Here is a 52,344-nt window from a genome sequence, read left to right on the forward strand (position 1 = left end):
TGGCGGGTGTTGGTCAAGGGCGAATCCGGCCCTCCGCATGCCCCACGATGCTCAATGGGATGATCTGTGTGGAGTTTTCATAGAACTTTTGACGCTACCGTATACTAGATGGCAGAATCAACATAATGTATGAAACGCGTTTCAAAGCAAGTCTTTTTTAGGGGAGTGGGGAACATGGCGAATATCCGCGATTTGGCGAAAGAGGCGGGAGTGTCGGTGGCCACTGTATCGAGGGTGTTGAACGGATATCCATATGTGAGCGAGGAAAAACGAAAAGCGGTTTGGGAAGCGGTGGAGAAGTTAAATTACTCGAAAAATATTCAAGCCGTTCACTTGGCGAAAGGAAGGACAACGATTGTCGGGGTCATGCTTCCGTACATTCACCACCCTTATTTTTCGGCTGTAATCGAAGGGATTTCCAAGGAGGCGCTTCGTTATGGTTACCAACTGCTTTTGTTTCAGACGAATTATGATGTGGAGAGGGAGCTCGAGGCATTGGAACGGCTGCGGATGAAGCAAATGGATGGGATGATCGTATGTTCCCATGAAGTGGACTGGGAAGCGTTTGCCGCTTATCAGGAAGACGGTCCCATCGTTTTATGCGAGCAGGTGGAAGGGTATGATTTTTTCACCGTCTATATCGATCACTACCAGACGTTTGTCCAAGCGCTGCGCTACTTGATCAAAAAAGGGCACCGACACATCGGCTATTGCATCGGAAGAATGACGGGGCCGAACAGCCAAGCGAGGGCGGCGGCGTACCAGGATGTGTTGCGTGAAGTCGGCGTCATTCCTCGACGGCATTGGGTTTTTGATGGGTGTCTATTTCTTGAGGATGGAAAGCGGGTCATGGAGCAATGGATCGCGATGGAGGAGCGTCCGAGCGCGTTGCTTGTGACGAGTGACCAAGTGGCGGCCGGAATCGTGCTCGAGGCGCGACGCATCGGAGTGCGCATTCCAGAGGAGCTTGCCATCATTGGGTTTGATAATGATCCGCTGGCCGAAATGATGGGCATTACAACCGTGGCGCTCCCCCATTTTACGCTCGGGGAAAGAGCGTTCCGCCTTCTTCACCATTGGCTGGAGACAGGCCGTGTGACGCGAAAACAGGAAGAGCTGCCTGCTCGGTTGTTGGTGCGGGATACGGCATAATAGGGCCTGGCTTTCCATTTTTGACAATTCGTTTGAAGCCGCTTGAAACACCATCGTGTTATATAGTTTTCAGATGGTATCGGTTCACGGGGCGTCCGACGCCGCCGTATTGAACATCGAGCACGACTTTTCCCGTTTTCTCAAGGTATTCCAAGTAGCGGCGGGCCGTCACACGGGCGATGCCGACGCCCTCGGCCACTTCCTCGGCGGAAACAGGGAAGCGGTGCTGGCGCAAGTAGGCGACGACTTTTTCCAACGTCACTTCGTTTAATCCTTTCGGAAGTTCAGGGAGCGGGGCGGCAGGTTGTTCAGCCGTTTGCCGCAGTGCATCGAGTTCTGCCTGGGTGAGCGATTCCTTTTCTGCAAGCGACTGGCGGAACGCCCGATAATTTCCCAGCGCCTGTTTGAGCCGTTCAAATTTAAACGGTTTCACAATGTAATCGAAGGCGCCGTTTTGCAGGACGCGGCGCACTGTTTCAATGTCGCTTGCTGCTGTGATGGCGATGATGTCAACTTCATGGCCGCGGGCGCGGATTTGCTTTACTGTTTCAAGGCCGTCTAGCTGCGGCATGTAAATATCAATCATCGCTAAATCGGGACGCAGCTCGTCGATGAGGCGGAGTCCTTCTTCACCGTTTCCGGCAAGGCCGACGACGGTGAAGCCGTCCACTTGTTCGATCATTTGCCGGTTCACTTCCTGGACCATCGGATCGTCTTCAATGAGCAGTACACGGTACATGCTTTTCCTCCTTTGCACGGATGGAGCCTGTTTACATGATGGAGAAAGACACCAGCGCTGTTTCGCTAGGCTTCCTTGCTATGTTACATGTCAAATGTGATCGTAAAGATGGTGCCTTTTCCTTCTTCCGATTGAACCTCGATTTGTCCGTTTCCTTTGTCCACGATTTGTTTGACTAAATATAAGCCGATGCCGCGGCCATCGCTCCCTTTTGTGGAGAAGCCTTCTTCAAAGATGCGGCCGAGATGTTCGCGGGCGATGCCTTGGCCGTTGTCTTCGACAGAGAGGGAGCAGACATCCTCATTTTGTTCGATGCTGACGTATACTTCCTTCTCGCGGCCGGCGACGTTGCGGAACGAATCAAATGCATTTTCGATTAAATTGCCGAGGATCACGACGAAATCATGGTGATCAAGGCGCGGTGGAAACCGGTGCAGCCGGCTGTGCCGGTCGATCGTCACGCGAATGCCGAGCTCTTTGCCGCGGCGGATTTTGCTTAACAATAGCCCGGAGATGCTTTCGTCTTTGATGTTGCGGCTTAAAAACTGCGTCAGTTCTGCCTGTTCCTCTGTAACTTGGAAGACGTACTCGAGCGCTTTTTCGATATGGCCGAGCTGGATGAGGCCGGCGATCGTGTGGAGCTTGTTCATGTATTCATGGTTTTGCACGCGCAGGGCATGGACAAACGCTTTCACTCCTGTCAGTTCTTCGGCCAGCCGCTTGACTTCCGTGCGGTCTTGGAAAATGGCAATGGCGCCGACTGTTTTCCCGTTGACCTTGATCGGGATGCGGTTGCTCCAGATCGTCAAGTTGCCAATTTGCAGCTCACGATTATAAATCGGTTTGTTTACCTCAAGAATTTCCGGAAGATGTGTATCCGGGATGACAGAGCGGATCGGCTGCCCGATGACATCCCCTTCGACGCCAAGCATTTGTTTCGCCCGATCGTTGAAAATCGTGATGCGTTCATCGCTGTCAATGGCGATGACGCCTTCGTGCATGGCGTTAAACGCCTCTGTCCGCTCCACAAGCAGTTTGGCGATTTCATGCGGCTCGAGTTGGAACATTTGCCGCTTAATGTGGGAGGCAAGCAGCCAAGCTCCGCTTCCGCCGGCGAGCAGCGACAAAACGATCGCTATCGCAATTTCCTCTTTTACTGTGCTCATCGCTTCCCAAAATGTCGGCAGCCGGTAGGCGGCGATGACGACGCCGATTTGTTCGTGATCGCTGTTCATAATGGGGACGAAGGCGCGGATCACGGTTCCGATTTCCCCACGCGCTTTCGAGGTGTACGTATGCTCGGCAAATGCCGGCCCTTCATCGGCGCCGTGGGAAATGGTGCCGATCATTGCTGGGAGCGGGTGGGAGAGGCGAACTTTGTTCATATCGAGTACGACAATATAGTCAGCGCTGTGGATGACGCGCACCCGTTCGACGATCATGTTGACGAGCGCCCGGCTTTGCTTGTCGCCGACAATGTGGTGTTTGACTTCCGGCAGTTCAGACACTGTGCGCGCTGTCAACAAGGCGCGCTGGCTCAGTTCTTCTTCTTTTGTATGAAAAAAATCGCTGATGATAAACAAGCCGCTCAGCAGCATCGAAAAACTGACGATGACAAAAATTAAAATCGTGATTTTCCAACGGATCGGCAGCCGATTCATGGCGAGACTCCTCTTTTTTCGAAACAGTCATTATCATTTATTTTAGCATGATTCCTCTGATATGATAAAAGAGATGAAAAAATCAAGGACGAAAATGGTGTGGATGATGAGAAACAGTTGGAAATGGTGGCTGCTCCTTCTGTTCGCCGGCATCGGGTTGGCTGGATGGGCGGTGAGCCAGCAAGTCGGCCGGGAGCCGCTTGTTTATGATGATGAACAAAAGGGGCTGCAAAACCAAATTATTATTTACTTTAGCCATGTTGTTGCGGAAAACACGCCAAAAGGGTTGGCGGCGCAAAAGTTTGCCGAGCTTGTCGAACAAAAGACCGATGGCCGCGTCAAAGTTGAGGTGTTTCCGAACGGTTCGCTCTATTCGGACGGCGAGGAGCTTGATGCGCTGTTGCGCGGCGATGTGCAAATGATCGCGCCATCATTTTCAAAGGTGACAGAGCTTGTCCCCGAATGGCAAGTGCTCGATTTGCCGTTTTTGTTCCGCAACGATGACGATGTGCGCCGCGTCTTTACTGGAGAAATCGGGGCTGAGCTACTCGGAATGCTTGAGGCGAAGAAAATCAAAGGGTTGGCGCTTTGGAGCAACGGATTTAAGCAAATGATGAGCACCACCCGCCCGCTTATCGCACCTGATGACTTCCGCGGCTTGCGCTTTCGCATTATGCCGAGCGAAGTGATCGAAAAACAGTTTCGCCTGCTTGGCGGAGAACCGGTTGCTGTCTCATTTGACCATGTGTATCGGGCGCTTGAGCAGCATGAGTTTGACGGCCAGGAAAATACGATTTCCAACATTTACTCAAAAAGTTTCTACAAGTTTCAGCCTTACATCACCATCAGCAACCACGGGTACCTTGGTTATGCCGTGATGATGAACCAAGCATTTTGGGACCATTTGCCAAAAGACATCCAGCAAAAAATCACTGAAGCGATGGCTGAAGCAACACAATGGAATTTGCAGGAGTCAAAGGCGCAAAACGAACGGGAATTGAACGAATTGCGCCAGCGCGAGGACGTCCATCTTTATTTGCTGTCGGAAACAGAAAAACGGAGATGGGAACGGAAATTGGCCCCGCTGTATCAGGAATTTACGAGGCAGTTCGGTTCTAGACTTTTGAATGAAATCAAGAAATCCGATGAATAAGCTTCCGGTGACGGAAGCTTCTTTTATGGCGATAGATGCAGTTTTTGTAAACGTTTGAGACCAAAAAGACCAAAACGACCATTATCACCATAATATTTTGATTTTATGCTTTTTCCTTTATGATGATGTTGAAAGCGTTGTCAAGACAAAGAAAGGAGTGGGAGAAATGCGGAGCAAATTTAAAAATTTAACTGTGCAAGTCATTATCGGTATTATTTTAGGGATTATCGTCGGATTTTTATTCCCGGAATTCGGCACGAAGCTGAAAGTATTGGCCGATGGGTTTATTAAGCTGATTAAAATGGTGATTGCGCCGATCATTTTCTTCACGGTCGTCATCGGGATCGGCAATATGGGCGACTTGAAAAAAGTCGGCCGCATCGGCGGCAAGGCGCTCATTTATTTTGAAATTGTCACCACGTTTGCGTTGGCTATCGGGATTGTCGTCGTCAACCTAGTCAAACCAGGGGTCGGGTTTAACACCGATGCCGTAAAAGGCGGCGACATTTCGCAATATACGAAGCAGGCGGAAGAGACGAGCCACGGGTTTGTCGATTTCGTGCTCAGTATTATCCCGGATAACGTCGTCGCAGCGATGGCCAGCGGAGAATTGCTTCCGGTACTCTTCTTCGCCGTCCTGTTTGGCTTGGCGGCAGCAGGGTTAGGGGAGAAAGCCAAACCGGTGCTTTCGTTGTTTGAGCGAATCGCTGAAATTTTCTTTGGCGTCGTCAATATGGTCATGAAAGTTTCGCCGATTGCTGCATTTGGCGCGATGGCGTATACGATCGGCACGTTCGGCCTTGGTTCGCTCGTGTCGCTCGGTAAACTGATGGGTTCTGTTTACATTACGATGGCGCTTTTCATTTTCGTCGTGCTTGGCGGGATTGCCAAGTTTTATGGGTTTAACATCTTTAAGTTTCTCGCTTATATCAAAGAGGAACTGTTGCTTGTTTTGGGCACATCTTCGTCTGAATCAGCGCTGCCGCGGCTGATGGAACGTTTGGAAAAATACGGGTGCTCGAAATCGGTTGTTGGTCTTGTCGTTCCGACAGGGTATTCGTTTAACCTAGACGGCACATCGATTTACTTGTCGATGGCGGCGATTTTTATCGCTCAAGCGTACGGCATTGATTTAACCATTTGGCAAGAGCTGACGTTGCTTGGCGTATTAATGCTCACCTCGAAAGGGGCAGCAGGGGTTACCGGTTCCGGCTTTATTACACTGGCTGCAACGTTGGCAGCATTTCCGATGATTCCGGTCGAAGGCATCGCCTTGTTGCTTGGGGTTGACCGCTTCATGTCGGAAGCGCGGGCGATTACGAACATCATCGGCAACGCTGTGGCGACGGTTGTCGTTTCAAAAATGGAAAATGAGTTTCATCCTTCTGCTGGACAAAATCTAGCGGAAGGGAAGATGACAATCGCGAAGTGAGGAACGGGAATCTGCCCCTAAGGGCTGTATGAACAGCCTTTGGGGGCGGTTTTTTATTTTGGCAAAAAATATAGAAAAACGAGCCCCGAAACGCACTGCACATTGCAAATCGGCGGATGAAAAAAGGATGGAGCGAGACGGAGAGGGGATATTTTCCTCGTTTTTTGTGCATATATTTTGCTTTTTCCTGGACGTTTTTCCATAATAAAGCTATACCGATGTTGGAGGAGGAAGCAGATTGAACAGTTTGCAAGACTGCGCTGTATTACATAACGGTGTGCAAATGCCGTGGGTTGGCCTTGGCGTCTACAAAGTAAAGGAGGGCGAGGAAGTAAAAAGCGCGGTGCGCACCGCGTTGGAAATTGGCTATCGCCATATTGACACGGCCGCTTTTTACGAAAACGAAGAAGGGGTCGGGCAAGCGATCCGTGAATCCGGCATTCCGCGCGAGCAAGTATTTGTGACGACGAAAGTATGGAACACCGACCAAGGGTATGAGACGACGCTGAAGGCGTTTGATGCAAGCTTGAAAAAGCTTGGGTTTGATTATGTTGACCTGTACTTAGTCCACTGGCCGGTGAAAGGGAAGTATAAAGAGACGTACAAAGCGCTGGAAAAGCTGTATAAAGACGGCTATGTGCGCGCGATTGGCGTCAGCAACTTCCAAATTCACCATTTGCAAGATGTGCTGGCTGACTGCGAAATTAAGCCGATGGTCAACCAAGTCGAGTACCATCCGCGCTTAACGCAAAAAGAGCTGCAGGCGTTTTGCCGGGAAAACGGCATCCAGCTTGAGGCATGGTCGCCGCTTATGCGCGGGGAAATTTTAACCGAACCGACAATCGTTGAAATTGGCAAAAAATACGGGAAAACGCCAGCGCAAGTCGTGTTGCGTTGGGATTTGCAGCACGGCGTCGTGACGATCCCGAAATCGGTGACGCCGGCGCGTATTAAAGAAAATGCCAACCTTTTCGATTTTTCGTTGACAGCCGAGGAAATGAAGCAAATTGATGCGTTAAACTTGAATAAACGGATTGGCGCCGATCCAGACAACTTCAACTTTTGATAAACAGGATCGGCCAAACAGCGCCCGTCGTCGGCGCTGTTTTTTCTATAAGAGAAATGAAACCAAGGTGGCATATTTGACGTATGAAATGATGAACAAGTACAATAAATAATAGTATACACAATTGGAAAAACGGAGGGTGCTGAGATGCTATTCCATCCGATGGATATTTTCATTTTTATCGCCTTCCTGATATCGCTTTGGGCGCAATGGAAGGTATCAAGCAATTTCAATGCCTGGTCTGAAGTTCCAGCCTCATCGGGGTTGACGGGGGCGGAAGTGGCGCGCATGATTTTAGACCGCCACGGCTTGCATCACGTGCCGGTTGAGGTCGTTCCGGGACGATTGTCCGACCATTACGATCCAATTTCCCGCACTGTTCGTTTGTCGGAACCTGTCTTTTACGGGCGTTCGATCGCTTCCATTTCCGTTGCCGCCCATGAGGTCGGTCATGCGGTTCAGCATCAGCAAGGGTATGCGGCGCTCGTTCTTCGCCACCGGATGTTCCCTGTTGTGAATTTGGCTTCCGGCGTGGCTCCGTTTTTACTGCTGGTTGGGTTTTTGCTCCATCAATTTTCATTGATCGGTCTCGGCATTTTGTTCTTCTCACTGGCGGTGGCGTTTCAAGTCATCACGCTGCCGGTCGAGTTTAATGCGAGCGCCCGGGCGAAACGGTTTATCTTGGCGGAAGGAATTATCGCTCCGGATGAAGTTCGCGGCGTGAACAAAGTGCTCGGCGCAGCGGCGTTGACGTATGTGGCCGCGACATTGATCGCCGTATTTGAGCTGTTGAAGTATGTGCTCATCTTTACCCAAGGGAACAATAACGAAGAGTCGTAATGCGTTGTGCCGCCTTAGGCTGTCCGCCGTTGGCGGCATGGCGAAACTTTTGCACGCAGGAGGTGTACCTGGGCGCTTCATCCGCGCTCGGAGATGAATTGGACATAGCCAGTTTGCTGTTAGTGGCGTTACTTATTGCCTGCACCGCCTTTTTTGTCGCTTCGGAATTTGCGATCGTCAAGGTGCGCAGCACGCGCATCGACCAACTTATCAATGAAGGCAATAAACGGGCGATCGCGGCGAAAAAAGTGATTTCGAACTTGGATGGCTATTTATCGGCGAACCAGCTCGGCATTACGCTCACCTCGCTTGGGCTTGGCTGGCTTGGGGAGCCGACGGTGGCGCGGATGTTGCTGCCGCTGTTTGAACGCCTCCATTTATCGGAATCCGTTTCCCACTTTTTAGCCTTTATTATTTCGTTTTCATTGATCACGTTTTTGCATGTTGTTGTCGGCGAATTGGCGCCGAAAACATTTGCTATTCATAAAGCAGAAGCGATTACGCTGTGGACAGCCAAGCCGCTCATTTGGTTTTACAAAATCATGTATCCGTTCATTTGGACGCTCAACAACTCTGCGCGGCTCGTGACGCGCCTGTTTGGCCTCAGGCCAGTGGCGGAGCATGAAATCGCCCACTCTGAGGAGGAGTTGCGCCTCATTTTATCAGAAAGCTACAAAAGCGGGGAGATCAATCAATCCGAGTATCGCTATGTCAACAACATTTTCCGCTTTGACGATCGCATAGCGAAGGAAATTATGGTGCCGCGCAAAGAAATTGTCGCGCTCGATATTAACAAAAGCTTCAAGGAAAACTTGGACATCATTCGCGAAGAAAAGTATACGCGCTATCCGGTCATTGATGGCGATAAGGACCATGTGCTCGGGCTCATTAACGTGAAGGAAGTGTTTACGGATTTCATCGCCAACCCGTCCCATGATAAACAGATCAAAGACTATATCCGCCCGATTATTCAAGTGATTGAATCGATCGCCATTCACGATTTGTTGGTCAAAATGCAAAAAGAACGCATCCATATGGCGATTTTAGTCGACGAGTACGGCGGCACATCCGGATTGGTAACAGTTGAGGATATTTTGGAAGAAATTGTCGGCGAAATCCAGGATGAGTTCGATATCGATGAAACGCCGCTTATCCAAAACATTGGCGATCGGTTCATTTTGGATGGCAAGGTGCTCATTAGCGAAGTGAACGATTTGTTAGGGCTTGAAATCGATGATGACGATGTCGATACAATCGGCGGTTGGGTGTTGACGAAGCATTATGACATCAAAACAGGCGATACTGTGGAAATCGACAACTATCTCTTTACGGTCAAAGAGATGGATGGCCATCACGTCAAGACGCTCGAGGTGGTGAAAAAAGAACCGGATCGAGAGGAAGAAAGCGAAACGGCGGACGTTGAAGAAGAGCAGCTGCGTTTGTAAGGCAGACGGGGAAACGTCTGCCTTTTTTGCGTCTGCCTTGGGGGCGCCTGCTTTGGCGTGCCGCGAAACGTTAGCAGTGTTCTTGGTTGTAAACGGATGGAAGGGGAACGGGAAAGTCGTCCGTCGGTGCGAGGCAGACGACTTCCTCATTTGTAAACGGGTGGCGGAACGTTAGTTTAGCGGCATGCAGCGCATGACGATGAAATATCGGCTGGCCGCCGTAAAGCGTGTCGCCGACGAGCGGATGGCCGAGATGGGCCAAATGGACGCGAATTTGGTGCGTCCGTCCGGTGTCAAGGGTAAGCTCGACAAGCGACGCAGCGGGGAACGTTTGGAGCACGCGATAGTGCGTCACTGCTCTCGCCCCGGTTCGCGAGACGCGGCGGCGCGTCGGATGATGGCGGTCGCGGCCGATCGGCGCAGAAATCGTTCCGGATTTGGTGGACAGGCGGCCGTGAACGAGGGCGATATACGTCCGCTTAATGGCGCGCTGGGCGAGCATCCGGTCGAGCGTTGCGCCGGCGAGCGGATGTTTTGCAAATAGAATGGCCCCCGATGTGTCGCGGTCGAGCCGATGAATGTGGCGCACTTTTGTCAAAATAGCCTGTGACTGCAAATAAAAGGAAACGGCATTCGCAAGCGTGCCGGTTTGTCCCGCTTCAGACGGATGGACATCGATGCCGGCTTCTTTGTTTACGACGAGCAAATGGTCGTCCTCCCATAAAAGCGAAAGCTCCCGGTATTCCGGAACGATCAAGGAAGGCTCCGGCGCATACGCATGAAGCTGAAGCCGATCCCGCTCGCGCAACACTGTCTGCCATGAGACCGCTTCGCCGTTTCGTTTGACGCCGTGTTCCATTCGCCATCGGTGGGCCAGTTTTTTGGATGCAGCCCATACATTTTTCAGGAGCTGTTCGATGGTCAAGCCGCTCCAAAAGTCGGGAATCGAACATTCAAGCCAATCGCCTTTTCTCGTCCACAAATGTTGTCACCCTCCCAGTTCCCTGTAGTCGTGGAAACACTTTCTACCCCTACATAGGCGGCAAATATGGTACACTCATAGTATCGTCTTAGCGATGGAAAACGCAAGCATTGCGGCGAGAAAAGGTGGTATGAACATTGAAGATAATGTATGCGGCAACCCCGGAGCAAGAAAACTATATTCACTATTTGCTCAATTATTTTTACACCGATGTTTTCCCTTATTACTTCGATGATGAACAAATTCGCCAGTTTGAGGAATGGGGCATTCTTTCGCTGAACGATGGCCATGTTGCATATAATGGGACGATGAAAGAGGCATTCCAAATTATTTCTGCGCTGCAGTCGCTGATCACCGTCATTGAATATATCGGGGAACATGGAGAGTGCGATCAATACGAGTGGTTGTTTGTCCGCAATCAAAACATTTTGGCTCGTCATGGCATCACCTTTCCATTTCGGGCCAAGCAGTTTCTCCATAAGCGGGCGATGCCGTGCAGCATGTATGTTCCCGCTGTGAACCAGTGGGTGATGTAGGGCAAGGGGCTGCGTCTTGTAAAAGGCGCAGCTCCTTATTTTTTTGGCATTGGCAGTGAGGCAAACCATCGGCGAAACGTTTTTTCATCATGGTATCCTTCGATGCGTTTTGCCTCTTTGCCGTTTTCATAATGGACAATGGTCGGGGTTGCTTCAATATGGTATCTGTCCCAACCGTCTTCAAATTCGAGCAAGTTGAACAGTTTTAAGTCGATGCCCAGCTGTTTCGCCAAAGGAACGACGATCGGCGTTGTCCGCTGGCAGTGCGGGCATGTCGGGCTGTAAAAGTAAACGGTCAGCGTCTTGCCGTCAGCCAGTTGCTGTTTCAACTCCGCGGGCAAAATAATGTTGCGGTAGTTCGGGTCGTCAAGTTGGGCGACAGTGGCTGGGTTCAGCTCGCTTTTATGGTAAGGGTTGTTGCTTGCGGCTTCTTTTTGTTCGTACATCGTAATAAACGCGATCGCAGCGAACAGGACGACAATGATGCCGCCAAATGCGAGCAGTTTTTTCAACGTTCGCTCTCCTTTCTTTGCTGGCGCATGACGGTCCAACTTAACAAAATAATGATCATAAAGGCAGTGAACGCCAAAAATGGAATGGTGATAAATCCAAGCCAGTTTATATATTGCCCTGTGCACGGAATGCGGCCGCAACTGATGGCGTATTCTTGAAGCAGCGGAATTTTTTGCAATCCATAATGATACAGAGAAATACCCCCGCCAATCAATGACAGTGTGAAGCTATAGCGAGCCGCCGCAGCGTCTTTGCGCACGATGGCGATTCCTAAAATGATGACTTGCGGATACATAAAAATGCGTTGAAACCAGCACAGGTCGCACGGAATGTACCCAAGCACCTCCGAAAAATAAAGGCTTCCGAGGGTGGCGATGAGCGCGGTCGCCCATGCGGCCAAAAGCAAGTGTTCTGCGCGTTTTTCTTGTTCCATCCTTCTCCCCTTCTTCCGTTGCAGACACCGTTGCCCGATCTTACACTGTTCAGCTCCATTATATAGGGATGGAAAACGGAACGTCCATTCATAACCGGCAAAGGGCAGGAAAGAAAACAACATTTTCTATCTATATCGCTCGACAAACGAGCCATACTAATCGGTGAAAGGGGAGGATCACATTGACGAACAACAGCGGAACGAAAGTGCAAGACATTATGACGAAAAACGTGGCGACCATTTCGCCGAACCAAACAGTGCAAGAAGCCGCGCAAATTATGAGTCAAAAAAATATTGGCGCGCTGCCGGTTGTGGAAAACGGGCAAGTGAAAGGAATGATCACAGACCGCGACATTACATTGCGTGTCTCGTCCCAAGGGAAAGACCCGTCGACGGTCAAAGTAGCGGATGTGATGACAAACCAAGTCGTCACCGGTACGCCAAACATGAGCGTTCAAGATGCCGCCAATGTGATGGCGCAGCACCAAGTCCGCCGCTTGCCGATCGTCGAAAACAACCAGCTTCAAGGCATTGTCGCTTTAGGCGATATTGCGACGAACAGCGCATCGAACGAAGCGGCCGAACAGGCGCTGACGAACATTTCCGAACCTTCGCAGCCGCAAGGGTAATGGAAGAAAAAGGATGTCCCGGAAAACAGGGACATCCTTTTTCTTTCGGCAGGTATATTGTATGATAGCAGCGAATACATAAAAAGGGGAAATCAAGATAGGGAGGGCAACCGATGGACTGGAGACAAAAATACGAACAATGGCTTCATGCTCCGCAGCTCGATCCGGAGTTGAAGCAGCTGCTGAACCAACACAGCGATGATGAACGGTGGCTCGAAGATTGCTTTTACAAAAATCTCGAGTTTGGCACCGGTGGGATGCGCGGCGAGATTGGACCGGGAACGAACCGGATGAACATTTACACGGTTCGAAAAGCGTCGGAGGGGTTGGCGCGATACATACAGTCGTTTGGCGATGAGGCGAAGCGGCGCGGCGTTGTCATTGCCTATGACTCGCGGCATAAATCGCCGGAATTCGCCATGGAAGCCGCGAAAACGTTGGCGACAAACGGCATCCAAACGTACGTCTTTGAGGAACTGCGGCCGACGCCGGAACTGTCGTTTGCTGTCCGCCATTTGCGGGCGTTTGCCGGCATTGTGATCACCGCGAGCCATAATCCACCGGAATACAACGGCTACAAAGTCTATGGCGAAGACGGCGGGCAGCTGCCGCCGGATACTGCTGACGAAGTGATCCGCTACGTCAATGGAGTTGAGAACGAGCTTGCCATTCAGGTTGATGATGAAACGACGTTAAAAGAAAAAGGATTGATCCGCATCATCGGCCCAGAAATCGACGAGGCGTATGTAAATGCGGTGAAAACAATTTCCCTTCATCCGGAGCTGGCCCGTGAAACAGCGATCAACATTGTCTTTACCCCGCTTCACGGCACGTCAAACAAACCGGTGCGCCGCGCCTTGGCCGAGTTAGGTTACCAAAACGTCTTTGTCGTCAAAGAGCAGGAACAGCCGGATCCGAATTTCTCGACCGTTGCTTCGCCCAATCCGGAAGAGCATGCAGCTTTTGCCTTGGCGATGGAGCTTGGCAAACAAGTGAACGCCGATTTGTTGATTGCGACTGACCCGGACGCGGACCGGCTCGGCATCGCGGTCAAAAACGAGCAAGGGGAGTATGTCGTGTTGACCGGCAACCAAACAGGGGGACTGCTCCTCCATTACTTGCTGTCGCAGCGACAAGAAAAAGGTCTTTTGCCGAGCAACGGCGTCGTTTTAAAAACGATCGTGACATCCGAATTTGGCCGGGAAATCGCTGCATCATTTGGCCTTGAGACTGTCGATACACTCACTGGATTCAAATTTATCGGCGAAAAAATTAAGGAATATGAACAAACAGGGCAATATACGTTCCAATTCGGTTATGAGGAAAGCTACGGGTATTTGATCGGCGATTTTGCCCGCGATAAAGACGCCGTCCAGGCGGCTGTCCTCGCTGCGGAAGTATGCGCGTTTTACAAGAAGCAAGGGCTGTCGCTCTATGAAGCATTGCTGCAGCTGTTTGCCAAATACGGCTATTATCGTGAAGGGCAGCGGTCGCTGACATTAAAAGGCAAGGAAGGGGCGGAGACGATCGCCGCGATTTTAGCGTCATTCCGCCAGCATCCGCCGGTGGAAGCTGCAGGGAAAAAGGTGACCGTGATCGAGGATTATACAACGAAAGAGCGGACGAATACGCTGACTGGAGAAAAAACGGCAATCACGTTGCCGACTTCAAATGTGTTGAAATATATGCTCGAGGACGGCTCATGGTTTTGTCTGCGGCCGTCGGGAACGGAGCCGAAAATGAAGGCATACTTCGGCGTGAAGGGGATTTCGCTGCAAGACAGCGAGGAAAAATTGGCGCGTCTTTCCGACGCGGTCATGCAACGGGTGCACGATGTGCTGCGAGCCGTTTCGCCTTCGTACATTCAATGAGAGAACAGCGGGGAGTGGGTTGAACCCATTCCCCGTTGTTTTTACGAATAGAAATACGCGTACTGCTCGACTCCCGTTTTTTGTTCGCTTACCTCAAGCGCATGGTCGATGTAGCGAAGCAAAGCCGTGAGCCGCTCTTGAATGACGGAGTAGTCATGTTCGAAATTATAGGCGTGGAGAAACTTCTCAATTTTTTTTGACAATATGTCATCAGGCGTGCGCACCATCAAAATCAGCAAATTGTCCCATTCGGAGCGATGCGTATAGTAAAGCGCCTTATCATAGTCGACGGTGTTCAAGCGGCATGCCTCCTTTGTCAAGAAGGAGTCATTGTTAGTGTATGACGGGAAGGCGTTTTGTTGCCCTGTAAATGTTGCGACAGAAGGCAAAATATAAATTATAACCGAAATGAAAACGAAAAAGGAAAAATAAATGTTGCAATTTTGTGACAAGGATAGTATCCTCAAAGTAAGGGGATGATGAGAATGAACAAACGGCACGAAGGGCACGAAATTACAAACATGTGCAAATGGATGGCCTCGGTCGGGCTGGTCGTCGGAACAGCGCTCTTTTTGCTCAGTTTTATTGCGAGCGCTTACAACAAAGACTTTTTCTTGACGATTGTCAGCCTTGGAATTATAGGGGCCTCGATGGTGATGTTTGGATTCGGTTTGTTTATGGGGCTGTTGACAGAAACGTATCACCGCGGCCCGCGCGAGAACGTATAGCGTGCATCGAGAAATGGAAAACACCGGGATTACCCCGGTGTTTTCCGCTTTTGTTGCATGTACCAATAAAGGATGGCGAAGCCAAGAGCGGCCAAAAAGATGGGAAATAAGAACGGACGGTAGGCGTGGATGTACTGCTTGACGGCCATCCAGCGGCTTTCGAAATAGGCGCCGATCGTTAAAAAGACGGCGACCCACACCATCGCCCCGCTGTAGGCAAACAAGGCAAACTTTCTCAAACTGTAGGCGTTTGTGCCGGCCCAAAAGGCGGCGAGATGTCGAACACCGGGGATGAAATAACAAATGAACAATACCGCTGGGCCAAGTTTTGAAAAAAGCGCTTTTGTTTGCTCGAGCCGTTTCTCGGTTAGATGGAATTTGGCACCGAATTTATGCAAAAACGGCAGCCCTAATGTGATGCCAAGGATATAACTGAGTGAAATGCCTGCGATCGCCCCGAACCAACAGGCGAGAAAGGCGAGCGGATACGAAAAGGCGCCGGTTGAGACGCGATAGCCGGCATACATCAACAGCAATTCATCTGGAATCGGCAATCCGACGATGCCGAGCATGAGCGAAACCATAATGCCGACGTAGCCAAAATGTTCGATGAGATGATGCCAATATTGATGCAAACGATCACCACGCTTTATGGAAATATGTCGTGTACAACACAAATTATAACGGACGGCAGGCAGAAATGGAAAGCACGGGCAATGATTCAATGTATCAAAACTTCTTTTCCCTCATACATTGTGGTAAGGGGAAAAGGGGGGATTTGGATGCGGCAGGACGAGCTGAAAGAGCTGGAACGAGCGATTGCGGAGATTACAGAAATCGCAGAAGGATTTGGGTTGGACTTTTACCCGATGCGCTATGAGATTTGCCCGGCTGACATTATTTATACATTTGGCGCTTATGGGATGCCGACGCGGTTTTCCCACTGGAGTTTCGGGAAACAGTTTTACAAAATGAAGCTCCATTATGACTTAGGATTAAGCAAAATTTACGAACTTGTCATTAACTCGGATCCTTGTTATGCATTTTTGCTCGATACGAATACACTGATCCAAAATAAGCTAATTGTCGCCCATGTGTTGGCCCACAGCGACTTTTTCAAAAACAACGTCCGTTTCAGCAACACGAAGCGGGATATGGTGGAAAGCATGGCGGCGACAGCAGAGCGGATCAAACATTATGAGCACCAATACGGAAAATGGGAAGTGGAAAAGTTTCTGGATGCCGTCTTAGCCATTCAGGAGCATATCGATCCGTCGCTGTTGCGGCCAAAGTTGTCATGGACGTGGGAGGATACAGAGGTGTATGAAGAAGAAGCCCCGCCTAAGACATCCACGCCATATGACGATTTATGGACGCTCGATGAGCGAAACAAACCGAAAGAGCCGCCGCGGAAAAAGCGCCGCAAGTTTCCGCCGCAGCCGGAAAAAGACGTTTTGCTGTTTATCGAAGAATACAGCCGTGAACTGGAGGACTGGCAGCGCGACATTTTGACGATGATGCGCGAGGAAATGCTCTATTTTTGGCCGCAGCTAGAGACAAAAATCATGAACGAAGGCTGGGCGACGTATTGGCATCAGCGCATTTTGCGGGAAATGGACTTAACGAGCGATGAAGCCATTGAATTCGCGAAGTTAAATGCCAACGTTGTGCAGCCGTCGCGCACCGGCATCAATCCGTACTATTTAGGGCTGAAAATTTTTGAGGACATCGAAGAGCGCTGGAACAACCCGACGGAAGAGATGAAAAAATACGGTGTCAAGCCAGGCTCAGGACGGGCGAAAATTTTTGAAGTGCGCGAGCTGGAATCCGATATTTCGTTTTTGCGCAACTATTTGACGAAAGAGCTGATCATGCGGGAAGATATGTACTTATTCCAAAAACAAGGGAAAGATTACAAAATTGTCGACAAGCATTGGGAACATATCCGCGACCAACTCGTCAGCATGCGGGTGAACGGCGGATTCCCGTATATCACGGTCAATGACGGCGATTATATGCGCAACGGAGAGCTGTATTTAAAACATTGGTATGAAGGGATCGAACTCGATCTGAAGTATTTGGAAAAAGTGCTGCCATACATTTATCAGTTGTGGGGCCGTCCGGTCCATATGGAGACGGTCGTCGAGGAAAAGCCGATGTTGTTTACGTATGATGGGAAGACAGTGCATCGAAAATATTTGTGATGACGAACGGCAGGGATATCCTGCTTTTTTTGTTTGTCACGGCAGATATGTGAAAAACGTCACAAATTATTCGAATTTGCGATGGATAAGAGCAGAAAGTTTATGGGATAATAAACACAGCTGGATTGTGATGCTTATCACAATTATATTGTGTGAGGCATGTACGGGGAGGAATGAACGTGTGGAAACGGCAAGAAACGTGGCTCATCTGGATTAGTTTTTTGGCGGCAGCCGCCGTGTTTGTTTCGTTGCTGGGACGGCTGTTTTCACAGGGGGGATGAACCGTGCGCGAGTATGATCCAGTGTGGCTCAGCCGTGTGCTGACAGAGTTGACGTTGACGTTTCATATCATTTACGCCACGATCGGCGTCGGGATTCCGCTCATGATCGCCATTGCCCAGTGGGTCGGAATTCGGAAAAACGATATGCATTACATTTTGCTCGCCCGCCGCTGGACGCGCGGCTTTGTCATCACCGTCGCCGTCGGCGTTGTGACCGGAACGGCGATCGGCTTGCAGCTGTCGCTTTTATGGCCGAACTTTATGCAGCTGGCTGGCCAAGTGATCAGTTTGCCGCTGTTTATGGAGACGTTCGCCTTCTTTTTTGAAGCCATTTTTCTCGGGATTTATTTGTATACATGGGACCGATTTGAAAACCAGAAAAAACATTTGCTGTTGCTCATTCCGGTGGCGGTCGGCTCTTCGGCTTCGGCCATGTTTATTACGATGGTGAACGCCTTTATGAACACGCCGCAAGGGTTTGAGATGAAAAACGGCGAGCTCGTCAACATCGACCCGATCGCCGCGATGTTCAATCCGGCCATGCCGACAAAAGTCGCCCACGTGTTGGCGACGGCGTATATGACGTCGGCGTTTGTGCTCGCTTCGATCGCGGCGTGGCATTTATGGAAGGGCAACCGCCACGTGTATCACCGCAAGGCGCTTCATCTGACGATGAAAACGGCGTTCATTTTTTCCGCAGCGAGCGCTCTTGTCGGCGACTTGTCAGGCAAGTTTTTGGCCGAATACCAGCCGGAAAAGCTGGCGGCTGCCGAGTGGCATTTTGAAACGAGCTCCCACGCGCCGCTCGTGTTGTTTGGCATGCTGACAGAGGATGGCGAGGTGAAGTATGCCATTGAAATCCCATATGCGTTAAGCATTTTGGCGCACAACCACCCGGGGGCGGTTGTGACCGGGCTGAACGACATTCCGAAAGATGAGCGCCCGCCGCTTTATATCCACTATTTGTTCGATGCCATGGTGACGATTGGTGTGTTTTTGATGATTTTATCGGCTGCTTATTGGCTTGGATCGATTTTTCGTTGGAAATGGACAGAGAAAACTTGGTTTTTTGGATTGTTGACTGCAGGGGGGCCGTTGTCGATGATCGCGATTGAAGCCGGATGGTATTTGGCGGAGGTCGGTCGGCAGCCATGGATTTTGCGCGGTTATATGAAAACGGCCGAAGCTGCAACATCGTCTGCCCATGTCGATGTGATGCTTGTGTTGTTTTGCATATTATACCTCGTATTAGGAATCGCCAGCGTGATCGTCCTTGTCCGTTTGTTTCGCCACAATCCGGTTGAGCGGGAACTGGCGGAGCGTGGGGAGGTGGCGCCGTGACGCTTGAAGTCATCGGTATTTCAGTGCTGTGGTTGTTTTTGTTCGGCTATATTATTGTCGCTTCCATTGATTTTGGTGCTGGATTTTTCAGCGCTTACAGCTATTGGGCGAACAAACAGCATATTTTGCACCGCATCATTCAGCGCTATCTGTCGCCGGTATGGGAAGTGACAAACGTCTTTCTCGTCTTTTTCTTTGTCGGGATCGTCGGATTCTTTCCGAAGACGGCGTATTATTATGGCTCAGTGCTGCTTGTTCCGGCCAGCATTTCGATTGTTTTGCTCGCCATTCGCGGCTCGTACTATGCGTTTCACACCTACGGGGGAACGGAGCGGAACTGGTATTTGCTCGTTTACGGGCTGACAGGCTTGTTGATTCCCGCCTCGCTGTCGATCGTCTTGACGATTTCGGAAGGCGGATTTGTCGAGAGGCGCGGAGAGGCCGTTGCGCTGGATTACGGGAAACTGTTTGCAAGCCCTTTGTCATGGAGCATCGTGTTGTTAAGCGTCACAAGCGTCTTATACATTTCCGCCGTGTTTTTGACGTATTATGCGAACGCGGCCGGGGATGAGCGGGCGCGGGAGCTGTTGCGCCGCTATGCCCTTCTTTGGAGCGGACCGACGATGTTGTCGGCGCTGCTCATTATTTACCAGCTGCGCTACCATAATCCAGAGCATTATGCCAACTTGTGGAAGGTGGCATGGATGTTGGCTGTTTCATTTTTGTTTTTTGCCGCCACCGTGTATTGGCTTTGGAAAAAGCAGCGGTTCGGCTCGGCGTTTATCGCGCTTTTGTTTCAATACGCGTTCGCGTTTTATGCGTACGGCATTTCGCATTACCCGTATTTGCTTTACCCGCATTTAACGATTTATGACGGGTTCACCAATGAAACGATGGCGATGGCGTTAATTGTTGCGTTTATCGCCGGGTTCTTGCTTCTCATCCCGTCTTTGTATTTATTGATGCGCCTCTTTTTGTTTAACAAGGCGTATGTCAAAGGAAAATGGGAAGGAGGAAAAGGATGATGCAAACGTTTTTGATTATGTATGCGCCGCTGCTGATTGTTGCACTTTCCGTCGTTGCCGCCTTTTGGGCCGGATTGAAAGATGCGCGGGTCAATGACTGAACGAGGTGGAGACAAGGATGCATAGTTTGCGGCGAATCGCCCACACTAGCGGATGACAACGAATAAAGAAAGGATGGGCGATGATGAAAGAAATATTGCAGCGTGTGAAAGAACAGTTGGAACAGGCGTTTGACGAACCACGCTCGACGAGCCTTGACGGGGCGCTCCATGAGCTTGAACAATTGAAGGCGAGTTCCGGAGAGAAGAGGCAAATGATTGAAGACGTCATTCGCGCTGTCACCCATGCGCGCAATGCACGGGTCGAACTTGCCGCCGCCGGTGACGAATCGGCGACAAACGCTTTCGCTGAGGCCTATCGGGCGCTCGATCAAGCGATTGAATCGTACAGCGATGTTGATAACGATCCGGTATAAGGCAGGTGGGGATGCCCCATCTGCTTTCTTCTATGACGGTAATGCGGCAGGTCAAATCAGTAGCCGATCGGCAACAAACATGGTACAATAACAGCGGATAAAGGAAGAAAAAGGTTTTCTAGGGTTCCGCAGCTGCCTGGCGGCTGGACTGCGACCGAGAGAAAACGCGCGTCATTCTCGCGTACACGGAGGGATAAAAGCCCGGGAGGAGTATCATTTTTGATATTTCTCACGGCTTTTTTATTTTTCGAAAGGAGGAATGAAACATGGCGTGGGTATACTTAGTTGTCGCCGGGATATTCGAAATCGTCTGGGCCATTTCCCTGAAATATACGGCTGGGTTCACCCGTCTGTGGCCGTCTGTCGTCACTGTTGCGGGGATGGCGGCCAGTTTTTACTTTTTATCGATGGCAACGAAAACATTGCCGATCGGCACCGCCTATGCGGTTTGGACGGGAATCGGGGCGCTCGGGGCGGTCATCATCGGCATGCTGTTTTTAAATGAGCCGATAAACGCGCCGCGGATTGTCTTTTTATTGTTCATTCTTGTCGGGATCATCGGTTTAAAGTTCACAGCCGGGCAATGAAAAGGCGGAGGGAATTGTTGCGCTGTTTGGAAAGGGAGTGGAGGCGGTTTTTTGCAACAGATGAAAAAATGGTATTGACAGGATGCACAAACATTGAATATCATGAAATTGCAAAGTGAATATGCATTTGTTAAAGGGGAGTAGCTTTAACAGCAAAGTCGTCAGTTCAGGGCGTGCGCCCTCGGCTTTGTTGGCAACGGCAACGTTGTTAGCGAGACCTTTACCTGCGGCGGTAAAGGTCTTTGTTTGTGAAAAGACCTTTACCAAGAATGGTAAAGGTCTTTTTTCATTGCTCGAAACGAAAGGGGGAAGATAATCGTAAAAGAAAATGGACGAGGCTTTGGAAGAAAATCGTCAGAAGGATGGAGGGGAATGGTATGCGCAAGTGGTGGAGGCGACTTCGCCTGGTCGTTCACGTCCGACGTTTTCTTCCGTTTTTGGTTGAATTTTTTGCTTCGCGCGAGGTGCCGATGCGAAAAAAAGCGTTCTCTGTCGGGCTGTTTCTGCTATATATGGTGCTGCCGTTTGATCTCATTCCGGATTGGCTCGCGTTGTTTGGTTTTATCGATGATTTCGCCGTTCTTATGTTTATTTTGCAACAAGTCATCAAGATGGCGCCGATTTCGCTAAAGGAAAAATATAACTTGTGAAGGGGGATTGTTCCATGGATGTATTGTCAGCAGAGTTTTGGACGGCGTTGCTGTCGATCATCATTATCGATCTTTTGCTGGCAGGGGATAACGCCATCGTAATCGGGTTGGCGGCCCGCAACTTGCCGAAACATCAGCAAAAAAAGGCCGTTGTCTGGGGAACGGTCGGCGCTGTCGTCATCCGGGCGCTGGCAACGATTTTTGTCGTCTGGCTGCTGAAAATCCCAGGGCTTTTGCTTGTCGGCGGTGTGCTGCTTGTCTGGATCGCTTACAAGCTGCTTGTTGAGGGGAAAGATCATGATGATGTTGAAGCCGGGGGAAGTTTATGGGAGGCGATTCGCACCATTATTATTGCCGACGCGTTGATGGGGCTTGACAACGTGTTGGCGGTGGCTGGTGCGGCGCATGGAAGTTTTCTTCTCGTGATCCTTGGGCTGCTCATTTCCGTTCCAATCATGGTGTGGGGCAGCACGCTTATTTTAAAATGGATTGAACGCTTTCCGATTATCATTACGATTGGAGCCGGTGTTCTTGCTTGGACAGCGGCAAAAATGATCGTTGGCGAGCCGTTTTTGAAAGAGTATTTTGCCAATCCTGTGGTGAAATACGGGTTTGAGCTGCTTGTTGTTGCTGCCGTCATTATGGTTGGGACAATGAAAAAAAGAAAGTCCGCCAAAGAGCCGCAACCGAAAGCCGCCAATGAATAATTGGCGGCTTTTGTGGCTGGGCAATCACCAAGCGGATGGCTATTTCCATTTCAGCAGCAGAAATTGCAGCAGCCATCCAATGGAGAGCCCGGGGATGACAGATAAGATCGGCAGCCAAATCGGTCCAAAAAACACGCCGCCGATCGTCACGTGCGACGAGTACATCAAGCCGATCGTCACAAAGTAGGCGGAGACGACAAACGGCAAAAACGAGTACGGCGTTTGCCCGCCGCCAGCGTCTTTAAACGCATCCCACATGGCAAAAAAGTATAAACATGGATAAAACATCAGCCATCCGATGTCGATGATGCGGGCCGCCTCATCTGTACGTCCTAAAAAGCTGAGGCGGATGGCTTCGTTGAAGTGAGATTGGGTATTAATCACAAATTCCAACGCAATAAACAAAATTCCTTTTATATACTTTTTGTTCAACAGTTGCCCGAAGCCAGGCAAAGCAATGCTCCATAACAATGCTTCGATCGCCTTCACTTTCTCGAACCCTTTACTGAAATAGTAGTTGATCGTTGTTTTGTCCATTGCGCCGTCAGATGGAGCTGGGGACAATCGATGGGTGCTTCATGGTCAGTTGCTGGTTAAGCCGATGGGTGCAATTACATTTTTTGCGCCAAAGACTTGTTTTATACTTTTTTGCAATAGGAATGCAGGAAAACTTTCCCATAGAACCAAACGATATGTTAGCTGAAGATAAAAAATACTTTAAATTTTTTAGAATAATGAATATAATAGTTACGTAAAGGATTTTGACAAATAAATAAAGGGGGAAGCCGTGTGAAGGGACTAAAATCGATCTTGTTATGGGGGCTCATTTCCGTCCTCGGGGCCGCCGCGTTTGCCATTTTGGCTTTAAGCCGCGGTGAGTCGGTCAACGCCATGTGGCTGATCGTCGCCGCCGTCTGCACGTATGCGGTCGCCTATCGTTTTTACAGCCGGTTTATCGCCCGCAAAGTGTTCGGTCTTGATGATAACCGGAAAACGCCGGCTGAAGTGTTTAACGACGGGAAAGACTATGTCCCGACGAACAAATGGGTGCTATTTGGCCATCACTTTGCCGCTATTGCGGGTGCGGGACCGCTTGTCGGACCGATTTTGGCCGCGCAGATGGGCTATCTGCCTGGGACGCTTTGGATTGTGATCGGCGTTGTGCTCGGCGGAGCGGTGCAAGACTTTGTCATTTTGTTTGCTTCGATGCGCCGCAACGGGAAATCGCTTGGCGAAATGATCAAGGAAGAAATGGGACCGGTGACGGGCTTTATCGCAGCGCTTGGCATTTTGGGCATTATGATTATTTTATTGGCCGTATTGGCGCTCGTTGTTGTGAAAGCGCTTGTCGGAAGCCCGTGGGGGATGTTTACGATCGCCGCGACGATTCCGATTGCGATTTTGATGGGCATTTACATGCGCTTCATTCGCCCGGGGCGTGTTGCCGAGGCATCGCTTGGGGGATTTGTGCTGTTGATTTTGTCGATTGTGGCCGGTCAGTACGTCGCAGAGCATCCGACGCTTTCGGCGATGTTTACGCTCAAAGGGGAAACGATCGCGATCTTAATGATCATTTACGGATTTGTCGCTTCGGCGCTGCCGGTATGGCTGCTGCTTGCGCCGCGCGACTATTTGAGCACATTCTTGAAAATCGGCACCATCGTCGGATTGGCGCTTGGCATTTTCGTTGTGATGCCGGATTTGCAAATGCCGGCAGTGACGAAATTTATCGACGGTACAGGACCGGTCTTCGCCGGCAATTTGTTCCCGTTCTTGTTCATCACGATTGCCTGCGGCGCAGTGTCCGGGTTCCACGCGCTCGTTTCATCCGGCACGACGCCGAAGATGATTGAGCTTGAAAGCCATGCGCGGCCGATCGGCTACGGTGCGATGTTGATGGAGTCGTTCGTCGCGGTTATGGCGATGGTGGCGGCTTGCGTCTTGACGCCAGGGGCGTATTTTGCCATCAACAGCCCGGCGGCAGTGATCGGCACGGATGTCGTTCAGGCGGCCAAAGTCGTGTCGTCGTGGGGATTTACGATCACCCCTGACATGCTGACGGAGCTGGCGAAGGACGTCGGCGAGCAAACGGTGTTGTCGCGCACGGGCGGGGCGCCGACGTTGGCGATCGGGATGGCGCACATTTTATCGAGCGCCATCGGCGGCAAGGCGCTCATGGCGTTCTGGTATCACTTTGCCATCCTGTTCGAAGCGCTGTTCATCTTGACGACGATTGACGCTGGCACGCGCGTCGGCCGCTTTATGATCCAAGATATTATGGGGACGTTCTACAAGCCGCTTGGCAAAACGGATTCGCTTGCCTCGAACTTGATCGCCACGACCCTTTGTGTGTTGGCGTGGGGTTACTTCCTGTACCAAGGCGTCGTCGATCCGCTTGGGGGCATCAACACCCTATGGCCGCTGTTTGGCATCGCCAACCAAATGTTGGCGGGCATCGCCTTGTTGTTTGCGACGACCATTCTATTTAAAATGGGCAAAAAGGCTTATGTTTGGGTGACGCTCGTGCCGACGACATGGCTTTTGGTCGTCACGCTGACGGCGGGGTATCAAAAGCTGTTCCATGAAAACGTTAAAATTGGTTTCTTGTCGCATGCGAAAATGTTCCAAGACAGCTTGAGCCAAGGCAAAATTTTGGCGCCGGCCACGAATGAGGCGCAAATGCGGCAAATTATTATGAACGACTACATTGATGCGACATTGTGTGCGATTTTCATGCTCGTTGTGATTGCGATGTTGATCTCGGCGTTGAACATCTGGATCAAAGTGCTGCAAAACAAACATGTGCCGCTCAAAGAAGCGCCGTACGTGCCGCGCGATGGAGAAGGAGCGAAGCATTATGCCTAAATGGCTGCAAACTGTGTTGGCCTATCGCCGGCAGTTTCTTGACTTGCTTGTCGGCGTGCCGAGTTATGAAAAATATGTCGAGCATATGAAAACCCATCATCCGGGTGAGCCGATCAAGTCGCGGAAAGAGTTTTTCTGCGAGGCGCAAGAGGCGCGCTACAATGCCAAGGGCGGCAAAGTGTCGCGTTGCTGCTAGCGGCTGGAAAGGAAGGAGGGGGGCCCCTTCTTCCTTTTTTCAACGTCTGCATCGAAACGCTGTCCATTCCAGCCTAGGCTTGGCTATGAACATGTGGGAAAAGGGCTGCCGATTGAAGCCGATCATTTGCAAGGGTATTTGCTGGAGCTGGCGAAACAGTATGACATCCACGCCCCGATGCTTGAAACCGTCTATCATAACTTGAAAATTTACGAAGCGGGCCGCACCGCTAATGAACGTTGATTATCGTTCGAATCGGCCGTTTGCCAGCATGTCGATCGTCTGGCAAACGGCTGTTGTTTTACGGGCGGCAATTGAAAACAACAGCCTAAAAATATTCGTCAATCATTTTTTCGCTAGTCTTGAAAAAGAGAGTTGTATATTGCCGTCATGTAGTGTACAGTGGATAGTGAAAACGTGTGCACAAAGGGGGAGGCAGCCTTGAAAAAAACATGGTGGAAAGAGGGCGTCGCCTATCAAATTTATCCGCGCAGCTTTATGGATGCCAACGGCGACGGCATCGGCGATCTTCGCGGCATCATCGAAAAGCTGGATTATTTGGTGGAGCTTGGAGTCGACATCGTTTGGATTTGTCCAATTTACCGGTCGCCGAACGCCGATAACGGATATGACATCAGCGATTATTATGCCATTATGGATGAGTTTGGAACGATGGATGACTTCGATGAATTGCTTGCCCAAGCCCATCGGCGCGGGTTGAAAGTCATTTTGGATTTGGTCATCAACCATACGAGTGATGAGCATCCGTGGTTTATCGAATCGCGGTCATCGCGCGACAATCCGAAGCGCGACTGGTACATTTGGCGCGACGGCAAAGACGGGCGCGAACCGAACAACTGGGAAAGCATTTTCGGCGGCTCGGCATGGCAGTATGACGAGCGGACGGGTCAATATTATCTGCATATTTTTGATGTCAAACAGCCCGACTTGAACTGGGAAAACAGTGAGGTGCGCCAGGCGCTTTATGAGATGGTCAACTGGTGGCTGGATAAAGGTATCGACGGCTTTCGCATCGACGCGATCTCCCACATTAAGAAAAAGCCGGGTCTTCCCGATTTGCCAAACCCGAAGGGGCTGAAGTATGTACCGTCGTTTGCCGGGCATATGAACCAGCCTGGCATTATGGAATATTTAAGAGAGTTGAAAGAGCAAACGTTTGCGCGATATGACATTATGACGGTCGGCGAGGCGAACGGAGTAACGGTTGATGAGGCCGAACAATGGGTCGGGGAAGAAAACGGCGTGTTCAATATGATTTTTCAGTTTGAGCATCTAGGGCTATGGGAAAGGCGTGCGGATGGTTCCATCGATGTCCGCCGCCTAAAGCGGACGTTGACGAAATGGCAAAAAGGGCTTGAAAACCGCGGGTGGAATGCGTTGTTTTTGGAAAACCACGATTTGCCCCGCTCCGTTTCGACGTGGGGCAATGACCGCGACTATTGGGCGGAAAGCGCCAAGGCGCTCGGCGCGCTCTACTTTTTCATGCAAGGGACGCCGTTCATTTATCAGGGGCAAGAGATCGGGATGACGAACGTGCGGTTCGATGACATCCGTGATTATCGTGATGTGTCCGCTCTTCGCCTGTATGAACTCGAACGGGCGAAGGGGCGGACCCATGAGGAAGCGATGACGATCATTTGGCAAACCGGGCGCGACAACTCGCGCACCCCGATGCAATGGTCTGGTGCCCCAAACGCTGGATTCACGACAGGTACGCCATGGATCAAGGTGAACGAAAACTATCGTACGATCAATGTCGAGGCCGAGCGGCGCGACCCGAACTCGGTATGGTCGTTTTATCGACAAATGATTCAGCTTCGGAAAGCGAACGAGCTGTTTGTTTACGGAACGTACGATCTGCTTTTGGAAAACCACCCATCCATTTACGCGTACACAAGAACGCTCGGACGTGATCGCGCGCTTGTAGTCGTCAACTTGTCGGACCGCCCGTCACTTTACCGCTATGACGGCTTCCGCCTTCAGTCAAGCGATTTGGCGCTCTCGAACTACCCGGTCCGTCCGCATAAAAATGCGACGCGTTTTAAGCTGAAACCGTACGAGGCGCGCGTATACATCTGGAAAGAATAAGAAGGAATTTGCCTTTCTGTGTGGAATGAATACGGAAGGGAGATGATCAACATGGGGACGGTCGATCCGATTCGCTACCCGATCGGAACGTTTCAAGCGCCGCAGCAGTTTGAGGCTGGGAAGGTGCAAGAGTGGATTGCTGCCATCCGCGGGCTGCCGAACGACTTAAGGGCCGCTGTTTCCGGCTTGAATGATGAGCAGCTCAACACGCCGTACCGCGACGGCGGCTGGACGGTGGCCCAAGTCGTCCACCATTTGGCCGATGCAAGCATGAACGCGTTTTTGCGCACGAAATGGGGAGTGACGGAAGACGACCCAACGGTGAAGCCGTTTGCGGAAAGCGAATGGGCGAAAACGGCAGATGCCCGCTCGCTGCCCATTGAACCGTCGCTTTTATTGCTTGACGGACTGCATGCACGGTGGACGACGCTGCTCGAGTCGATGACAGAAGCCGATTTTCATCGCCTCATCCAACCGGAAGGAGCGTTGCGGCCGATGCCGCTGTACGTATTGACCGCGCTGTATGCATGGCATGGCAGGCATCATACGGCGCAAATTGTGTCATTGCGGAAACGGAAAGGATGGTAAAAAGCCGCCGATTGGCGGCTTTTTTTACTCGATCGGCCGCACCGCTTGGGGCGGCCGATATATAGGCTCGCTCCGGAGAAAAGCCGCCTTTGCGCGGCTTTTTTCAAAAAACGTGCTGGACAAACATTTTTGTTAAACGAAAGCATACAGTTATGCTATACTGACAAATATTAAGGGACACGAAATACATATCGTACAAGGGGGATCGGTATGAATGCGCAACAAAGGCAAGTTGTTGCGGAACAGAAAGAAAAAATTTGGACGCGCAATTTTATTTTGATTTGCTTGGCCAACTTTTTCATTTTTCTTGGATTTCAAATGACGCTGCCGACACTGCCGCTGTTTGTCGAACACTTAGGCGGCAACGACCAGCTCATCGGCCTTGTCGTCGGGATTTTCACTTTTTCCGCACTTCTCGTCCGTCCGTTTGCCGGCCATGCGCTTGAGACGCGGGGACGGCGGTTTGTCTTTTTGCTTGGGCTGCTCATTTTTGTCGTTTCGGTCGGTTCGTACAGTGTCATCACCAGCATGCTTCTTCTCTTTTTGATGCGCGTCGTCCAAGGAATTGGCTGGGGGTTTTCGACAACGGCGTCCGGCACAGTGGCGACGGACATCATTCCGGCCAGCCGCCGCGGGGAGGGAATGGGTTATTACGGATTGTCAGGAAACATCGCCCTCGCTTTCGGTCCGTCGCTTGGGCTTGTGCTTGCCGCTATGATTCCGTTTAGCCATTTGTTTCTGATTTGCGCTCTGCTTGGCGTTGCTTCCGTATTGTTTGCGGCGGCCATCACCTATAAAAAAGTGGAGGGAAGGCCGCGCTATGAGACGAACAAGTGGGACCTTTACGAAAAAACGGCGCTCGTTCCGTCCGTGCTTCTCTTCTTTTTAACGGTGACGTTCGGCGGCATTGCTTCGTTTTTGCCGCTGTATACGGCGCAAAAAGGGATCGGCGGTTTGCAGCTGTATTTTTTGCTTTATGCGCTCGCCCTGATGGTGACGCGCACGTTCGCCGGCCAGCTGTATGACCGGAAAGGACATCGGGCTGTCTTTCTCCCAGGTGCGGGGCTCATTTTGCTTGCGATGCTGCTGCTCGCCTGGCTGCCGGGGGAATGGGCGCTGCTTTTGGCGGCAGTATTGTATGGCTTCGGTTTTGGCATGGTGCAGCCAGGGCTGCAGGCGTGGTCGGTTGAGCGGGCCCCTGTTCATCGGAAAGGAATGGCGAATGCAACGTTTTTCTCCTTTTTTGATTTAGGCGTTGGCATCGGGGCGATGGTGTTTGGCCAAATCAGCCACTGGTTCGGCTATCCGAGCATTTATGTAGCCGCCGCCGGTTCGGTGCTTGTTTCCATGCTCGTTTACTTGAGCGTGCTGCGCAAAGAACAACCTCTTCATCCGCGGCAAGAAAGAAACGCTTAAGGTTTGTCCTTAAGCGTTTTTCTTTAGCGCCGCGAGTGCACTTCGTAGATGGCAAATTTTAAATAGTCGCCTTCATCGGCGGCAAGCAGTTTCGGGTGGTCATAGCCGGCGCCGTTCCAGTACACTTGGCGGAGCACTTTTTTGGCGTCAAACGCCGCATCGGCGATCATCTCTTGGAACATGTGCGGGCGAACATGGTACGAACAGCTCGACGTGACGAAAAAGCCGCCGTCTTTGACGAGTTTTAACCCGTTCAAATTGATGTCTTTATAGCCGCGCAGCGCTTTTGGCACCGCGTGGGCCGATTTGGCGAACGCCGGCGGGTCGATGATGACGACATCCCACTGTTTGCCGGCTCGCACCGCTTCGCGCAAGTAATCGAATGCGTTGGCGACGACAAATTCTACATTTGTGAATCCGTTTAAGGCCGCATTTCGTTTTGCCGTCTCAATTGCATGCTCGGAAATGTCGACGGCGGTGGCATGCTTCGCTCCGTACAGGCAGGCGTTCAGCATAAATGAGCCGGTATGGGTGAAACAATCAAGCACCGTCGTCTCCGGGCCGATGAGCGGGCGGAGGGCGGCGCGGTTTTGCCGCTGGTCGAAGAAAAAGCCGGTTTTTTGCCCGTTTTCAATGTCGACAATGTATTTCACGCCGTTCTCCTCGATTTCCATCTCCGTCTCCGCTTCCCCGTACCAAAACCCTTTTTCCTGTTTGAGACCCTCAAGCTCCCGCACGGACACATCGTTGCGCAAATAAATGGCCCTTGGAGCGAACACGTCAAGCAAGCCGCGCAAAATCCACTCTTTGTGCACTTCCATCCCGAGCGCCAAAATTTGCACCACAAGCACGTCCTCATATTTATCGACGATGAGCCCCGGCAGAAAATCGGCCTCGCCGTAGACGGCGCGGCATGAACGGACGCCCGGGAGCATCCGTTCGCGATACGCCCAGGCGCGGCGGATGCGGTCGATGAAAAAGCGCTCATCGAGCTCGTCATCCGGGTTTTGCGTCAACACCCGGACGATGATTTGCGAGGCTGGATTGATGTAGCCTTTCGCCAACCAGTACCCTTGATGGTTATAGACATCGACAAAATCTCCCGGTGTGATGTCACCCTCGATACGGTCGACTTCGCTCTGAAAAATCCACGGATGGCCTTGTTCGAGCCGTTTTTTTCGCTGCCGCTTCAAGATCACTTTCGCCATCAGTTCCAACTCCCATCCGGTAATCAATCGTTGCGCTTTTATCATAGCGAATTGCGGAGCGCGGCGCAATGACAGCCGGAAAAAAAGGTTGACAACCGATGCGGCCGTGATATGATAAATGTAAAGAAAATTTCATCACGATCAGACATCCACTAGGGGGGCCTGTAAACAGGCTGAGATCAAAGTGTGACTTTGAGACCCTTAGCACCTGATCTGGGTAATGCCAGCGTAGGGAAGTGGAGGAGCTGCAGGCCGGCTTTGGCCGCATTGGAAAATCTGTATGCTCGCGCCGCTTTCTTTACGCGAATCGGTAAAGAAGGCGGCGCTTTTATTTTGGAAAAAGGGGGAATACGAATGTCGTTTGCAAGGCGCGTGCGCCAAGCGGCCGATCCGATCTGGCAGGCGAGTTTCCGCCATCCGTTTGTTCAGGAGCTTGGCCAAGGGACGCTTGCGCGCGAGAAGTTTCGCTATTACGTGATGCAAGATGCCTATTATTTGCGCCATTTTGCCCGTGTGCAGGCGATCGGGGCGGCGAAATCGCCGGATTTGGCGACGACGGCCCGGTTGGCGCACCATGCCCAAAGCACATGCGAAGCGGAATTGTCGCTTCATGAAACGTTTGCCGGACTGCTTGGCATCACCGAAGAGGAACGGGCTGCGTTCATGCCGGCGCCGACGGCTTACGCGTATACATCGCATATGTACCGGGCGGCGTATGAAGGGCATTTGGGCGATGTCATTGCCGCGATTTTGCCGTGCTATTGGCTGTATTACGAAATCGGTGAGCGGCTGAAAACGTGCCGGCCGAACGATCCGATTTATGAAAAGTGGATCAGTACATACAGCTCCGATTGGTTTCGCTCGCTTGTTGAGGAGCAGATCGACCGGCTTGACGCCATTGCCGTTGCCGTGACTGAGGAGGATCGGCGCCGGATGGAACAGCATTTTTTGATCAGCAGCGACTATGAGTATCAGTTTTGGGAGATGGCGTACCGACTGGAGCGGTGGCCATCGGCCGAGCTCGTGAAGAGCCGGTGAAACGGCGACAACACGAAAGGAAGAGTTTTCATGGGAACAACATCGAAAGGGTTGAAACTGGCCGATATTTTAACGACGATTGTGATTGCCGTTGTGTTCGGCGTCATTTACAAAGTGTGGGGGCCGTTGTATGAAGTGGTGAAAGTATTCGGGTTTCATGCCGATCAACTGATTTATGGCATGTGGTTTATCGCGTCGTCGCTTGCGTATTTGCTGATCCGCAAACCGGGGGTGGCGCTGCTTGCCGAGATCGCGGCTTCATCGGGCGAGTTGGTGATGGGGTCGCAGTGGGGGCTTGAGGTGTTGATTTATGGGGTTGTACAAGGGCTGTTTGCCGAGCTTGTCTTTGCGGCGTTCCGCTATCGGCGGTTTGACGTGTTTGTCGTGTCGCTCAGCGCCGTCGGCGCGACGGTCGGTTCGCTGATCATGGACTTTTACAAAGGATATATCGAGGCGCTCGCCCCGTGGAACATGGCGCTCTTTTTGCTGGCGCGTTTTGTCGGCGCCGTTCTTATCTCCGGCGTGTTCGCCGTTTCGCTGGCCAAGGCGCTTGAGAAAACCGGGGTGACGCAAATGTGGCGGCCGGCTTCCAAAGAGGACTATGATGCGCTGAACCGGTAAGGGGAATGACCGATGAAGCAAGCCATTGTCATCGAACAGCTGCGCCTGAAGTTTCCCGGGCATAGCGACTTATTGTTCCGCGATTTGTCGCTGTCCGTTGCTGCCGGGGAGAAAGTGCTTCTCCTCGGCCCGTCTGGATGCGGCAAGTCGACGCTTTTGCAAGTGATGGCCGGCATCATTCCCCACTCGATCGACGTGCCGATGAAAGCCGGGCGCCTTGAGCGGCCGGAACGATGGGGATATGTGTTTCAAGATCCGGATACGCAGTTTTGCATGCCGTATGCCGATGAGGAAATCGCGTTTGCCCTCGAAAATCGAAGTGTGCCGCGCCGCGAGATGCCCGCCCGCATCCGCTTGCTGTTGGACCAAGTCGGGTTGGCGATCGAACCGCACACCGACATTCATACGCTTTCCGGTGGGATGAAGCAGCGGTTGGCGCTCGCTTCTGTTCTTGCGCTTGAGCCGGATGTTTTGTTTTTGGATGAGCCGACGGCTTTGCTCGATGAGGAAGGGACGAAAGCCGTATGGCAGGCGGTGCGGGATGTGAGCCGGGACAAAACGGTCGTCATCGTCGAGCATAAAATCAGCCATGTTCTTGACTTCGTCGACCGGATTGTGTTGCTTGGCAGCGACGGGTGCATCATCGCCGATGGAGGAGCGAGGGAAGTATTTTCCCGATATAAGGACGTCATGACGGCGGAAGGCATTTGGCACCCGGACGTTTGGGAGGAATGCGGACCGATCGTGCGCCGGGAGGAAAGGCAGGAAGGCGAGGAGCTGATCCGCCTTCACCGTTTCCGCGGCTTTCGCGGCCGGGAGGTGAAAATCAGCGTACCGGAGGCGGTTGTGCGGGCGGGAGAATGGATCGCCGTCACCGGCCGAAACGGCGCGGGCAAAAGCACGCTTTTGCATGGGTTGATGCAACTGATTCGCACCGAAGGCGAATATACATTGTTCGGGGAGGATATCGAGCTCCGGCAGCCGCTTTACCGCCATATCGCGTTCGTGTTTCAAAATCCCGAATTTCAATTTGTCACCCATACTGTGCGCGATGAACTGGCGTATTCGCTGCGGCTTGAGGGGCGGCCTGAAGAGGAAATCAATGAGACGGTCACCCGCCTGCTCAGCGCGTTTGGCCTTGACGGAAAGGAAGAAGTGCATCCGTACCAGCTGTCAGTCGGGCAAAAACGGCGGTTGAGCGTGGCTGCTTCGATCGTCGCCGGCCAACGCCTCTTTTTGCTTGATGAGCCGACATTTGGACAGGATGCGAAAAACACGTTTGCGTTGTTGGCGATGTTGGAGTCATACCGCAGGCAAGGGGCGGCGATCATCATGGTCACCCACGACGAACAAATTGTCCGTCGTTTTGCGACGAGACGATGGGTGGTGGAAGACGGAGCGCTTGTTCGCGATGAGCGCCTCGCTGCTGTGGAGCCTGTATTGGCTGAAGGAGGAACATGGCGATGAACTGGGACATTCAGCGCCGTGAGACATGGCTTTATGAAGCGAACCCGAGTTTGAAGCTCATTGTGCTCGTCATGCTCTTTTTTGCGGTGTTGTTCATTCATAACCCGAACGTGCTCATCAATTTGTCGCTCGCCCTGTTCGTTTTGTTTTGCTTCGGCACCGGGTATCCAGCAAAGCTGCTTGTTTGGCTGTTTTTGCCGTTTTTCCTGATCTTTGTTTCCACTGCTTCATCGATGATGATGTTTGGCGAAGGGACGACAACGTGGTTTCGCTGGGGGCTCATCCACGTAACAGCGGAAAGCTTTTGGCGCGGCATGCATCTCGGATTTCGCGCCTTGGCGCTCGGGCTGTTAGGCTTGATTTTTTCCTTGACGACTCGGCCGGTGCAGCTGTTTTATTCGCTCATGCAGCAATTGAAGCTGAAACCGAAGTATGCGTACAGTTTTTTGGCGGCGGTCCGCCTGCTGCCGATCATGATTGAGGAGTTTCAAACGGTCCGGTATGCGCTGAGAGTGCGCGGCGTGCCAAACCGCGGCGGCCTTGGCAAAGTGAAGCGTTATGCCATCCCACTTTTGGCACAAAGCATCCGCCGCGCCCAGCGCATCGCCGTGGCGATGGAGGCGAAACAATTTTCCAACAGCGGCCAGCGTACGTTTTATTATGAAATCAAGTTTGGCAAATGCGATATTTGGTTTGTCGTCTTGACCGTTGCGTTGTTGGTTGCCGCTTATTATGCGGGCGTCCATTACCCGTATATTTCAGTCCATGATGTACGGTAGGCAGAAAGAAAGGGATTGTGATGGGGGCTCTTCACTTCATTTCCACCGGGCGGCAAACAGCCGACGAATTCGCGGCCATTTGTGCGCGTATCCATCCGTATGCGGATGCCATTCACATTCGCGAGAAAGAAAAAACGGCGCGCGAAGTGGCCGAGTTTGTCGCCGCGCTGCTTTACGCCGGGGTGCCGCCGCAAAAAATCATCGTCAATGACCGGGTTGATGTCGCCGCTGTCTACGGTGTCAAAGGTGTGCAGCTTGCTTATCACAGCCTGCCGGTGCGCGCCGTCCGCCGTTCGTTTCCGGACTTGACGGTTGGTTGCTCGGTGCACGGGTCGGAGGAGGCGAAACAGGCCGAACAGGATGGCGCTCACTTTTGTTTGTATGGCCATATTTTTCCGACGGACAGCAAGCCCGGTTTGCCGCCGCGCGGTCTGGACTCGCTTGCGGAAATCGCGGCCGCCGTGTCCATTCCAGTCATCGCCATTGGCGGCATTCACGCCGGCAACGCCTGCCGGGTGATGGAGGCCGGTGCCGCGGGAGTGGCGGTGTTATCGGCTGTCTTTTTAGCGCCTGATCCGGTTGTGGAAGCAAGACGTTTGGCGCAAATCGTGAGAGGGGAGAGGAAAAATGGGGGCACATTATGATGTCGTCGTTGTCGGCGGCGGGGTGATTGGGGCGGCCATCGGTTTTGAGCTCGCCAAGCGGCGGCATCGCGTCGCCATTTTTGAAAAAGGAACGATGGGAAGCGGGGCGTCAAGCGCGGCGGCCGGTATGCTGGGGGCGCAATCCGAGTTTTCGACGTCAAGCCCGCTTGTGCCGCTTGCCTTGCAAAGCCGAGCTCTCATGCCGGCCTTGGCTGAAGAGCTGAGGGAGAGGACCGGCATCGATATCGGCCTTGTCGAAAAAGGATTGATCAAACTAGCGACAACGGAAGAGGAAGCAGACGATCTCTATCGCCATTATACATTTTGGCGGGGCATAGGCGAACCGGTGCAGTGGCTCACGAAAGGGGAGGCGCTTGAAATGGAGCCGCGTCTTGCGGCGGAAGCGCTTGCCGGCGCGATGTACATCCCTGGCGATGGGCAAGTGAGCGCTCCGGATTTGGCCGCCGCTCTTGCCTATGCCGCCGCCTCCGCCGGCGCTTGTCTGTACGAGTATACGGAAGTGTTCGACATCCGTTCCGACAGCAGTGGGCATGTGTTAGACACAACAGGCGGGACGTTTGCCGCCGAGGCGGTCGTCATCGCTTCCGGCGCTTGGGCGGCGCGGCTCGGCGCGCGGGTCGGGCTTTCGCTTTCCGTTTATCCGGTCAAAGGAGAATGCGTCATGGTGCGCGCCCCGGTTCCGTTGTTGCAAACGACTGTATTTGCGAAAAACGGCTGCTACATCGTTCCGAAATCAGGAAACCGGCTGCTCATCGGAGCGACGTCCACGCCCGGCACGTTCGATCGACGTGTATCGGCCGGTGGGGTGATGAACTTGCTTCACCGCGCCGCCCATCTTGTTCCGGACATCGAACAGGCGGAATGGGTGGCATCATGGAGCGGCATTCGGCCGCAGACCGAAGACGGCTTGCCTTATCTAGGCGAGCATCCGGAGCGGCGCGGGATATTTGTCGCTGCCGGACATTACCGGAACGGCATTTTGCTCAGCCCATTGACCGGTCTGCTTGTCGCCGACTTAGTGGAGCGGAAAGAGACGGCGTTTGATCTTGCGCCATTTTCGTTGACACGCCATATCGGAAAGGTGGGGGTGGAATGACGTTAGTGATTAACGGGGAGACGGTCGCCGTGCCCGACGAGGTGAAAACGGTGGGCGATTTGCTTGCCCATTTCCGGCTTGAGAACAAGCTTTGCATCGTCGAAGTCAATGTCCGCATCATCCAAAAACATGAGTATGGGACGACGGTGCTATGCGATGGTGATCGCGTGGAAATCGTTCATTTTGTAGGAGGCGGTTGATGATGTTGAAAATTGGCCCATATGAATTTTCTTCGCGGCTGTTGCTCGGCACGGGCAAATATCCGAGCTTGGACGTGCAAAAAGAAGCGGTGGAAGCATCAGGGGCGGAAATTTTAACGTTCGCCGTCCGGCGGATGAACATCTTTTCCCCGGAGCAGCCGAACTTTTTAGAGCAGCTCGATTTAAGCAAATATAAGCTTTTGCCGAACACCGCCGGGGCGAAAACGGCCGAAGAAGCGGTGCGCATCGCCCGACTCGCCAAGGCATCCGGATTGTGTGATATGATAAAAGTAGAAGTGATCGGCTGCGACAAAACGCTTCTTCCCGACCCGGTTGAGACGTTAAAAGCAGCGGAAATGCTGCTTGAGGAAGGGTTTATCGTCTTGCCGTACACATCCGATGATGTCGTGCTGGCGAAGCGGCTAGAGGAGCTTGGCTGCCATGCGATCATGCCGGGGGCATCGCCGATCGGGTCTGGGCAAGGCATCCTTAACCCGCTCAATTTGAGCTTTATCATTGAGCAGGCGAACGTGCCGGTGATCGTCGATGCCGGCATCGGCGGGCCGGCCGATGCGGCGCTGGCGATGGAGCTTGGCGCGGATGGGGTGCTCTTGAACACCGCTGTTTCCGGCGCGGCCGATCCAGTGAAAATGGCAAAAGCGATGAAGCTGGCGGTGGAAGCGGGACGGCTCGGTTATGAAGCCGGGCGCATCCCGAAAAAACGATACGCGTCAGCAAGCAGCCCAACGGAAGGAATGAGTGTTGTTTGAATGAACGGTATTCCCGGCAGCAACTATTTGCACCGATTGGCGAGGAAGGGCAAAAGAAAATACGGGGAAAGCATGTCGTGTTAGTCGGCGCCGGAGCGCTCGGCACAGGCAACGCCGAAGCGCTCGTTCGCGCCGGCATCGGCAAATTGACAATCATTGACCGCGATTATGTCGAATGGAGCAATTTGCAACGCCAGCAACTGTACAGCGAAGCGGATGCGAAAGAGCGGCTGCCGAAGGCGATCGCCGCCAAACGGCGCCTTGAACAAATCAACAGCGAGGTTGAGATCGAGGCCATTGTCGGCGACGCCGGCCCAGAAGAATTGGAAACGATCGCCCTCAAGCAACGCCCTGACTTATGGATCGATGCGACAGATAATTTTGATACGCGCCTTGTCCTCAATGACGTTGCCTACAAGTACAACATTCCGTGGATTTATGGCGCTTGTGTCGGCAGTTATGGTTTAAGCTGCGCCTTCATTCCGAACCGCACGCCTTGTTTGTATTGCTTGCTTGAAACGGTGCCGCAAGGGGGATTGACGTGCGATACGGCCGGCATTATCAGCCCAGCGGTGCAAATGGTTGTCAGCTATCAGATGGCTGAGGCGTTGAAAGTTTTAGTCGAGGACTGGGCCGCGCTGCGCGGCAAGCTCGTTTCGTTTGATCTTTGGACGAATGAATACGCCTCCATTCGCATTGACGGGGTGAAAAAGGACGGTTGCCCGACGTGCGGACGTCATCCATCTTATCCGTTTCTTTCCTATGAACAACGGACGAAGACTGCCGTCTTGTGCGGGCGCGATTCTGTGCAAATCCGTCCGCCTGCCCCGCGCCAGTACGACTTGAATGAATTGGCGGAGCTGTTTCGCCGCCAAGGGCTTCAAGCGGAAGCGAACCCGTATCTTGTCTCCGTTTCGCTCGGCGACAAGCGATTGGTTGTCTTTCGCGACGGCCGTGCGCTTGTGCACGGCACGAAAGACGTGCAGGAGGCAAAGGCGATCTATTACCGCTATTTAGGTTGAAACGAGGGAAAATGAAATAAGGGCGTCCATTGATGGGAGGACGCCCTTGTTTTGTTCATCAAACTGTCAAAAAGACACCCTTCTCCTCCCTGCTTTTCCCGCCGGCAATATGGTACGATGAAAGAGGGGAAGAAAAGGGAGGGGAAGACGAATGGCCGAGTGGTCGGTGACATTCAACATTGCCTCATTGCTTGTTCTTGTGTATTTGATTGGTTCCTGTTGGCTTGAATCATGATGCGCCTCGGTTCATCCGGCGCATTTTTCTTTTTGGTTGTCTGGATTTATATGGAAGGACAACTCGCCAGCTATAGTCAGTTGGCGAAAAATTTGTTATATTTAAGGTAAGGAACGGAAACGGCTGCCGATAGCCGCGCAGCCTCATTCCGCCCGATGCCGAAAGTTTTGCTTCAGCAGGCATGTTTTGGGAAAGGAATGGATATGAATAACATAGTCATGTTCCGATAGGAGTGTGAAGATTCGTTGGAAGAGTGGCCGTTAAGGTTGTTCGGTTGGTTTTTCCTTTTCTTGCTCGCGAACGCATTGTTTGCATCGGCTGAGGCGGCGTTTTCATCCGCCAGCAAAACCCGGTTAAAACACTACGCGGAAGAGCATTCAAACAACAAGCGGCTTCAAGCAGTGGTCGGGCATCTTGACCGTGCATTGTTAGCGCTTGCTATGGCCAGCCGTCTAACAGGCATCATCGCGGTGGCGCTATTTATCGAGATCGCTGCTTCTCTGCTTGGGGAGCAGACCGGTTTATTTGTCGCCATTGCGGTCATGACCGTTTTGTCTGTCGTCTTCGGTGAAATTTTGCCAAAATCGATGGCGAAAGAGTACGCGGAGCCGCTCGCCATCCGGTATGCCGGCCTGGCCTATGGGCTGATGAAGCTCATGGCGCCGATTACGGCATTGTTTCAAGCCCTGAAAGAGCGTATGACCCGGCGATTCGCCAATGGGGTGGCTGTGCCGGCCGTCACGGAGGAAGATATTAAGGTGATGGTCGAGCTGAGCGAAGAAGAAGGGGTTATCGACAACAAGGAAAAAGAGCTGATTCAACGTTCGCTCGATTTTGATGAAATTTTAGTCGGAGAAATTTTTACGCCGCGCGCCGATATGGTGGCGGTCGAGGTCAACCAGCCGATTGAAGAGATTCGCGATGTATTTTTGGAGGAAAAATATTCCCGAATCCCGGTCTATGAAGGGGATATTGACAACGTAATCGGCATTTTGTCGGAAAGCGACTTTTTCAGCGAACTTGTCCAAAAGCGTGACGTGTGCGTCCGCGAGCTGTTGCGCCAGCCGCTGTTTGTCGTCGAATCGATGAAAGTGTCTGATTTGCTGCCGGAGCTGCAAAAAAGCAAAGTGCATATGGCGATCGTTGTTGACGAGTTCGGCGGCACGGCCGGCTTGATTACGCTTGAGGATATTCTTGAGCAAATCGTCGGCGAAATATGGGATGAGCATGATGAAGCGGTAAAAACCGTGCGTCAAATCGATGAACATAGTTTTGAATTCAGCGCTGAACTGCCGCTTGACGAATTTTGCGAAGTGATGAACATCGACGTGCCGGAAAGTGAATCGCATACGTTGGGCGGCTGGATTTTTGAAATGTTTGAGCGCATTCCGGCGGTCGGCGAAACGTTGCAATACGGCCCGCTGACGTTGACCGTCCGCCAAGTCGACAACCGTCGCATCCGCAAAGTGCTTGTTTCCTTGAGCCAGCAACCGCTCGCCGAGCAGGCGGGGGGCGTCTAGGCGCTTTCGGACCGCATGAATATAGAAGAGCCCCAGGCTGACTGCCTGGGGCTTTTGCCATCTATTATGAAGTTGTCTGTCAACCGGTTATTGAATGTTGCCGAATTGGCCGCCGAGTTGTTGTTGAGCCATCGCTACAAGGCGTTTGGTAATTTCCCCGCCGACCGAACCGTTTGCGCGCGAAGTCGTGTCAGCGCCAAGGTTCACACCAAATTCTTGGGCGATTTCGTACTTCATTTGGTCGATCGCTTGTTGGGCACCAGCGACGAGCAGTTGGTTATTGTTGTTGTTGCGTGCCATAGTTGATCATCTCCCCTTAGAAATTTTGATGGCTGGGTTGGCTGGATTTGCACCAGCGCTGCACGCGAAGAAGCGTGCTGCCAAGCTTGGCTGAACCCAACGGCCCACCTGCTTTTGCGTTCGCCAGCGGAAGTGTTTTGGCAGGCGGCCTGTTTCGCTGGCGGTACTCATAGTTTGGAACGTTTTTTGCCCGTTATTCACTGCGATAATATGGTAATTTTTTACGTTTTATCGACGCCATCATTAGGAAATATGTAAAAGTAAGAGGCGTCTTAGAGGAGGAAGCAGCATGAATGTGTGCCCGCTTTGCAACGGGCTGCGCCGGGTGACGGTGTATTGCAGCTATTGCCGGCAGCCGATGGAAGACCAAGGGAAAGTGACGGATTATTTCGATGACTACAGTCCGTACATGGATGCGGATGTGATGAAGCTTGCTGACGGTTACCCGCACACATATCGAAACCACGAATGCGTCCATCTGTTCTATTGCCCGCACTGCCGGGAGGAGGAGGTGCGGTTCATTAGAGAATAGGCTCTAGCGATGCGCTAGAGCCGAATGAGTCTATATACAAACAATGGGGGGAGCTTACTTCTCATCCGCCGCCCGGATGCGCCGCTCCGTCTCGACGTCAAAGAAATGCGCTTTGTTCATATCAAGCGCAAGGTCGATGCGGTGGCCCGGCTTGATTTCCGTGCGGGCGTCGATGCGAGCGACCAATTCTTGGTTGTCGATGCTAAAATAGATCATCGATTCAGCGCCAAGCAGCTCAGCGACTTCAACATGCGCGGTAATTTTTGTCGTTGGCGATGCCTCCAAGAAGAGCGGCTCATCATGAATGTCTTCCGGACGGATGCCCAAAATGACTTCCTTGCCGACGTACCCTTGCTCACGCAACACTTTCATTTTCCCTTCTGGCACGCCGAATGTCGTCTGGCCGACGACAAACTTGCCGTCTTGCAGCGTTCCTCTAATAAAGTTCATCGCTGGCGAGCCGATAAAGCCGCCGACGAAGATGTTTTCCGGTTTCTCATACACTTCGCGCGGCGTTCCGACTTGCTGGATGACGCCGTCTTTCATGACGACGAGGCGGGTGGCCATCGTCATCGCTTCCGTTTGGTCATGGGTGACGTAAATCGTTGTCGTTTCAAGACGCTGATGGAGTTTGGCGATTTCCGAGCGCATTTGCACGCGTAATTTGGCGTCCAAGTTTGAAAGCGGTTCGTCCATTAAAAACACTTTCGCATCGCGGACGATGGCGCGTCCCAATGCTACGCGCTGCCGCTGTCCGCCGGAGAGCGCCTTCGGTTTGCGGTCCAAATATTGCTCGAGCCCAAGAATGCGCGCCGCCTCGCGGACGCGTTTGTCAATTTCCGCTTTCGGGAATTTGCGCAGTTTTAAACCGAACGCCATGTTGTCATAGACGCTCATATGCGGATAAAGGGCGTAGTTTTGGAATACCATGGCAATATCGCGGTCTTTGGGCGGTACATCGTTCACTCGTTTTCCATCGATGTAGAGATCGCCTTTAGAAATTTCCTCCAGGCCTGCAATCATCCGCAATGTTGTCGACTTGCCGCAGCCGGACGGACCGACAAAGACGATGAATTCCTTATCTTGAATATGTAAGTTAAAATCTTTTACAGCCGTGACGTTGTTATCGTAAATCTTATACACATGATCCAACACGAGTTCCGCCATCACGAATCCCCCTGTATTGAAATCGTTTTCTCACACTCATATTATATAGATGAATGTAAATATTCGTAAATGGACAAGGTGCACAAAAAAAAGCCGCCCGTTTTCGGCAACATGACGGGGAAGCGTCCGCTGCTACGCACGGCGTTGGTGCAAAATAGCCAAATAGGCAGCCGCGGCGCCTTTAAACCGCTTGATGTCAATGCCGGTTTGCTCGGCCCATTTGTCGATCCGATATTGCAAGCTATTGCGGTGCATATATAGTTTTTTCGCCGCCATGGAGACGTTTAAATTGCACTCTAAAAATGTTTCCATGGCGCGCACTTCCTCTTCGCCCAGCCCATCGAGAAACGATAAAATTTGCCCTGTCTTGCCGTCGCCCGCTGCGCTTTCAAGGAGTGGAAGCGGAATGACGTCCTCCCATTCGTACACCGTCTGTTTCGGCCAAAAGCGCCGGGCGGCGGCAAAACATTGCTGCTCGAGAAGGAACGACTCGTACAGCTCCCCGTTCACCGGGCGAACGGGGCCGATCAGCAAATGCATCGTCGCATAAAAATCGGCGGCGAGCGCATCCGCCATTTCGGCCAGCAAGAGCGGCTCGGCCGTCCGTTTTTGTTTGGCCTCAATCAGTAGCCCGCGCTTGTCTTCATTCCAAACGATCAGCACCCGCGAGGCAAATAGGTTGTGGATCGTTTCGGCAAATTCCTGTTTGTTGGCGATCGGGCGATTGACGAGAAAATGAATGAACCGGCAGTATGGGGCAGAGAGCATCGCAGGAGCGTCGGGGCGGCCGGTGGCCATCCATTGTTTCCACGCCCGTTCTTCTTCGCTTTCCGGCTCCCGCCGGCGGTTGGCTGGGGTCAATAACAGCGCCAACAGCTGCCGCTCTCGTTCCGTCAACCGCTCTTTGGCGATGCCCACCTCATCGCCCTCGGCGGTGTAAAACCATTCGTACGCCTCGGGATCGGCCGGTTGACCGTTGATGATAATGTCCCCTTTATAAAGTGATTCGAGCTCTTTTAACATCACGGCGCCCCCTTTTCTACCTTTTTTCATTCATTATAACAGAAAGGCCGATTTTCCTGGTGGACAGGAAAATCGGCTCCGTTTACTCGCCGGCGTCGTATGGCGGTTCTTCTTTGACCAGGTCGCGCGCTTCTTCGATGTTGACCTCATCGCCGCGGCCGTGCACGACGCCGCCAGCCATCCCTTCATTAATCATGCGGTCAATATCCATGTAATATTCATCGCGCCCCTCATATAAGGCGTCTTGGCGCCCCGCTTCGTTCCGCTCCATGGTTTCACTCCTTCCTCATCGTTTTTTCCTAGTTTGTCCGAAACAGGCATAGACTATCCGCTTCGCTCATATGGATGAAAGAGGACTGGCAAGAAGGAGGGAAATAGGGTGGTTGCTGTGATCAAACAATTGCTGGAAACGACCGCTGCGGCTGAAGAAAAAGCTCGTCAGTTGGCAGCGCTTGAAGAAGACGGGCAAACATGGGAAACGTATTTCGCCGAGGTTCAGCGACAACGTCAACTTTGGCAGTATGTTCACCATTTGATGACCGGTGCAGGCTGGGGTGAGAGAAAGAAACAGCAAGAAGCGGCCAGCGCTGGCCGCTTCGAGTTGCTGCAAGCGCTGACCGCCGATGAGTGGAAAAAAGCGAAGCTGTGCCGACAAGTAAGTCAGCGTTTAAGCGGAGCCGTCCGGCAGGCGGCAGACGGTGTGCTGCAGCAGGCGCTTCGTTATAGCAAAGAATTTTTTGCTATGGCGCAAGATGAGCTAGTTCGGCAAACAGTCGATTGAGCCGCTGAAGCCGACGTGCTTCAATATCCGGCTCGTCAAAAGCCATCGGTTTGGCGTTTATTTCATAAATGTAAAGCTCCTGCTGTTTTCCGACGCCGATGTCGGCAGAAAATTCGCCGACAAGGCCGAACTGCTCGTTGAGGCGTTCGCCGCTCCAGGCGATGAGGCGCTCGAGCGCCTGTTCATCAATGCGGCTTTGAATTTCCGAATACGGAAGGATCGTTCCGCCGTGAAATACATGGGTTGTCAACGACCGAGGGCCGGCGAGGCGGACGCCGACGCCGGTGATCGTATGGCGATGGCGCTGCCAGTGGGCGAGCACGCGCAAATCGTAACGGCGCCCGTTCCATGTGTCTGTACAGGCGGCTGCTTGAACAATATAACGATGGGATTGGACAAGCGGCTCTAGCTCGTCGAGCGACCTTACCCGTTTTTGGCCGCGGGGGGATTCGCATATGGCTCCCGCCCCAGGCGAGGCGGTGAGACGGAGCAATCCGCTCCCCCTTGCCCCGTCGTCTCGTTTCAAGTAAATACAGCCGTATTGATGGAGCCAAGAGTGAACATCAGCCAACGAACGGACCGGCGCCGTTGGCAGCAGGTGAGGCCAAAGACGGCGGTCCGTCTGCAGCGCGCGGCAAACGTCCGATTTGCGGAAAAAAGAGCGGTTGACGAGCGGGATGCCATGGGAGGCAAGCCGGGCGGCTGCTGTTTGAAACGGCTTGCTCTGTTCTTCTTCCCGGCTTTTGACTCGGTTGTAGACGACGTCCGGCAACGGAGTGGACGATTCGACAAACCGTTCGAGCGCCGGGGCGAATACATAACCGGAGACCATGTTCTCGCCAATGCCGGCCGCGGTGCTGACGATGGCGATGCCGCCATCGGCATGAAGCGAGCGTATGACGGTCTCCACCCATGGTTTCCTTCCGCCAAGCAAAGCCGAAATGGATGATTTGCTCACCAATATGCCGACAAGCGGCCCGACCCGCCCGTTTTGCTCGTTGACCGCAAAGGTAAGATCGGGGAGGGAGGCGGCGGCGGCAAGCTCGCCGCGGCCGAACCGATAGAAGCCGTCCGGCCGCCTGCTCACCCATTCATTGGCGTCGCGCCGGTAACCGATCGTGATCATAGTCCAAACGCCTCTGGATCGATGATGGCCGTTTTGCTTAGATGGACCGCATAGGCAAGCGGCAGCAGCGCCGTCCGCTCATCAGCCTCCTTGAGGCCCGGGTGTTTAAAGATGGAGCGCCCCGGTTTGGAATTGGCTTCAAACATCCAAATGTTCCCCTGCTCATCTACCCCAAAATCAAAACCGATTTCGCCAATTAACGTGTCTGATGTTTCATCGAGGCAACGGCTAAGTGTCAAGGCGGCGTCGCGGAGGCGGGCGAGCACCGTTTCGCGCTTGGCGGTGTTTGGAAAAATTTCTTCCAATGTTTTGACCATGCCGCCGCTGTTCATATGGGTCGTAATGCTTTGCCGCCCGGCTATTTTGGCGGCGACGGCGCTTACTTGCCATTGGCCGTTTTCATTTTTGTTCGTATGGACGCGGAAATCTGTCGGCCGTCCGTTGATGGTGATGAGCGGGACGGCTTGCTGAATGACGTAACGATGAAGCGGGGCGTGGGCGAGCAAATGATGCCATAGCGCCATGGCGGTCGGAAACAGCGTTGTTTTCGTTTCGCCGTGTTCGTCACGAAAGCGGCATTCGTATGCATCCTTTTTTTTCACCAAATGGTAAATGCCGCGCCCGAGGCTGCCATCAGCCGGTTTCACATACGCTCCCGTATACCGGTTGAGAAACTGTTCGATCGTCTGCCGCGTGACATAGGCGGAGGTTTCCGGCAAATATGGCCGTGCGTCGCGATGGACGGCAAGCCGGCGGTACACCTCCCATTTATTGAAAAAGCGCCCGTTGAACACTGGAATGCCATAGGCGGTCTGCAGCGTTTTCGTCACGGTTTGGAACATGTCGTCATTTTCAATGCGCCGGTTCGGCAGGCGGTTGTAAATCACCGTCGGCAACGGAACCGTATGCCGTTCCCAACCGCGTTCCGTGTAAAAATAGCCGTTGACCGTTCCATGCTCCCAGTCGATATGAGGAAGGCCAAACAAGAAGGCGAACCCGCCGACTTGTTTTTCTTGCGCTAACAGTTTGGCGAAGAAAAAACTGCGCCCTCCGACCGGACGATGGGGCGACTTGGTAAATCCAGCGGTGAAAACGCCGACGAGCGGTCCGATATGGACGGCTTCGTCAGTCAAAAACACGTGCACCTTAGCGGCAAACGGGATCAACAGACGCTGGGCGACATCGCCGGCGACGATGATGCTGTCGGACGGTCCGGAAGATGAGATGATCGTGCACGGAGCGAGGAAGCTGCCAAAGGCAACGGCTGTTCGTCCGTCCGCTTTCAGTGAGGAGGGAAGGATAACTGTATTGGACTCGTTGTCATCAATGACCAATGGATAGATCATCGGTTGGCCACCTCGCTCGCCAAAAACCGGCAATACCGAAGCGGCGCTTCGTAAATATCGTTTTGCTGCTCTGGCGGAAGAAGGCTGATGATTTTCCTTCCCGGCTTGGAATTGACGTCCAAAATCCAAACCGCTCCGTTGTCAGCAACGCCGAGATCCAGACCGATTTCAAACAGCGGACCGAGTTCATTGTCCATATAAGCCGGCAACGTACGGATGATCGTGTCAATGCCATCCAGTACTAAGATGCGTTTCGAAGAAGGAAGGTGGTCGAACCAGTCAGCGAACGGGCGCATGTCTGCACCAGCACGGAGATTGGCCACCCACGTTCCAGGGCGTCCGATGCGCACAGCCCGCACCCGTTCAACCCAGCGTCCGGTTTCATCTTTTTGCAGCAGAAAGCGAAGGTCGAACGGTTCTCTTACCTCGGTGGAGAGGGAGAGAAGCGGTTGAAGCGCATAGCCGTCCCGGCGCTGCAAGGAAGCGACGAATTGTTCAAGTTCGTTTCGGCGGGTGATCACGGCCCGCTCTTGGCCGCACCCGTCTTGAACGGACAATGTCTTCCCTTTCTTTTGGATAATATAAATGCCGCGTCCGCCAGAGCCGTGCACCGGTTTGGCGACGATGGCTTGTTCATGGCGAAGGAGATCAAGCACGTGATCGGCGCGCTCAAGACGGACGGTCGGCGGCACATATGCCGACAACAGCGGATGGGCGGAAAGCGTCTCATAGACGCTCCACTTGCCGGGCAGGCCATAGCCTAAAAACGTGACATCCGGGCGTTGCTTCAGCCAATGCATAATCGGTTTCGCTTTTTTGGAACGGTCGTCGTGGCCGTAAAAGCAACGGTCGTACAAAAACGGCGGAATGGGAAAGACGGCATCGGTCCATTCCCCACTTTTGTCATCAAAGACGACACCGCGGACATTTTCCGTTCGCGGGTCGATCGCCAGCGGCGAAAAACGGTATATGGAAATGCCATACTGCTTGGCGCGGCGGGCTACCTCGGTGCAGTACGCGCTTTCCTGTTGCTCATCAAGGGTGACAAAACCGAGTGAAATCAATGTCGTTCACTCCTTTTCTTCCATCAATGTCAGGCAATAATCAATCACGGCTTTCGCGGATGGGCGCACCGTTTGTTGAGAAAACGTCATTTCCGCCTGTTTGGACGGTTTTGTATTCACTTCGATGATCCATGGCCGTCCGTTCCTATCGATCGCCAGATCAATGCCGAGCTCCCCATACAGCCCCTCTGCTTCAACGGCCAAGACGGCCGCCGCTTCAAGCGCAATTTCTTTCAACAACTGTTTTTGTTGAAAGGCGTCTGTTTTCGTATACCATTGGCGCAAAACGGTGCTGATAGGCAGCATCTCCCCGCCGCGGGCGAGATTGGCAACAAACTGCTCGGGAGGGGCCGCGCGGGCGACCGCTGACGTGACGCGCCAATCGTTGTGGCGGATGCGATGGCAAAGAAGGCGAAAATCGACAGGGCGGCCGTCAAGCGTTTGAAGTTCAAGGCCTTGCTGGATGATCATCGGCGTCCGGATTTGTGGCTGCAAGGCAGAAACGGCCGCGGCAACCGAGCGGTATAGCGCCGATGACGAAGAGGTGGAACGGCGGAGACAAATTCCTTCATCGGTGCATTCAATGCGGAAAATCCCCCGCCCTTGGCTTCCGTGCACAGGCTTGAGAAAGACGGACGGGAAGGCGGCGAGAAACGCCTCGAGTGAGTCTTGGCCGTCCCACAGCGCCGTTTTCGGCAAGTACGGATGCAAGTACTCATGCCGCTCCAAATAACGGTGCACCTCCCATTTATGCAAAAAGCGGCGGTTGAACATCGCCCCGTCTTCCTCGTCAAGCCGGGCGAGCAGCTGCTGAAAGGCAGGCGCATATTCAGACTTGCGGGAGTGAAGGCGGTTGTAGACGACGTTCGCCCGCGGCACGTCCCCCTTGATCCATTCGCTGCCGGTTAACCGATATCCGGTGTGCTGCAAATAGAGTGACGGCGATGTGACATAAACAAAAAGGCCGTGCGTTTCTCCATATTTTGCCAATTCCTCACAAAAAAGGTGGATGGAGCCAAAAGAGGCCCGTTCCCGGTCTTCCTTTATTTCAGTCAATACGGCAACGGTTCGTTGGTTGCTCATCGCAGTCCCTCATTTGCGCATTTGTCAGGCAAGTTCTATAATGAACAATTAGGCAAACGTTTATATCGTATCGTATGATGAGAGCCGCTGTTTGGTGACAGCGGCACGGATGAAAGGGGAAGGCGATGGGGACGTTCATTTATTTGTCGTTTATGGTGGCGGTTGGAGCGCTTATCGGCGGGGTGACGAATTTGATCGCCATTGTCATGTTATTCCGCCCGCACGAGCCGATGTACTTGTTTGGGAAACGGCTGCCGTTTACGCCCGGCTTGATTCCAAAACGGAGGCGGGAACTGGCGGAACAGCTTGGGAAAACGGTTGTCGAGCATTTGGTGACGCCGGAAGGGCTCCGGCGCAAGCTCAACGATTCAGCCTTCATGGCGGGGGTGGTCGAGGAAGGACGGAAGTGGCTGAAACGGTGGCTGGCGCGCCGGGAGACGCCGGCGCAGTTGCTTGAGCGCCTCGGCATTCGTTCTCCGGATGAGCGTCTTGAGGCGTTGGCGGCCGGACAAGCCGCGCAGGCGTATGAGCGATGGAGCCAAACGTGGCGCACGCGGCCGATTCGTGATATACTGCCGCTTGAGTTGAAGGAAACGATGGAAGCGCGCATCGAGCAGCTGGCCGGCTACTTGGCCGACCGGGCGCTCGAGTATTTCAGCAGCGTAGAAGGAAAACAACAGCTTTCCGGCATGATCCAACGCTTTTTTCAAGAGCGGGGAATGGTCGGGGGCGTGCTGCAAATGCTGCTTGGCAATGTCAATTTAGTGGATAAAGTGCAGCCGGAAATCGGCAAATTTTTGCGCCATGCCGGCACAAGGGCGGCGATCGCCCGCCTCCTTTGGACAGAATGGAACAAATGGATCGACTATCCGCTGGCAACGGTGGAGGAGATGGTCGGACGAAGACGCATGAGCGAGGCGGTGCAGGCCGCAGCCCGCGGCCTCGTCCGGGGAAGCGGCTGGCTGCACCGCCCGCTCGCCGATCTTCTTGCGCCATATGAACAGGACGTACTCGACCGGTTCGTTCCGCAGGCGGCTGCCGCTGCTGTCCGCCTGCTCGGCGATCAGATGGAGTCGGTTGTGGCGCAGCTTGGATTGGCAGATGTCGTTCGTGATCAAGTCGAATCGTTTTCGCTCCGAAGGCTGGAGGCGATCATTTTGGCCATCGCCCGACGCGAGCTGAAGATGATCACCTATTTAGGCGCTGTGCTTGGTGCAATGATCGGCGCCGTCCAGGGCATGATCGGCCTATGGTTGTAGCAGCGAGTCATATGACCGCCGACTGGCGCATACGCTAGAACGTAAACGATATTGAAGTGGGAGGCTTCTTCTTATGTCCGAATCTCTTCGTGCGCTCGCAAGACAGCTTGAACAGGCGATCCGGGCGAGCGAGCCGTTTCAGCAGCTGAAACAGGCGTACGATCATGTCCGACACGACGACACCGCCTATCGGCTATTTGCTAACTTCCGTGACATTCAGCTTCGGCTGCACGAAAAACAAATGCGTGGAGCCGCTATTTTGCCGGATGAAATTGAACAGGCGCAAAAGGCGATGGCGCTTGCCCAGCAAAATGAGAAACTGGCCCGTCTGATGGCGCTCGAGCAGCGAATGAGCATGACGATCGCGGAAGTGCAACAAATCGCCATGAAGCCGCTTGAAGAGCTGCACCGTTCATTTATGGAAGGAAGGTAGGAAAAACACCCGGTCGGGTGTTCTTTTTTTGTCCGTTTCGTCATAGTCATAAAAATGATAAGGAATGCAAAGCCGCCCCCAGCTTGCTGGCGGCGGCAAGAGAGGTTGAGACGGACAAAAGGGGGAGACAGCCGTGTATAAGCTGTTGGCGCTCAACATTGACGGAACGATTTTAAAAAACAACGGCCGCCTGCCGCGCGAGACGAAGGAGGCGGTCGACTATGTGAAGCGAAAAGGGGTTTATGTGACGTTAATGACCAGCCGCAATTTGCTTTCCGCCCGCAAAGTGGCGAAAGCGCTGCGGCTTGACGGGATGCTCATCGCATTTCAGGGAGCGATGATCGCCAGAACGCTTGATGACAAGCTGTTTGACGCCGTGATCCCTGAGGAGCGGACGTTTAATATTGTGCAAATTTTGGAAAATTTCAACTGCAACATCCGCCTCATGCATGAGCGGTATTCGCTCGGCAATCGGAAGAAAGTGAAGAAAAACCTTGTCGTGCAAACGGTTCTCTCCTCAAGCGACCCGTTTTTCTATCCGACCCAATTTGTCGATTCACTTGGCGATGTGCTGATCGACGAACCGATCGCTGTGCCGAAAATTGATGTATATTTTGCTACAGACGAAGAGAGGGATGCAGCGGCCGCTTTATTGACGAAATCGATTCCGTCCATTGATATGATTATGCAGCCAAACGGAAAAATGGAAATTGTCCCGCAAGGAGTGTCTAAACTAGCCGGGCTGCGCCGGCTGGCTCAACATATCGGCGTGTCGTTGAAAGAAACGGTTGTCATTGGCGACGGCCTTGACGATTTGCCGGCGATTGAAGCGGCTGGGCTCGGCGTCGCCATGGGGAACGCGCCGCTTGAGGTGAAGCGGGCGGCCGACTGGGTGACGCGTTCGAACGAACAGCTCGGCGTCGCCTACATGGTGAAAGAACATTTCCGCAAACAGCAACGGATCGAGTTTTTGCAAAAACTCAAAACGAAACAGTAAGCAGCTTGAACGGGGAGCGAACCGTGAGCGGACAACTGGCGTTTGCCGTTTTCACGAAAATCATAAAAATGAGGCCGGAGCGAATGCCCGGCTTTGTTCATTTTATATCTCACATTTCGCACCCTTCCGACGAAAATCGGGAGGATTTTTTCATTCCGATGTCGAATGAATCCTTGACACACAAGGAATGTAAAGGAGTTTTTCTCTCATGAATGTGAAAGTCAAAGGGGTCTATCGTAATGATTATTTGAATATAATAAGTGTTCTAGTCAAAAAACTGGACATCCCCCACTTGATTGACCATCTTGTACCCGTCGATCCACAGTGCCAAACACGAGTCAGCGATGCCGTTCAGGCCATCCTTTACAATCTATTTGACGGCCGGCAAGCCCTGGTTCACTTAGAACGATGGGCTCAGGAGATCGATCTAGGAGGCTGGTGATTTAGTACAAAATGCTGCTAGTTCCAGATATTTCTCAATTAGAAAAACCTTGCGAAATCAGCCTTCTTTTTTGGCGAAATGCCGCTGATTTGCTCGTGACAACCGTTTTTCACCGGCCTTCTAGAGAAACTCATCCGTCCCGGTCTCCAACCTTCCTGGTTGAACGACGATGCCTTGGCTCGTCATCTCGATCGCCTGTATGAGGCTGGCATTCACAACGTCATCAGCACTTGCTTGATTCACATTTATCGCAAAGAAGGCCTTTCCCTCCGAGCCTTTCACGCCGATACGACGGACAAGACGGTTTACGGCGCGTATGAATCGGCCTCATTAGAGGCTTTGCAGATCACACATGGCTATAACCGCCATCATCGTTGGCAAAAACAGATCGGCTTCGGACTGGTCGGCAACGAGGACGGCATCCCGTTTTACGGCGATGTGCACGACGGCAACCTGCCCGATAAAACATGGAATCCCGAGGTGCTGTCTCGTGTCCATGAACAGCTGAAGCAGGCCAAAATCGAAGACGAATGGATTTACGTGGCC

At 52.6% G+C, this 52,344-nt stretch carries 55 protein-coding genes, 2 pseudogenes and 2 riboswitches; of the genes and pseudogenes, 40 read left to right on the forward strand and 17 right to left on the reverse strand.

The window, feature by feature from the left end; translation table 11 throughout:
- Positions 1-174: 174 nt before the first annotated feature.
- Positions 175-1,152: a LacI family DNA-binding transcriptional regulator gene (locus CV945_RS06595; protein ID WP_100659400.1), complete on the forward strand. Its 978-nt coding sequence runs from the start codon at positions 175-177 to the stop codon at positions 1,150-1,152.
- 58 nt (positions 1,153-1,210) lie between these two features.
- On the opposite strand, the gene CV945_RS06600 is transcribed toward CV945_RS06595, so the two are convergent.
- Positions 1,211-1,891, reverse strand: coding sequence for a response regulator (locus CV945_RS06600; protein ID WP_100659401.1), 681 nt, complete (start codon positions 1,889-1,891; stop codon positions 1,211-1,213).
- Between the two features lie 83 nt (positions 1,892-1,974).
- Entirely contained in the window at positions 1,975-3,552 is a 1,578-nt protein-coding gene (locus CV945_RS06605; RefSeq protein ID WP_100659402.1) for an ATP-binding protein, read from the reverse strand.
- 106 nt (positions 3,553-3,658) lie between these two features.
- Between CV945_RS06605 and CV945_RS06610 the strand changes: the two genes are divergently transcribed.
- From CV945_RS06610 to CV945_RS06630, 5 genes are all read left to right on the forward strand, one after another.
- A complete protein-coding gene (locus CV945_RS06610; protein WP_100659403.1) occupies positions 3,659-4,705 on the forward strand; it encodes a TRAP transporter substrate-binding protein in 1,047 nt (348 codons plus the stop codon).
- A gap of 166 nt (positions 4,706-4,871) precedes the next feature.
- Positions 4,872-6,137, forward strand: a complete 1,266-nt coding sequence (locus tag CV945_RS06615; protein ID WP_100659404.1) for a dicarboxylate/amino acid:cation symporter — start codon at positions 4,872-4,874, stop codon at positions 6,135-6,137.
- 238 nt (positions 6,138-6,375) lie between these two features.
- Positions 6,376-7,203, forward strand: a complete 828-nt coding sequence (locus CV945_RS06620; RefSeq protein WP_100659405.1) for an aldo/keto reductase — start codon at positions 6,376-6,378, stop codon at positions 7,201-7,203.
- Between the two features lie 147 nt (positions 7,204-7,350).
- Positions 7,351-8,043, forward strand: a complete 693-nt coding sequence (locus CV945_RS06625) for a zinc metallopeptidase (RefSeq protein WP_100659406.1) — start codon at positions 7,351-7,353, stop codon at positions 8,041-8,043.
- A 98-nt stretch (positions 8,044-8,141) separates the two neighbouring features.
- Positions 8,142-9,488, forward strand: coding sequence for a hemolysin family protein (locus CV945_RS06630; protein ID WP_100659432.1), 1,347 nt, complete (start codon positions 8,142-8,144; stop codon positions 9,486-9,488).
- 70 nt (positions 9,489-9,558) lie between these two features.
- Here the strand turns inward: CV945_RS06630 and CV945_RS06635 are convergent, their stop codons facing one another.
- On the reverse strand, positions 9,559-10,470 hold the full coding sequence (locus CV945_RS06635; protein ID WP_100659407.1) for an RluA family pseudouridine synthase: 912 nt from the start codon (positions 10,468-10,470) through the stop codon (positions 9,559-9,561).
- A gap of 137 nt (positions 10,471-10,607) precedes the next feature.
- Here CV945_RS06635 and CV945_RS06640 point away from each other — a divergent pair, with 137 nt between their 5' ends.
- Positions 10,608-11,006: a YhcU family protein gene (locus tag CV945_RS06640; RefSeq protein ID WP_100659408.1), complete on the forward strand. Its 399-nt coding sequence runs from the start codon at positions 10,608-10,610 to the stop codon at positions 11,004-11,006.
- Between the two features lie 35 nt (positions 11,007-11,041).
- On the opposite strand, the gene CV945_RS06645 is transcribed toward CV945_RS06640, so the two are convergent.
- Together CV945_RS06645 and CV945_RS06650 are read right to left on the reverse strand one after the other, a co-directional pair.
- On the reverse strand, positions 11,042-11,518 hold the full coding sequence (locus CV945_RS06645) for a thioredoxin family protein (protein ID WP_100659409.1): 477 nt from the start codon (positions 11,516-11,518) through the stop codon (positions 11,042-11,044).
- Positions 11,515-11,952 carry a disulfide formation protein C gene (locus CV945_RS06650; RefSeq protein WP_013523012.1) on the reverse strand — a complete coding sequence of 146 codons (438 nt, stop codon included), beginning with the start codon at positions 11,950-11,952 and terminating at the stop codon, positions 11,515-11,517. The genes CV945_RS06645 and CV945_RS06650 overlap by 4 nt, the downstream gene beginning before the upstream one ends.
- 182 nt (positions 11,953-12,134) lie before the next feature.
- Between CV945_RS06650 and CV945_RS06655 the strand changes: the two genes are divergently transcribed.
- Together CV945_RS06655 and CV945_RS06660 are read left to right on the forward strand one after the other, a co-directional pair.
- The gene (locus CV945_RS06655; RefSeq protein WP_094239605.1) at positions 12,135-12,581 is read left to right on the forward strand and encodes a CBS domain-containing protein; all 447 of its coding nucleotides are present in this window, start codon (positions 12,135-12,137) and stop codon (positions 12,579-12,581) included.
- A 113-nt stretch (positions 12,582-12,694) separates the two neighbouring features.
- Complete coding sequence (locus tag CV945_RS06660) at positions 12,695-14,452, forward strand: phospho-sugar mutase (protein ID WP_033009340.1); 1,758 nt, start codon at positions 12,695-12,697, stop codon at positions 14,450-14,452.
- A gap of 41 nt (positions 14,453-14,493) precedes the next feature.
- Here the strand turns inward: CV945_RS06660 and CV945_RS06665 are convergent, their stop codons facing one another.
- Positions 14,494-14,751: a YhdB family protein gene (locus CV945_RS06665; RefSeq protein ID WP_050368250.1), complete on the reverse strand. Its 258-nt coding sequence runs from the start codon at positions 14,749-14,751 to the stop codon at positions 14,494-14,496.
- A gap of 180 nt (positions 14,752-14,931) precedes the next feature.
- On the opposite strand from CV945_RS06665, the gene CV945_RS06670 reads away from it, so the two are divergent.
- Entirely contained in the window at positions 14,932-15,180 is a 249-nt protein-coding gene (locus CV945_RS06670) for an MFS transporter (RefSeq protein WP_100659433.1), read from the forward strand.
- Between the two features lie 29 nt (positions 15,181-15,209).
- On the opposite strand, the gene CV945_RS06675 is transcribed toward CV945_RS06670, so the two are convergent.
- Positions 15,210-15,815: a DedA family protein gene (locus CV945_RS06675; RefSeq protein ID WP_100659410.1), complete on the reverse strand. Its 606-nt coding sequence runs from the start codon at positions 15,813-15,815 to the stop codon at positions 15,210-15,212.
- Between the two features lie 147 nt (positions 15,816-15,962).
- On the opposite strand from CV945_RS06675, the gene CV945_RS06680 reads away from it, so the two are divergent.
- The 8 genes from CV945_RS06680 (at position 15,963) to CV945_RS06710 (ending at position 22,450) form a co-directional block, all read left to right on the forward strand.
- A complete protein-coding gene (locus CV945_RS06680) occupies positions 15,963-17,384 on the forward strand; it encodes a SpoVR family protein (protein WP_100659411.1) in 1,422 nt (473 codons plus the stop codon).
- 284 nt (positions 17,385-17,668) lie between these two features.
- The gene (locus tag CV945_RS06685) at positions 17,669-19,006 is read left to right on the forward strand and encodes a cytochrome ubiquinol oxidase subunit I (protein WP_100659412.1); all 1,338 of its coding nucleotides are present in this window, start codon (positions 17,669-17,671) and stop codon (positions 19,004-19,006) included.
- The gene (locus CV945_RS06690) at positions 19,003-20,031 is read left to right on the forward strand and encodes a cytochrome d ubiquinol oxidase subunit II (protein WP_094239618.1); all 1,029 of its coding nucleotides are present in this window, start codon (positions 19,003-19,005) and stop codon (positions 20,029-20,031) included. The genes CV945_RS06685 and CV945_RS06690 overlap by 4 nt, the downstream gene beginning before the upstream one ends.
- Entirely contained in the window at positions 20,031-20,132 is a 102-nt protein-coding gene (gene cydS / locus CV945_RS17965) for a cytochrome bd oxidase small subunit CydS family protein (protein WP_371810108.1), read from the forward strand. Before CV945_RS06690 ends, cydS begins: the two co-directional genes overlap by 1 nt.
- Before the next feature lie 83 nt (positions 20,133-20,215).
- Positions 20,216-20,506, forward strand: a complete 291-nt coding sequence (locus tag CV945_RS06695; protein WP_100659413.1) for a hypothetical protein — start codon at positions 20,216-20,218, stop codon at positions 20,504-20,506.
- Between the two features lie 107 nt (positions 20,507-20,613).
- Positions 20,614-20,716: riboswitch (guanidine-I (ykkC/yxkD leader) on the forward strand.
- A 56-nt stretch (positions 20,717-20,772) separates the two neighbouring features.
- Positions 20,773-21,093, forward strand: coding sequence for a DMT family transporter (locus CV945_RS06700; RefSeq protein ID WP_050368256.1), 321 nt, complete (start codon positions 20,773-20,775; stop codon positions 21,091-21,093).
- A gap of 377 nt (positions 21,094-21,470) precedes the next feature.
- The gene (locus tag CV945_RS06705) at positions 21,471-21,743 is read left to right on the forward strand and encodes a YkvA family protein (protein WP_063330078.1); all 273 of its coding nucleotides are present in this window, start codon (positions 21,471-21,473) and stop codon (positions 21,741-21,743) included.
- 14 nt (positions 21,744-21,757) lie between these two features.
- On the forward strand, positions 21,758-22,450 hold the full coding sequence (locus CV945_RS06710) for a TerC family protein (protein WP_094239621.1): 693 nt from the start codon (positions 21,758-21,760) through the stop codon (positions 22,448-22,450).
- Positions 22,451-22,489: 39 nt separating this feature from the next.
- On the opposite strand, the gene CV945_RS06715 is transcribed toward CV945_RS06710, so the two are convergent.
- Complete coding sequence (locus CV945_RS06715; protein WP_100659414.1) at positions 22,490-22,939, reverse strand: hypothetical protein; 450 nt, start codon at positions 22,937-22,939, stop codon at positions 22,490-22,492.
- Positions 22,940-23,239: 300 nt separating this feature from the next.
- Here CV945_RS06715 and CV945_RS06720 point away from each other — a divergent pair, with 300 nt between their 5' ends.
- The 6 genes and pseudogenes from CV945_RS06720 to CV945_RS06745 all read left to right on the forward strand — a co-directional run bounded on the left by CV945_RS06720 (position 23,240) and on the right by CV945_RS06745 (position 29,624).
- On the forward strand, positions 23,240-25,315 hold the full coding sequence (locus CV945_RS06720) for a carbon starvation CstA family protein (RefSeq protein WP_100659415.1): 2,076 nt from the start codon (positions 23,240-23,242) through the stop codon (positions 25,313-25,315).
- On the forward strand, positions 25,308-25,511 hold the full coding sequence (locus CV945_RS06725; RefSeq protein WP_015374005.1) for a YbdD/YjiX family protein: 204 nt from the start codon (positions 25,308-25,310) through the stop codon (positions 25,509-25,511). Before CV945_RS06720 ends, CV945_RS06725 begins: the two co-directional genes overlap by 8 nt.
- A 99-nt stretch (positions 25,512-25,610) precedes the next feature.
- Positions 25,611-25,754: pseudogene (locus tag CV945_RS17475) on the forward strand (ketopantoate reductase C-terminal domain-containing protein); the annotation flags it as partial.
- A 198-nt stretch (positions 25,755-25,952) separates the two neighbouring features.
- Positions 25,953-27,620 carry a glycoside hydrolase family 13 protein gene (locus CV945_RS06735; protein WP_100659417.1) on the forward strand — a complete coding sequence of 556 codons (1,668 nt, stop codon included), beginning with the start codon at positions 25,953-25,955 and terminating at the stop codon, positions 27,618-27,620.
- A 51-nt stretch (positions 27,621-27,671) separates the two neighbouring features.
- The gene (locus CV945_RS06740; protein ID WP_100659418.1) at positions 27,672-28,208 is read left to right on the forward strand and encodes a YfiT family bacillithiol transferase; all 537 of its coding nucleotides are present in this window, start codon (positions 27,672-27,674) and stop codon (positions 28,206-28,208) included.
- Positions 28,209-28,418: 210 nt separating this feature from the next.
- Entirely contained in the window at positions 28,419-29,624 is a 1,206-nt protein-coding gene (locus CV945_RS06745; RefSeq protein WP_100659419.1) for an MFS transporter, read from the forward strand.
- Between the two features lie 23 nt (positions 29,625-29,647).
- Here the strand turns inward: CV945_RS06745 and CV945_RS06750 are convergent, their stop codons facing one another.
- Complete coding sequence (locus tag CV945_RS06750) at positions 29,648-30,832, reverse strand: class I SAM-dependent rRNA methyltransferase (protein ID WP_100659420.1); 1,185 nt, start codon at positions 30,830-30,832, stop codon at positions 29,648-29,650.
- Positions 30,833-30,976: 144 nt separating this feature from the next.
- Positions 30,977-31,084, forward strand: a riboswitch (TPP riboswitch).
- A gap of 102 nt (positions 31,085-31,186) precedes the next feature.
- Between CV945_RS06750 and tenA the strand changes: the two genes are divergently transcribed.
- The 10 genes from tenA (at position 31,187) to CV945_RS06805 (ending at position 40,245) form a co-directional block, all read left to right on the forward strand.
- Entirely contained in the window at positions 31,187-31,870 is a 684-nt protein-coding gene (gene tenA, locus CV945_RS06755; protein WP_100659421.1) for a thiaminase II, read from the forward strand.
- A 30-nt stretch (positions 31,871-31,900) separates the two neighbouring features.
- Positions 31,901-32,491 (forward strand): ECF transporter S component, encoded by a 591-nt coding sequence (locus tag CV945_RS06760; RefSeq protein ID WP_044745052.1) that lies wholly within the window; start codon positions 31,901-31,903, stop codon positions 32,489-32,491.
- A 12-nt stretch (positions 32,492-32,503) separates the two neighbouring features.
- Positions 32,504-33,958: an ABC transporter ATP-binding protein gene (locus CV945_RS06765; RefSeq protein ID WP_063210556.1), complete on the forward strand. Its 1,455-nt coding sequence runs from the start codon at positions 32,504-32,506 to the stop codon at positions 33,956-33,958.
- Positions 33,955-34,737 (forward strand): energy-coupling factor transporter transmembrane component T family protein, encoded by a 783-nt coding sequence (locus CV945_RS06770; RefSeq protein ID WP_033011047.1) that lies wholly within the window; start codon positions 33,955-33,957, stop codon positions 34,735-34,737. The genes CV945_RS06765 and CV945_RS06770 overlap by 4 nt, the downstream gene beginning before the upstream one ends.
- Before the next feature lie 20 nt (positions 34,738-34,757).
- Positions 34,758-35,381, forward strand: coding sequence for a thiazole tautomerase TenI (gene tenI, locus CV945_RS06775; RefSeq protein ID WP_100659422.1), 624 nt, complete (start codon positions 34,758-34,760; stop codon positions 35,379-35,381).
- Positions 35,365-36,498, forward strand: a complete 1,134-nt coding sequence (gene thiO, locus CV945_RS06780; RefSeq protein WP_100659423.1) for a glycine oxidase ThiO — start codon at positions 35,365-35,367, stop codon at positions 36,496-36,498. The genes tenI and thiO overlap by 17 nt, the downstream gene beginning before the upstream one ends.
- Complete coding sequence (gene thiS, locus CV945_RS06785; RefSeq protein WP_011230128.1) at positions 36,495-36,698, forward strand: sulfur carrier protein ThiS; 204 nt, start codon at positions 36,495-36,497, stop codon at positions 36,696-36,698. The genes thiO and thiS overlap by 4 nt, the downstream gene beginning before the upstream one ends.
- Positions 36,699-36,700: 2 nt before the next feature.
- Positions 36,701-37,468, forward strand: a complete 768-nt coding sequence (locus CV945_RS06790) for a thiazole synthase (RefSeq protein WP_063330480.1) — start codon at positions 36,701-36,703, stop codon at positions 37,466-37,468.
- Positions 37,465-38,490 carry a thiazole biosynthesis adenylyltransferase ThiF gene (locus CV945_RS06795; protein ID WP_100659424.1) on the forward strand — a complete coding sequence of 342 codons (1,026 nt, stop codon included), beginning with the start codon at positions 37,465-37,467 and terminating at the stop codon, positions 38,488-38,490. The genes CV945_RS06790 and CV945_RS06795 overlap by 4 nt, the downstream gene beginning before the upstream one ends.
- Positions 38,491-38,970: 480 nt before the next feature.
- The gene (locus tag CV945_RS06805; protein WP_100659425.1) at positions 38,971-40,245 is read left to right on the forward strand and encodes a hemolysin family protein; all 1,275 of its coding nucleotides are present in this window, start codon (positions 38,971-38,973) and stop codon (positions 40,243-40,245) included.
- An 87-nt stretch (positions 40,246-40,332) separates the two neighbouring features.
- Here CV945_RS06805 and CV945_RS06810 read toward each other — a convergent pair whose 3' ends face one another.
- Positions 40,333-40,545 carry an alpha/beta-type small acid-soluble spore protein gene (locus CV945_RS06810; RefSeq protein WP_011230133.1) on the reverse strand — a complete coding sequence of 71 codons (213 nt, stop codon included), beginning with the start codon at positions 40,543-40,545 and terminating at the stop codon, positions 40,333-40,335.
- Between the two features lie 289 nt (positions 40,546-40,834).
- On the opposite strand from CV945_RS06810, the gene CV945_RS06815 reads away from it, so the two are divergent.
- Positions 40,835-41,077, forward strand: a complete 243-nt coding sequence (locus CV945_RS06815; protein WP_094239628.1) for a hypothetical protein — start codon at positions 40,835-40,837, stop codon at positions 41,075-41,077.
- A 54-nt stretch (positions 41,078-41,131) separates the two neighbouring features.
- On the opposite strand, the gene CV945_RS06820 is transcribed toward CV945_RS06815, so the two are convergent.
- The 3 genes from CV945_RS06820 to CV945_RS06830 all read right to left on the reverse strand — a co-directional run bounded on the left by CV945_RS06820 (position 41,132) and on the right by CV945_RS06830 (position 43,538).
- Complete coding sequence (locus tag CV945_RS06820) at positions 41,132-42,244, reverse strand: ABC transporter ATP-binding protein (RefSeq protein ID WP_100659426.1); 1,113 nt, start codon at positions 42,242-42,244, stop codon at positions 41,132-41,134.
- 132 nt (positions 42,245-42,376) lie between these two features.
- On the reverse strand, positions 42,377-43,267 hold the full coding sequence (locus CV945_RS06825; protein WP_100659427.1) for a PucR family transcriptional regulator: 891 nt from the start codon (positions 43,265-43,267) through the stop codon (positions 42,377-42,379).
- A gap of 82 nt (positions 43,268-43,349) precedes the next feature.
- On the reverse strand, positions 43,350-43,538 hold the full coding sequence (locus CV945_RS06830) for a hypothetical protein (RefSeq protein ID WP_033011064.1): 189 nt from the start codon (positions 43,536-43,538) through the stop codon (positions 43,350-43,352).
- 108 nt (positions 43,539-43,646) lie between these two features.
- On the opposite strand from CV945_RS06830, the gene CV945_RS06835 reads away from it, so the two are divergent.
- Complete coding sequence (locus CV945_RS06835) at positions 43,647-44,048, forward strand: hypothetical protein (protein ID WP_033011066.1); 402 nt, start codon at positions 43,647-43,649, stop codon at positions 44,046-44,048.
- Here CV945_RS06835 and CV945_RS06840 read toward each other — a convergent pair.
- The 4 genes from CV945_RS06840 to CV945_RS06855 are packed head-to-tail and all read right to left on the reverse strand — an operon-like array spanning position 44,008 to position 48,667.
- Entirely contained in the window at positions 44,008-45,174 is a 1,167-nt protein-coding gene (locus CV945_RS06840) for a YheC/YheD family endospore coat-associated protein (protein WP_100659428.1), read from the reverse strand. The two genes, CV945_RS06835 and CV945_RS06840, sit on opposite strands and share 41 nt — an antisense overlap.
- The gene (locus CV945_RS06845; RefSeq protein ID WP_047817844.1) at positions 45,171-46,520 is read right to left on the reverse strand and encodes a YheC/YheD family endospore coat-associated protein; all 1,350 of its coding nucleotides are present in this window, start codon (positions 46,518-46,520) and stop codon (positions 45,171-45,173) included. Before CV945_RS06845 ends, CV945_RS06840 begins: the two co-directional genes overlap by 4 nt.
- Complete coding sequence (locus CV945_RS06850; RefSeq protein ID WP_100659429.1) at positions 46,517-47,584, reverse strand: YheC/YheD family endospore coat-associated protein; 1,068 nt, start codon at positions 47,582-47,584, stop codon at positions 46,517-46,519. Before CV945_RS06850 ends, CV945_RS06845 begins: the two co-directional genes overlap by 4 nt.
- Before the next feature lie 6 nt (positions 47,585-47,590).
- Entirely contained in the window at positions 47,591-48,667 is a 1,077-nt protein-coding gene (locus CV945_RS06855; protein ID WP_044745063.1) for a YheC/YheD family endospore coat-associated protein, read from the reverse strand.
- Positions 48,668-48,792: 125 nt separating this feature from the next.
- Here CV945_RS06855 and CV945_RS06860 point away from each other — a divergent pair, with 125 nt between their 5' ends.
- The 4 genes and pseudogenes from CV945_RS06860 to CV945_RS17970 all read left to right on the forward strand — a co-directional run.
- Entirely contained in the window at positions 48,793-49,926 is a 1,134-nt protein-coding gene (locus CV945_RS06860; RefSeq protein WP_094239632.1) for a DUF445 domain-containing protein, read from the forward strand.
- 73 nt (positions 49,927-49,999) lie between these two features.
- Positions 50,000-50,359 carry a YlbF/YmcA family competence regulator gene (locus CV945_RS06865; RefSeq protein WP_100659430.1) on the forward strand — a complete coding sequence of 120 codons (360 nt, stop codon included), beginning with the start codon at positions 50,000-50,002 and terminating at the stop codon, positions 50,357-50,359.
- Between the two features lie 133 nt (positions 50,360-50,492).
- Positions 50,493-51,356: a Cof-type HAD-IIB family hydrolase gene (locus tag CV945_RS06870; protein ID WP_100659431.1), complete on the forward strand. Its 864-nt coding sequence runs from the start codon at positions 50,493-50,495 to the stop codon at positions 51,354-51,356.
- A 208-nt stretch (positions 51,357-51,564) separates the two neighbouring features.
- Positions 51,565-52,344, forward strand: a pseudogene (locus CV945_RS17970) (IS1634 family transposase); the annotation flags it as partial.

Source organism: Geobacillus sp. Manikaran-105, assembly GCF_002809955.1.
GTDB lineage: Bacteria > Bacillota > Bacilli > Bacillales > Anoxybacillaceae > Geobacillus > Geobacillus thermophilus.

What these genes read in the sequence shown, in the direction of transcription:
- CV945_RS06595 (WP_100659400.1), top strand. Translation starts at nt 175, where the DNA reads ATGGCGAATATCCGCGATTTGGCGAAAGAGGCGGGAGTGTCGGTGGCC.
- CV945_RS06600 (WP_100659401.1), bottom strand. Translation starts at nt 1,891, where the DNA reads ATGTACCGTGTACTGCTCATTGAAGACGATCCGATGGTCCAGGAAGTG.
- CV945_RS06605 (WP_100659402.1), bottom strand. Translation starts at nt 3,552, where the DNA reads ATGAATCGGCTGCCGATCCGTTGGAAAATCACGATTTTAATTTTTGTC.
- CV945_RS06610 (WP_100659403.1), top strand. Translation starts at nt 3,659, where the DNA reads ATGAGAAACAGTTGGAAATGGTGGCTGCTCCTTCTGTTCGCCGGCATC.
- CV945_RS06615 (WP_100659404.1), top strand. Translation starts at nt 4,872, where the DNA reads ATGCGGAGCAAATTTAAAAATTTAACTGTGCAAGTCATTATCGGTATT.
- CV945_RS06625 (WP_100659406.1), top strand. Translation starts at nt 7,351, where the DNA reads ATGCTATTCCATCCGATGGATATTTTCATTTTTATCGCCTTCCTGATA.
- CV945_RS06650 (WP_013523012.1), bottom strand. Translation starts at nt 11,952, where the DNA reads ATGGAACAAGAAAAACGCGCAGAACACTTGCTTTTGGCCGCATGGGCG.
- CV945_RS06660 (WP_033009340.1), top strand. Translation starts at nt 12,695, where the DNA reads ATGGACTGGAGACAAAAATACGAACAATGGCTTCATGCTCCGCAGCTC.
- CV945_RS06670 (WP_100659433.1), top strand. Translation starts at nt 14,932, where the DNA reads ATGAGAATGAACAAACGGCACGAAGGGCACGAAATTACAAACATGTGC.
- CV945_RS06680 (WP_100659411.1), top strand. Translation starts at nt 15,963, where the DNA reads ATGCGGCAGGACGAGCTGAAAGAGCTGGAACGAGCGATTGCGGAGATT.
- cydS (WP_371810108.1), top strand. Translation starts at nt 20,031, where the DNA reads ATGCAAACGTTTTTGATTATGTATGCGCCGCTGCTGATTGTTGCACTT.
- CV945_RS06695 (WP_100659413.1), top strand. Translation starts at nt 20,216, where the DNA reads ATGAAAGAAATATTGCAGCGTGTGAAAGAACAGTTGGAACAGGCGTTT.
- CV945_RS06700 (WP_050368256.1), top strand. Translation starts at nt 20,773, where the DNA reads ATGGCGTGGGTATACTTAGTTGTCGCCGGGATATTCGAAATCGTCTGG.
- CV945_RS06705 (WP_063330078.1), top strand. Translation starts at nt 21,471, where the DNA reads ATGCGCAAGTGGTGGAGGCGACTTCGCCTGGTCGTTCACGTCCGACGT.
- CV945_RS06710 (WP_094239621.1), top strand. Translation starts at nt 21,758, where the DNA reads ATGGATGTATTGTCAGCAGAGTTTTGGACGGCGTTGCTGTCGATCATC.
- CV945_RS06725 (WP_015374005.1), top strand. Translation starts at nt 25,308, where the DNA reads ATGCCTAAATGGCTGCAAACTGTGTTGGCCTATCGCCGGCAGTTTCTT.
- CV945_RS06740 (WP_100659418.1), top strand. Translation starts at nt 27,672, where the DNA reads ATGGGGACGGTCGATCCGATTCGCTACCCGATCGGAACGTTTCAAGCG.
- CV945_RS06745 (WP_100659419.1), top strand. Translation starts at nt 28,419, where the DNA reads ATGAATGCGCAACAAAGGCAAGTTGTTGCGGAACAGAAAGAAAAAATT.
- CV945_RS06750 (WP_100659420.1), bottom strand. Translation starts at nt 30,832, where the DNA reads ATGGCGAAAGTGATCTTGAAGCGGCAGCGAAAAAAACGGCTCGAACAA.
- tenA (WP_100659421.1), top strand. Translation starts at nt 31,187, where the DNA reads ATGTCGTTTGCAAGGCGCGTGCGCCAAGCGGCCGATCCGATCTGGCAG.
- CV945_RS06760 (WP_044745052.1), top strand. Translation starts at nt 31,901, where the DNA reads ATGGGAACAACATCGAAAGGGTTGAAACTGGCCGATATTTTAACGACG.
- CV945_RS06765 (WP_063210556.1), top strand. Translation starts at nt 32,504, where the DNA reads ATGAAGCAAGCCATTGTCATCGAACAGCTGCGCCTGAAGTTTCCCGGG.
- CV945_RS06770 (WP_033011047.1), top strand. Translation starts at nt 33,955, where the DNA reads ATGAACTGGGACATTCAGCGCCGTGAGACATGGCTTTATGAAGCGAAC.
- tenI (WP_100659422.1), top strand. Translation starts at nt 34,758, where the DNA reads ATGGGGGCTCTTCACTTCATTTCCACCGGGCGGCAAACAGCCGACGAA.
- thiO (WP_100659423.1), top strand. Translation starts at nt 35,365, where the DNA reads ATGGGGGCACATTATGATGTCGTCGTTGTCGGCGGCGGGGTGATTGGG.
- thiS (WP_011230128.1), top strand. Translation starts at nt 36,495, where the DNA reads ATGACGTTAGTGATTAACGGGGAGACGGTCGCCGTGCCCGACGAGGTG.
- CV945_RS06790 (WP_063330480.1), top strand. Translation starts at nt 36,701, where the DNA reads ATGTTGAAAATTGGCCCATATGAATTTTCTTCGCGGCTGTTGCTCGGC.
- CV945_RS06810 (WP_011230133.1), bottom strand. Translation starts at nt 40,545, where the DNA reads ATGGCACGCAACAACAACAATAACCAACTGCTCGTCGCTGGTGCCCAA.
- CV945_RS06815 (WP_094239628.1), top strand. Translation starts at nt 40,835, where the DNA reads ATGAATGTGTGCCCGCTTTGCAACGGGCTGCGCCGGGTGACGGTGTAT.
- CV945_RS06820 (WP_100659426.1), bottom strand. Translation starts at nt 42,244, where the DNA reads ATGGCGGAACTCGTGTTGGATCATGTGTATAAGATTTACGATAACAAC.
- CV945_RS06825 (WP_100659427.1), bottom strand. Translation starts at nt 43,267, where the DNA reads ATGTTAAAAGAGCTCGAATCACTTTATAAAGGGGACATTATCATCAAC.
- CV945_RS06830 (WP_033011064.1), bottom strand. Translation starts at nt 43,538, where the DNA reads ATGGAGCGGAACGAAGCGGGGCGCCAAGACGCCTTATATGAGGGGCGC.
- CV945_RS06840 (WP_100659428.1), bottom strand. Translation starts at nt 45,174, where the DNA reads ATGATCACGATCGGTTACCGGCGCGACGCCAATGAATGGGTGAGCAGG.
- CV945_RS06845 (WP_047817844.1), bottom strand. Translation starts at nt 46,520, where the DNA reads ATGATCTATCCATTGGTCATTGATGACAACGAGTCCAATACAGTTATC.
- CV945_RS06855 (WP_044745063.1), bottom strand. Translation starts at nt 48,667, where the DNA reads ATGAGCAACCAACGAACCGTTGCCGTATTGACTGAAATAAAGGAAGAC.
- CV945_RS06860 (WP_094239632.1), top strand. Translation starts at nt 48,793, where the DNA reads ATGGGGACGTTCATTTATTTGTCGTTTATGGTGGCGGTTGGAGCGCTT.
- CV945_RS06865 (WP_100659430.1), top strand. Translation starts at nt 50,000, where the DNA reads ATGTCCGAATCTCTTCGTGCGCTCGCAAGACAGCTTGAACAGGCGATC.